At 67.7% G+C, this 57387-nt stretch carries 46 protein-coding genes and 14 pseudogenes (1 of these 60 only partly in view); 30 read left to right on the plus strand and 30 right to left on the minus strand.

Going from position 1 to position 57387, the window contains the following annotated elements:
* A pseudogene (locus QQY24_RS00005) lies at nucleotides 1–191 on the plus strand (DDE-type integrase/transposase/recombinase); the annotation flags it as partial.
* 746 nt (nucleotides 192–937) lie between these two features.
* On the opposite strand, the gene QQY24_RS34615 reads toward QQY24_RS00005, so the two are convergent.
* The 3 genes from QQY24_RS34615 to QQY24_RS00015 form a co-directional block, all read right to left on the minus strand.
* On the minus strand, nucleotides 938–1531 hold the full coding sequence (locus QQY24_RS34615; RefSeq protein WP_367657962.1) for a transposase: 594 nt from the start codon (nucleotides 1529–1531) through the stop codon (nucleotides 938–940).
* Between the two features lie 272 nt (nucleotides 1532–1803).
* On the minus strand, nucleotides 1804–2598 hold the full coding sequence (locus QQY24_RS00010; RefSeq protein WP_301970612.1) for an IS5 family transposase: 795 nt from the start codon (nucleotides 2596–2598) through the stop codon (nucleotides 1804–1806).
* 54 nt (nucleotides 2599–2652) lie between these two features.
* Complete coding sequence (locus QQY24_RS00015; protein ID WP_301970613.1) at nucleotides 2653–3126, minus strand: hypothetical protein; 474 nt, start codon at nucleotides 3124–3126, stop codon at nucleotides 2653–2655.
* Nucleotides 3127–3335: 209 nt separating this feature from the next.
* On the opposite strand from QQY24_RS00015, the pseudogene QQY24_RS00020 reads away from it, so the two are divergent.
* Nucleotides 3336–3452 (plus strand): annotated as a pseudogene (locus QQY24_RS00020) (HoxN/HupN/NixA family nickel/cobalt transporter); the annotation flags it as partial.
* A 92-nt stretch (nucleotides 3453–3544) separates the two neighbouring features.
* On the opposite strand, the gene QQY24_RS00025 reads toward QQY24_RS00020, so the two are convergent.
* Nucleotides 3545–3940 (minus strand): Fur family transcriptional regulator, encoded by a 396-nt coding sequence (locus QQY24_RS00025; RefSeq protein ID WP_301970614.1) that lies wholly within the window; start codon nucleotides 3938–3940, stop codon nucleotides 3545–3547.
* 218 nt (nucleotides 3941–4158) lie between these two features.
* On the opposite strand from QQY24_RS00025, the pseudogene QQY24_RS00030 reads away from it, so the two are divergent.
* Nucleotides 4159–4833 (plus strand): annotated as a pseudogene (locus tag QQY24_RS00030) (hypothetical protein); the annotation flags it as partial.
* Between the two features lie 270 nt (nucleotides 4834–5103).
* Here QQY24_RS00030 and QQY24_RS00035 read toward each other — a convergent pair.
* The 6 genes and pseudogenes from QQY24_RS00035 to QQY24_RS00060 all read right to left on the minus strand — a co-directional run.
* A pseudogene (locus QQY24_RS00035) lies at nucleotides 5104–5666 on the minus strand (ATP-binding cassette domain-containing protein); the annotation flags it as partial.
* 21 nt (nucleotides 5667–5687) lie between these two features.
* Nucleotides 5688–6588: pseudogene (locus tag QQY24_RS00040) on the minus strand (ATP-binding cassette domain-containing protein); the annotation flags it as partial.
* A gap of 56 nt (nucleotides 6589–6644) precedes the next feature.
* Nucleotides 6645–7526 (minus strand): annotated as a pseudogene (locus QQY24_RS00045) (ABC transporter permease).
* Nucleotides 7516–8505, minus strand: a pseudogene (locus QQY24_RS00050) (ABC transporter permease). The pseudogenes QQY24_RS00045 and QQY24_RS00050 overlap by 11 nt, the downstream one beginning before the upstream one ends.
* A gap of 20 nt (nucleotides 8506–8525) precedes the next feature.
* Nucleotides 8526–10117: pseudogene (locus tag QQY24_RS00055) on the minus strand (ABC transporter substrate-binding protein).
* 172 nt (nucleotides 10118–10289) lie between these two features.
* Nucleotides 10290–10679, minus strand: coding sequence for a hypothetical protein (locus tag QQY24_RS00060; protein WP_301970615.1), 390 nt, complete (start codon nucleotides 10677–10679; stop codon nucleotides 10290–10292).
* A gap of 210 nt (nucleotides 10680–10889) precedes the next feature.
* Between QQY24_RS00060 and QQY24_RS00065 the strand changes: the two genes are divergently transcribed.
* Nucleotides 10890–12167: an MFS transporter gene (locus QQY24_RS00065; RefSeq protein ID WP_301970616.1), complete on the plus strand. Its 1278-nt coding sequence runs from the start codon at nucleotides 10890–10892 to the stop codon at nucleotides 12165–12167.
* A gap of 104 nt (nucleotides 12168–12271) precedes the next feature.
* On the opposite strand, the gene QQY24_RS00070 is transcribed toward QQY24_RS00065, so the two are convergent.
* From QQY24_RS00070 to QQY24_RS00085, 4 genes and pseudogenes are all read right to left on the minus strand, one after another.
* Nucleotides 12272–13666 (minus strand): hypothetical protein, encoded by a 1395-nt coding sequence (locus QQY24_RS00070; RefSeq protein ID WP_301970617.1) that lies wholly within the window; start codon nucleotides 13664–13666, stop codon nucleotides 12272–12274.
* Nucleotides 13667–14578: 912 nt separating this feature from the next.
* A pseudogene (locus QQY24_RS00075) lies at nucleotides 14579–14907 on the minus strand (helix-turn-helix domain-containing protein).
* Nucleotides 14904–16016 (minus strand): tyrosine-type recombinase/integrase, encoded by a 1113-nt coding sequence (locus tag QQY24_RS00080; RefSeq protein ID WP_301970618.1) that lies wholly within the window; start codon nucleotides 16014–16016, stop codon nucleotides 14904–14906. The pseudogene QQY24_RS00075 and the gene QQY24_RS00080 overlap by 4 nt, the downstream one beginning before the upstream one ends.
* A 355-nt stretch (nucleotides 16017–16371) precedes the next feature.
* Complete coding sequence (locus QQY24_RS00085; RefSeq protein WP_301970619.1) at nucleotides 16372–16575, minus strand: hypothetical protein; 204 nt, start codon at nucleotides 16573–16575, stop codon at nucleotides 16372–16374.
* Nucleotides 16576–16809: 234 nt separating this feature from the next.
* Here QQY24_RS00085 and QQY24_RS00090 point away from each other — a divergent pair, with 234 nt between their 5' ends.
* From QQY24_RS00090 to QQY24_RS00100, 3 genes and pseudogenes are all read left to right on the plus strand, one after another.
* Nucleotides 16810–17115, plus strand: a complete 306-nt coding sequence (locus QQY24_RS00090; protein WP_301970620.1) for a DUF6191 domain-containing protein — start codon at nucleotides 16810–16812, stop codon at nucleotides 17113–17115.
* Nucleotides 17116–17424: 309 nt separating this feature from the next.
* Nucleotides 17425–18184, plus strand: a pseudogene (locus QQY24_RS00095) (GntR family transcriptional regulator).
* Nucleotides 18185–18233: 49 nt separating this feature from the next.
* A complete protein-coding gene (locus QQY24_RS00100; protein WP_301970621.1) occupies nucleotides 18234–19235 on the plus strand; it encodes an MFS transporter in 1002 nt (333 codons plus the stop codon).
* Between the two features lie 312 nt (nucleotides 19236–19547).
* On the opposite strand, the gene QQY24_RS00105 is transcribed toward QQY24_RS00100, so the two are convergent.
* From QQY24_RS00105 to QQY24_RS00130, 6 genes are all read right to left on the minus strand, one after another.
* Complete coding sequence (locus QQY24_RS00105) at nucleotides 19548–19916, minus strand: hypothetical protein (protein WP_301970622.1); 369 nt, start codon at nucleotides 19914–19916, stop codon at nucleotides 19548–19550.
* 471 nt (nucleotides 19917–20387) lie between these two features.
* Nucleotides 20388–20621 (minus strand): hypothetical protein, encoded by a 234-nt coding sequence (locus tag QQY24_RS00110; protein WP_301970623.1) that lies wholly within the window; start codon nucleotides 20619–20621, stop codon nucleotides 20388–20390.
* Between the two features lie 854 nt (nucleotides 20622–21475).
* Nucleotides 21476–22000 carry a hypothetical protein gene (locus QQY24_RS00115; protein ID WP_301970624.1) on the minus strand — a complete coding sequence of 175 codons (525 nt, stop codon included), beginning with the start codon at nucleotides 21998–22000 and terminating at the stop codon, nucleotides 21476–21478.
* A 1328-nt stretch (nucleotides 22001–23328) separates the two neighbouring features.
* On the minus strand, nucleotides 23329–24258 hold the full coding sequence (locus QQY24_RS00120; protein WP_301970625.1) for a hypothetical protein: 930 nt from the start codon (nucleotides 24256–24258) through the stop codon (nucleotides 23329–23331).
* A 621-nt stretch (nucleotides 24259–24879) separates the two neighbouring features.
* A complete protein-coding gene (locus tag QQY24_RS00125; RefSeq protein ID WP_301970626.1) occupies nucleotides 24880–25173 on the minus strand; it encodes a hypothetical protein in 294 nt (97 codons plus the stop codon).
* On the minus strand, nucleotides 25163–25381 hold the full coding sequence (locus tag QQY24_RS00130; RefSeq protein WP_301970627.1) for a hypothetical protein: 219 nt from the start codon (nucleotides 25379–25381) through the stop codon (nucleotides 25163–25165). The genes QQY24_RS00125 and QQY24_RS00130 overlap by 11 nt, the downstream gene beginning before the upstream one ends.
* Nucleotides 25382–25942: 561 nt before the next feature.
* Here QQY24_RS00130 and QQY24_RS00135 point away from each other — a divergent pair.
* The 3 genes and pseudogenes from QQY24_RS00135 to QQY24_RS00145 all read left to right on the plus strand — a co-directional run.
* On the plus strand, nucleotides 25943–26461 hold the full coding sequence (locus tag QQY24_RS00135; protein ID WP_301970628.1) for a hypothetical protein: 519 nt from the start codon (nucleotides 25943–25945) through the stop codon (nucleotides 26459–26461).
* A 363-nt stretch (nucleotides 26462–26824) separates the two neighbouring features.
* Nucleotides 26825–27995: pseudogene (locus QQY24_RS00140) on the plus strand (IS3 family transposase); the annotation flags it as partial.
* 151 nt (nucleotides 27996–28146) lie between these two features.
* Nucleotides 28147–28614: pseudogene (locus QQY24_RS00145) on the plus strand (helicase associated domain-containing protein); the annotation flags it as partial.
* 205 nt (nucleotides 28615–28819) lie between these two features.
* Here QQY24_RS00145 and QQY24_RS00150 read toward each other — a convergent pair.
* The 3 genes from QQY24_RS00150 to QQY24_RS00160 form a co-directional block, all read right to left on the minus strand.
* Nucleotides 28820–30072, minus strand: a protein-coding gene (locus tag QQY24_RS00150; protein WP_301970629.1) for an IS3 family transposase whose coding sequence is annotated in 2 segments (ribosomal slippage) — nucleotides 28820–29790 and nucleotides 29790–30072 — 1254 coding nt in all. Because the reading frame shifts where the segments join, the coding sequence is not laid out codon by codon here.
* A 12-nt stretch (nucleotides 30073–30084) separates the two neighbouring features.
* Entirely contained in the window at nucleotides 30085–30573 is a 489-nt protein-coding gene (locus QQY24_RS00155; RefSeq protein WP_301970630.1) for a DUF6262 family protein, read from the minus strand.
* Nucleotides 30570–30884 (minus strand): hypothetical protein, encoded by a 315-nt coding sequence (locus QQY24_RS00160; protein WP_301970631.1) that lies wholly within the window; start codon nucleotides 30882–30884, stop codon nucleotides 30570–30572. The genes QQY24_RS00155 and QQY24_RS00160 overlap by 4 nt, the downstream gene beginning before the upstream one ends.
* Nucleotides 30885–31322: 438 nt before the next feature.
* Here QQY24_RS00160 and QQY24_RS00165 point away from each other — a divergent pair, with 438 nt between their 5' ends.
* The 4 genes from QQY24_RS00165 to QQY24_RS00180 are packed head-to-tail and all read left to right on the plus strand — an operon-like array spanning nucleotide 31323 to nucleotide 37162.
* Nucleotides 31323–32795 (plus strand): site-specific integrase, encoded by a 1473-nt coding sequence (locus QQY24_RS00165; protein WP_301970632.1) that lies wholly within the window; start codon nucleotides 31323–31325, stop codon nucleotides 32793–32795.
* A gap of 55 nt (nucleotides 32796–32850) precedes the next feature.
* The gene (locus tag QQY24_RS00170; protein WP_301970633.1) at nucleotides 32851–34659 is read left to right on the plus strand and encodes a hypothetical protein; all 1809 of its coding nucleotides are present in this window, start codon (nucleotides 32851–32853) and stop codon (nucleotides 34657–34659) included.
* Nucleotides 34656–36737: a hypothetical protein gene (locus tag QQY24_RS00175; protein WP_301970634.1), complete on the plus strand. Its 2082-nt coding sequence runs from the start codon at nucleotides 34656–34658 to the stop codon at nucleotides 36735–36737. The genes QQY24_RS00170 and QQY24_RS00175 overlap by 4 nt, the downstream gene beginning before the upstream one ends.
* A 56-nt stretch (nucleotides 36738–36793) precedes the next feature.
* A complete protein-coding gene (locus QQY24_RS00180; protein ID WP_301970622.1) occupies nucleotides 36794–37162 on the plus strand; it encodes a hypothetical protein in 369 nt (122 codons plus the stop codon).
* A 55-nt stretch (nucleotides 37163–37217) separates the two neighbouring features.
* Here the strand turns inward: QQY24_RS00180 and QQY24_RS00185 are convergent, their stop codons facing one another.
* The 3 genes from QQY24_RS00185 to QQY24_RS00195 all read right to left on the minus strand — a co-directional run bounded on the left by QQY24_RS00185 (nucleotide 37218) and on the right by QQY24_RS00195 (nucleotide 39939).
* Nucleotides 37218–38477, minus strand: a complete 1260-nt coding sequence (locus QQY24_RS00185; protein ID WP_301970635.1) for an MFS transporter — start codon at nucleotides 38475–38477, stop codon at nucleotides 37218–37220.
* A 49-nt stretch (nucleotides 38478–38526) separates the two neighbouring features.
* Nucleotides 38527–39285 carry a GntR family transcriptional regulator gene (locus QQY24_RS00190; protein WP_301970636.1) on the minus strand — a complete coding sequence of 253 codons (759 nt, stop codon included), beginning with the start codon at nucleotides 39283–39285 and terminating at the stop codon, nucleotides 38527–38529.
* 309 nt (nucleotides 39286–39594) lie between these two features.
* Nucleotides 39595–39939: a DUF6191 domain-containing protein gene (locus QQY24_RS00195; protein ID WP_367657963.1), complete on the minus strand. Its 345-nt coding sequence runs from the start codon at nucleotides 39937–39939 to the stop codon at nucleotides 39595–39597.
* 195 nt (nucleotides 39940–40134) lie between these two features.
* Between QQY24_RS00195 and QQY24_RS00200 the strand changes: the two genes are divergently transcribed.
* From QQY24_RS00200 to QQY24_RS00220, 5 genes and pseudogenes are all read left to right on the plus strand, one after another.
* A complete protein-coding gene (locus QQY24_RS00200; RefSeq protein ID WP_301970619.1) occupies nucleotides 40135–40338 on the plus strand; it encodes a hypothetical protein in 204 nt (67 codons plus the stop codon).
* Between the two features lie 355 nt (nucleotides 40339–40693).
* Nucleotides 40694–41806, plus strand: a complete 1113-nt coding sequence (locus QQY24_RS00205) for a tyrosine-type recombinase/integrase (protein WP_301970618.1) — start codon at nucleotides 40694–40696, stop codon at nucleotides 41804–41806.
* Nucleotides 41803–42131: pseudogene (locus QQY24_RS00210) on the plus strand (helix-turn-helix domain-containing protein). Before QQY24_RS00205 ends, QQY24_RS00210 begins: the two are co-directional and overlap by 4 nt.
* Before the next feature lie 912 nt (nucleotides 42132–43043).
* Nucleotides 43044–43427, plus strand: coding sequence for a hypothetical protein (locus QQY24_RS00215; protein WP_301970637.1), 384 nt, complete (start codon nucleotides 43044–43046; stop codon nucleotides 43425–43427).
* Between the two features lie 92 nt (nucleotides 43428–43519).
* Entirely contained in the window at nucleotides 43520–44437 is a 918-nt protein-coding gene (locus tag QQY24_RS00220) for a hypothetical protein (protein WP_301970638.1), read from the plus strand.
* Between the two features lie 102 nt (nucleotides 44438–44539).
* Here the strand turns inward: QQY24_RS00220 and QQY24_RS00225 are convergent, their stop codons facing one another.
* A complete protein-coding gene (locus tag QQY24_RS00225; protein ID WP_301970616.1) occupies nucleotides 44540–45817 on the minus strand; it encodes an MFS transporter in 1278 nt (425 codons plus the stop codon).
* Nucleotides 45818–46027: 210 nt separating this feature from the next.
* On the opposite strand from QQY24_RS00225, the gene QQY24_RS00230 reads away from it, so the two are divergent.
* The 6 genes from QQY24_RS00230 to QQY24_RS00255 all read left to right on the plus strand — a co-directional run bounded on the left by QQY24_RS00230 (nucleotide 46028) and on the right by QQY24_RS00255 (nucleotide 51728).
* The gene (locus tag QQY24_RS00230) at nucleotides 46028–46417 is read left to right on the plus strand and encodes a hypothetical protein (RefSeq protein ID WP_301970615.1); all 390 of its coding nucleotides are present in this window, start codon (nucleotides 46028–46030) and stop codon (nucleotides 46415–46417) included.
* Nucleotides 46418–46589: 172 nt separating this feature from the next.
* Nucleotides 46590–48176, plus strand: coding sequence for an ABC transporter substrate-binding protein (locus QQY24_RS00235; RefSeq protein WP_301970639.1), 1587 nt, complete (start codon nucleotides 46590–46592; stop codon nucleotides 48174–48176).
* 20 nt (nucleotides 48177–48196) lie between these two features.
* Nucleotides 48197–49165, plus strand: coding sequence for an ABC transporter permease (locus QQY24_RS00240; RefSeq protein ID WP_301970640.1), 969 nt, complete (start codon nucleotides 48197–48199; stop codon nucleotides 49163–49165).
* Nucleotides 49155–50036 (plus strand): ABC transporter permease, encoded by an 882-nt coding sequence (locus QQY24_RS00245; RefSeq protein WP_301970641.1) that lies wholly within the window; start codon nucleotides 49155–49157, stop codon nucleotides 50034–50036. The genes QQY24_RS00240 and QQY24_RS00245 overlap by 11 nt, the downstream gene beginning before the upstream one ends.
* Nucleotides 50037–50092: 56 nt before the next feature.
* Complete coding sequence (locus QQY24_RS00250; protein ID WP_301976090.1) at nucleotides 50093–51004, plus strand: ABC transporter ATP-binding protein; 912 nt, start codon at nucleotides 50093–50095, stop codon at nucleotides 51002–51004.
* Complete coding sequence (locus tag QQY24_RS00255) at nucleotides 50997–51728, plus strand: ABC transporter ATP-binding protein (protein ID WP_301970642.1); 732 nt, start codon at nucleotides 50997–50999, stop codon at nucleotides 51726–51728. The genes QQY24_RS00250 and QQY24_RS00255 overlap by 8 nt, the downstream gene beginning before the upstream one ends.
* A gap of 51 nt (nucleotides 51729–51779) precedes the next feature.
* Here the strand turns inward: QQY24_RS00255 and QQY24_RS00260 are convergent, their stop codons facing one another.
* Entirely contained in the window at nucleotides 51780–52427 is a 648-nt protein-coding gene (locus QQY24_RS00260) for a superoxide dismutase (RefSeq protein WP_301970643.1), read from the minus strand.
* A 216-nt stretch (nucleotides 52428–52643) separates the two neighbouring features.
* On the opposite strand from QQY24_RS00260, the gene QQY24_RS00265 reads away from it, so the two are divergent.
* Nucleotides 52644–53039, plus strand: coding sequence for a Fur family transcriptional regulator (locus tag QQY24_RS00265; RefSeq protein ID WP_301970614.1), 396 nt, complete (start codon nucleotides 52644–52646; stop codon nucleotides 53037–53039).
* A gap of 92 nt (nucleotides 53040–53131) precedes the next feature.
* On the opposite strand, the pseudogene QQY24_RS00270 reads toward QQY24_RS00265, so the two are convergent.
* A pseudogene (locus QQY24_RS00270) lies at nucleotides 53132–53248 on the minus strand (HoxN/HupN/NixA family nickel/cobalt transporter); the annotation flags it as partial.
* 209 nt (nucleotides 53249–53457) lie between these two features.
* Between QQY24_RS00270 and QQY24_RS00275 the strand changes: the two are divergent.
* The 4 genes from QQY24_RS00275 (at nucleotide 53458) to QQY24_RS00290 (ending at nucleotide 56679) form a co-directional block, all read left to right on the plus strand.
* Entirely contained in the window at nucleotides 53458–53931 is a 474-nt protein-coding gene (locus tag QQY24_RS00275) for a hypothetical protein (protein WP_301970613.1), read from the plus strand.
* 66 nt (nucleotides 53932–53997) lie between these two features.
* A protein-coding gene (locus QQY24_RS00280; protein WP_301976091.1) for an IS5 family transposase occupies nucleotides 53998–54803 on the plus strand; the annotation gives its coding sequence in 2 pieces (ribosomal slippage) (nucleotides 53998–54343 and nucleotides 54343–54803; 807 coding nt in all).
* 62 nt (nucleotides 54804–54865) lie between these two features.
* Nucleotides 54866–56122: an IS701 family transposase gene (locus QQY24_RS00285; protein ID WP_301970644.1), complete on the plus strand. Its 1257-nt coding sequence runs from the start codon at nucleotides 54866–54868 to the stop codon at nucleotides 56120–56122.
* Between the two features lie 320 nt (nucleotides 56123–56442).
* Entirely contained in the window at nucleotides 56443–56679 is a 237-nt protein-coding gene (locus QQY24_RS00290; RefSeq protein ID WP_301970645.1) for a hypothetical protein, read from the plus strand.
* 268 nt (nucleotides 56680–56947) lie between these two features.
* On the opposite strand, the gene QQY24_RS00295 is transcribed toward QQY24_RS00290, so the two are convergent.
* On the minus strand, nucleotides 56948–57387 hold the 3' portion of the coding sequence (locus tag QQY24_RS00295) for an IS6 family transposase (protein ID WP_301970646.1). The gene runs 268 nt beyond the window's last position; 440 of the gene's 708 nt are visible here — the last part of the coding sequence; its start codon lies off the right edge, out of view — the gene reads right to left on this strand; it ends in the stop codon at nucleotides 56948–56950.

Genomic DNA, 57387 nt, shown 5'->3' on the forward strand with positions numbered 1-57387 from the left:
CTGCGGCCCGGCGCTTCTTCCGCAGGCTGCTGAAGAAGACCCATACGGTGCCCAGGGTGGCCGTCACCGACAAGCTGCGCTCCTGCAGCGCGGCCCACCGCGAGGTCATGCCCTCCGTTGAACACCCCTCGCACAAGGGCCTGAACAACCGGGCAGAGAACAGTCATCAGCCGACAAGGCAGCGTGAACGCGCCGATGAAAGGCTTCCGCAGTACCGGTGGGGGCCCAACGGTTCCTGGCTGCCTTCAGCGGCATCTCACCGCACTTCCGGCCCCACCGCCACCTGATGACCGCTCCCGGCTACCGAGCACGAGACAGTACCATCCGCTTTGCGATGCTGGGACCAGGCCGCCAGCGCCGCCGGGACCTGAACGCCGCTTCGAAACCCGGCCCCGCCCCATGCCTCACGCGCTGTCAGAAAACCACTCAATAACGTGACAGTGCCGGACTGGATGCTCGTCAAGCAGCGCGTCAGGAGCGTGCAGGCCTACCGCCTCCGTCGCCATGCCCGCCCCCGGCTCCGCCTGCGCAGCCAGATCCGGCCGCCGTCGCAGGCCATTCCCGCATACTGGTCCGTCGCGGCAGCGCAGCGGCATCACGCAAACAGTGAGTGATCGTGCTGCTGTATCGCGAACTCCAGGTATCACGCCAGTTCAGATTTCGCGATGGACAAGGCCCACTGCGTTCGAGACTTGCGCTCACCAGGATTCGACCGGTGCGGCCTGTCAGTGCGGCGATCTCGACACCCACGGGTGCGTAGGCCAGGTAGTAGGCCACATCTTCGGGGTCGGACAGGCGGCCGGCGGGCCATCACCCACCGGTGATGGGTCGGCGGATCCCGGATCGAAGATGATGTTGGCTAGCCGTTGGGCCGCGGCCCAGTCGTAGATCCCGCGGGCCCCTGGCCCGTCGCCGCAGGACGGCCGACTGCCAGGCATCATGTCGGGTACTTCATCGATGAGATGGTCGATGCGCCAGATGCCGGCCAGGGACTTGATCTGCTGGGACTTGGGCACCGCCACCACGTAGCCGACGCCCGTCTGCTCGAGCAGGCGGCGGAAGATGCCAGCTCCTGCCCGTAGGCCCCATCCGCGGTCACCCACGACGCCGGCAGGCCGGCGGCCAGGCGGCGGCGGACGATGTCCGGGCGAGGCTCCCCCTTGGTCGCAAAGCCTCGCCCGTCGGGGATCTTGGCCGCCCGGCAGCGGTCACGGTCGGACGTCCAGGCTTTGGGCAGGCAGAGCTGCCCCGGTCCACCAAGGCCCGGCCTGAGCTGGTGGCGTAGGCGGCGAACACGCCGATCTGACAGTTGTCGATTTTTCCTGAGGTGCCGGTGCGTACCGCCCACTGAGCCCCCGGCTGAGGTGGTGCCCTTCTTGATGAATCCCGTGTCGTCGATGATCAGCACACCGCCCGGTCCGAGCCGTTCGGCGACGTCGGCACGGACGTCGTCACGCAGGGCGGCCAGCGTCGCCAGACACTGCTGTTCAGCAGCCGCTGAAAGCCGTCCGGAGTGCGGTGACCTGCCCATTCCGCAAGCTGCCAGCCGTTCTTGCGTGTCGCCCGCCCCAGCCAGACCACGGACGTGAGTCCCGCCGGTCCCCGCCACCGCAGATCCGCCCCGAGTGAACCTGCCCGCCACCCGAGCGAACACCAACTCCAACTCGCCGGCCCAGCAAGCGGCTTCAGCTCATCCCCTCCATTGCCCGGACAACACGAGCAACCACCAGCTCAGGACACGAACCGCTGCTGGAGTGTTCAGAGCTTGTCTGTTCACGTGGGCGATCTTCGCGAGTTTCTTTGTCAGCAGGTCAGGACCGCTGCGAGCCCGAGGAAGGCCAGGAAGTGGCTGCCTTTGCGCTCAGTAGCGGGCGGGTGAGGCGGCGGTAGCCGAACGAAGAGCCAGGAGATCGTCCGTTCGATCTTCCAGCGGTGCCGGCCGAGACGCTCGCCGGACTCGATGCCGGGTCGGGCGATGCGCGGGACGATGCCCCGTTCACGCAGCCACCTCAGCCTCTCGGCGGAGTGGTACGCCTTGTCCGCGCGAAGCCTGCCGGGGCTGCGTCTGCGAGGGCCGCGCCGGGAACGGACGGCGGGGATGCCCAGCACCAGCGGCAGGAGTGCCTGGCTGTCATGGACGTTCGCCCCGAGACGCCAAGGGCGAGAGGGAGGCCCTGGGCGTCGGACAGGACGTGAGAGCTGCTGCCCTTCTTGCCCCGGTCGACCGGATTGCGCCCGGTCAGCGATCCCCTTTTTCGCCCGGACGGAGGCGGCGTCCACGATCACCGAGGTCCAGTCCACCTCGCCGCGGGCGCCGAGTTCGTCCAGGACGGCCTGGTGCAGCCGCCGCCACAGCCCGTCCTTGGTCCATGCGGAGAACCGGCGGTGGGCGGTGGCCGGTGAGACGCCGAACGTCTCCGGCAGATGCCGCCAGACGCAGCCGCTGGTCAGCACGTACACCACGGCCGTGAACACCGCTCGCTCATCCACCGGGGCCGTGCCTCCGCCTTGCGGACGGGAAGCGAACGAAGGCAGCAACGGTGCCACGAGCGACCAGAGTTCGTCAGGAACCAACCGCTGCGACAAACCAACACCCATGGCACGGCATCATGCCGCATCAACCTCACACCACGTGAGACACCCTCTTAGTCATCAGGCGGCACCTGCCAGCCCACGCGCTGCCGAGTGCAGGGCGGCGTTCTCCAGGGGAGCTGGCGGGGTTGGCACGTCCTGCGGTGCCGGTTCAGATCCGGCCCGTTCGGGGAGATCGGCGACGGCAGCGGTTAACGCGTCCTTGGACCGGCGCAGCCACAGGACGGGTATGCGAAGCGGGGACCGGGCCGCCGCGCACTGCTCCCCGGCCAGCCACGGCGACCGCGAGCCGGCGGCGGTCCTGTCCACCGCGACCCGCGTGTCCACCCCGTGCCCCACGCAGCCCGCGACAGCCTTCCACGTCAGCACATCGGCCACCGCCTCCGTCATCGTCACTGCGCCAACCCGGGTTAACCGGAGGTCTGCCTCGTGGCTCGACGCCACCGCGTGATTGGGCAATCGCCCGTCCGGATCACGTCCCGCACCGGTCTCGCCGCAGCGCCGCTCGATGCCCAGAACCAGGAGAGAGTCCACGCCCCTCCTTATAGCCATGAATTTTTTGTTGCGAGTAGTGTGCAATAAAGCTCCGTGGGCGTGCACCCAGCGCACAAGGCTGGAGGAGTCACAGGTGCGGGCAGCGATCCGTGCCGCCATCCCAGACCGGATGTGGGGTGCTGTTCTGCCTGACAGCGTCCGTCCCATGGACAGCACCCCCCATCCACTTCCATCGGTCGGGTGTCCAGGACTGGGTGGCCGGCCTAGCTCTGAACACCAGCGGCGTCGTCGGCCTGTTCTTCGCTGCCCAAGCCGTCGCCCTGCTGGTGTGGAAGTCCCGCAGGGGCGAGGAGAAGCGGACTGCGGGCTGGTCCATTGGGTGCCGGCGGAGCAGGCTGCCGAGCAGGGCGGCTTGTGGCGCCGCCCGCGGTAAAGGAACCGCCACGCTCCCTGCCTGTCAGGTGCTGCAGTGAGTGCACCGCCCGTAGATGAGAAGCACCCCATCAGGGTTGGGCCGCAGACCCCTCAGCTCCTGGATCCTGCCCACCGCCTCGGTCAAATGCCGACTCGACAGGCCTGCGACGCTGCCGCACTCTCGGCACACGGTGTGGTGGTGCGGTTCTCCGGTGATGCCGTAGCGCGCCGGGCCCGGACCGTGCACCGCGTGGATGAGGCCCACGGCTGTCAGTGCGTCCAACGCGCGATAGACGGTGGTGGTGTTCACGGCATGCCCGGACCGAGCCAGTTCCTCGCAGGCTTCGGCCGGGGAGAGATGGCGTTCGGAAGCGGACAGCAGGGTCAGTAAACGGACTCGGCCCGCAGTGCAGCGCAACCCGCGCCGCTTCAGCCGCACGTGGGCATCCGACCCTGTCGCTGCGTCATGTGCCGACCGCTGGACAGCCCTCACGGCTTCCGCCCTTTCCCATGACCGTGCCATACGGCGAGGTTTTGGTTCCAACCGCCCCGGCACGGCCCCAGTCCGTAGGTCCAATGCCTGATCAGGAGCCATACTTCTTGCTGATAGTGTGCACCTGCCACATCATTCGCAACCATGTCGGAGGACGTTGGTACATGCCGGCGTACACGCCTCCCGGAACTTCCGTACGGACCACCACTCGGCGCTCGCTCCGGCCATCAGCCCTGCGATCGATCGAGCTGCACCACGACAAGCACGACGCGGCGCACGCGAAGGGCGCCAACGACACGCCGCAGCAGCTGGCGGAGGCACGGGACAGGAGACCTGGGGCTCGATCAACGGGCCTGGAGAAGAACCTGGCCTTCCACTGTCCGTCGCCACATCTGGACTCGATCAATCCCTGGCAGAACATGTACCGGCCCGAAGGAGGGCGGCGGCGAGCCGCCGGCCGCCGACGGGCGCTGGGCGACCTCTGCGGACGCGATCGACCTGAGTCCTTCGGCTCCTTCGCTCGGCTCCAAGGCCGAGCAGCCCACCAAAGCCGCCGCGACCACCGAGGGCTCCGGCTGGGGCGTTCTTGCCGACGGAGCCCGTCAGCGGCCGGCTGATATCGTCGAGCAGGTCGACGACCACCAGCGGCAACGTCGGCCAGGGCCTCCACCCCGATCTTGCTTCGACGCCGGCAGCAGCGGCCTCGACCTGCAGCAGCAAGAACCAGAAAGGTCGACTCCGACCGCACGCCACGCGGGCCGTCGTCCGTCAACTGGGCAGGAGACGTGGCCCGGCGCTACGCCGCCGCCAAGGAGCGCGGCGAGAGCCCGCTGCTTGCCCGCGTGACGCCAGCAGCAGCGCCGCACAGACGTCCTGCGCGTGATCGTCTTCTCACCCTTCACGTAGCAGGCGGGCACGACTGATCGGCTCCCGCAGGCCGGACGCGCTGCGGGAGCTTTCCCACGCCCGACGGGGCCCGGCCGGTGACCTCGTCCGAGTGCAGGACGCGGCCACACGCAGCGGTGCAGGAGGGCGCTGGTCGTGGCCCACGGCCGAGCAGATCGGCACCGGCGGGCCGCGCGAGTAGTCCTTGATGGGCCGCCGCCACCCAGGGCGGCCGCGGTGGGGGAGGGCATCCCAGCATCGCGGGCCATCTCGTCGCAGATCAGCCAGCGCGGGCGCAGGACCAGGGCGCGGGCGAGGCGAGGCAGGCGCGCTGGGGAGCTGGCCGTCGCTGACCTCGTGGGGGGCGGCGGTCCAGGGAGGTCGGGGGCGGAGGCCGATGGCTCGGGGCCAGTTCGGCTGATGCGGTCCGTACTTCGTCGCGGCGGCCGGTTGCGCGCGCAGGGGCTCGGCGATCAGGTCGGTGAGCCGCAGCCGGGGGTCGGGCGGACAGCCGGGGCTGCGGGAAGACGACGCCGATGGCGGTGCGCAGGTCACGGGGTGCGCGGCGCCGCTCAGCGCCGTACGGGCTTGCCGTCCAGGACAAGGGCGCCCGAACTCGGGGCGGTGCAGCAGGGCTGCGACGCGGGCGAGGGTCGAGATTCCGCCGCAGCCGCTGGGGCCTGAGCAGGCCGACGGCCTCACCGGGCGCGACGGTGAGGGAGGCGTCGCGGACGACGGGGGCTCTTCCTGGTCCGTATCGGCGGCGACTGGCGTGCAGTTGAAGCACTGAGGGTCCTCCGGTACGTGCGGGGTGGTGGCAGGCGATGCCGCCGGCCGTCGGCGGGAGGGCGGCGCAGGCGCTCGGTGGCCTGGCTCTAGCGCGGGGCGAAGGCGCACCCGTCGGGAAGGTCGCCGAGTTCGGCGGCATACCGGCGTAATCGGAAGGAAGGCGCGCTCGGGGCACAGGGCCCTGCAGAAGGCGCCGCTGAGGGGGTGGCGGGGGCCGTGAGGGCGCGAAGAAGACGTCCGCGCTCCTCGGCGAGTTCGACGATCCGGCCCGCGTACATCACGGCCACGCGGTCGGCGATGCGCTTCGGCGGGCTGGCCAGGTCATGGGGGTGATCACGAGCAGGGCCCTGGTCGCCGTCGTCGACGTGGCGTCGCAGTTCGTCCACCGTGTGGTTCACCAGGTCGCGGTCGAGGCCGGTCGTGGGTTCGTCGGCGAGCAGCAGGGGCGCGTCGCCGACGAGGGCGAGGGCGGTGGGCGGCGCGCTGGGCCGAGCCGCCGGAGAGCTGGTGCGGGTGGCCGTCGAGGTGGTCGGCGGGGAAGCGGCGCGTTCGGCAGCGCTCTCGGCTGCCGAACGGACGGCTGCACGCCCTCGTGCGTCGGTCAGCGCGCCGACCGTCTCCTCCAGCTGGGAGCGCACCGTGCGCACCGGCGTCAGATGCGCGGCGGGGCTCTGCGGGATGAGCCCGATCAGGCGGCCCCGCACCGTCCGCGTGAGAGTTCGTTCGTCGGCCGCGAGCAGGTCCGAGCTCGCCGAGGCGGCGCCTGGCCCGCACTCTGGGCGTTGGCGGGAGCAGCCCGAGCAGGGCGGAGGCGATAATCGACTTGCCGAGCCGCTCTCGCCGATCAGGGCGAGACACTCGCCGGCCGCCACGTCGAAGTGGGCGTCGGTGACGGCGGCGATCCGGCGGCCACCGGGCATGAGGAAGCGCACGGACAGCCCGCGCACCGAGAGAACGGGAGGTCGGTCGGTGACCGTCACAGCATCAGCTCCGATCGGCGGCGCGGGTTGACTCCGCTCCCGCCAGGCTCCGGCGAGACCGGCGATGGCGAGCGTGGGGACGATGATGAACAGCCCCGGGAAGAGGGTCGGCCACCACTGCCCTGCGAGCAGAGATCCCCTGGCGTCCTGGATGAGGTTGCCGAGGCTGGCCATGTGGGTGGGCAGACCGAGCCCGAGGAAGGACAGGGCGGATTCGTGCCACATGGCGTGCGGGCACCATCAGCACGGCGGCCAGCGCCGCCTGCGGCAGCACCGCGGGCAGCAGATGCCGTACCGCCACCCGCCACCGGGACGCGCCCCCGGAGACGGCGGCGTCGATGTAGGGGCACGAGCGCAGCGACAGCACCTCGGCGCGCACGATCCGGGCGGTGGACAGCCAGTGGGTGAGCGCGACCGAGACCACCACCGGCCAGAGCCCGGGCCGGAACATGGCCACGATGAAGATGCCCAGCAGCAGGTGCGGCACGGAGGCGACCGTGTCGACCACCCGCACGACGCCCCGGTCGACCCAGCCGCCCAGTGCTCCGGCGGTCGCCCCGACGGCCGTGCCGATCACGGTGGCCGTCAGGGCGGCTGCGATGCCCACGAGCAGGGAGACTTCAGGCCGTAGACGCAGCGCAGCAGCAGGTCCCGTCCGAGGTCGTCGGTGCCGAAGGGGTGCGACCAGCTGGGGGCAGCAACTTCGCGCCCAGATCGACGGCTTGCTGGTCGAGTTGCACCAGCGGCGGGACGAGGAGGACGGCGACGACGATGACGCCGGTCAGGGCCACCGAGACGCGCACCCGCACGGTCCTGGTGGAGCGGCGGTTCGTGCCGTGCGACCGCCAGGCGGGCTCGGCCGCAGGTTCACATGTCACTGAACTTCACCCTCGGGTCGAAGAGGCCGTAGAGCAGGTCGGCAAAAAGGTTTCCGACGAGCACCGCGGCGGTGGCCAGGGTCGTCAGGGCGGCGAGCAGCGGGAAATCGACGGCGGTGGCCGCCTGAACGGTGGCCGCCGCGATGCCGGGCGGAGCCGAACACGCTCTCCACCAGCAGGGCGCCGGTGATGAGTTCGGGCACCCGGGAGCCGACCAGCGTGAAAACCGGCAGCAGCCCGGAGCGCAGGGCGTGGCCGAGCAGCACGGCGCGCTCGCTCAACCCCCTGGCCCGCGCGCCGCGTACGGATCCTCAGCGAGCGCGTCACCGACGCCCTGACGGACGTACAAGGTGAACCAGGGCAGCTGGGAGACTGGCGAGCACCCCGGCCGGCAGCACGAGATGACTTGCCACCTCGGAGGGCGCGCCACCCGCGCCGCGGCTCTCGCCGGTGTCGGTGAGACCGCCGGCCGGCGAGCACGCCCCAGCCGGAGGGCGAACAGCCAGACGGCCAGCAGGGCGAGCCAAAAGCACGGGCGCCGCCTCCAGCGAGTACGCCACGGAAGTGATCGACCGGTCGAGGACGGAACCGGGGCGGGCGGGCCGCCAGCACCCCGAGCACCGTGCCCGCAAGAAGCACCGCCACCACGAACGCGGCACCGCGCACAACAGGCTCGACCAGACCAGGCGTTCGCCGATGACCTGGGCGACCGGCTGCCGCATCACGCTCGGGACTGACCGAGGTCACCGCCGAGCGCGGCAGTCAGCCAGTGCCACCAGCGGGAGGTGAACGGCTGGTCCACGCCCAGGTTCTCCCGCAGCCGCTCCAGAGTTTCAGCGTCGGCGCCGAGGGTGGCCGTGCCGGCGTGACGCTTGACCGGATCGAAAGGGGAGGCCGCGGCGATCGCGAAGACGCCGAAGGTCACGACGAGGAGGACGGGGGCGGCGAACAGCAGCCGCCGCCCCGTCAGCCGTGCCATCGCTCCCCAAGGGAGTCGGTTCACTTCTTCGGCTGCCAGGCTTCGAGGTTCCACCACGGACCTGGAGGCGAAGCCGTGTCGTGCGGCTCGACCTGCGCGCTCAACCCTCGTCCAGCGGTCGGCGAGGACGTAGACATGGTCGATGTGGGTGAGGAAGGTGTAGCCGGGGTTCTTCACCAGCTCCTGCTGCAGGGTGTCGTACGCAGCCTTGCGGGTCGCCCTGGTCCCGAGCTGCGCCGGCCGGCGTCGAGTGCCTTGTCCACGATCGCATCGTTGTAGCGGCCCATGTTGTTGAAGCCGTCGCCGGCGAGGGAGGAGTGCAGCAGGGCGTACAAGGGCCGTAGTCGGGGTCACCGTTGCTGCCGAAGCCGGCCAGGACCGCGTCGTTCTTCATCCGCGGCTCGATGACCTCCCAGGTGCCCGTCTCCACCTTCACCTCGATGCCGGCCTTCTTGGCGTCGGAGGCGTAGGCGAGGGCGTGGTCCGGGCGGACCTCGTCACCGGACGGGTAGAGCAGGGTGAAGGAGGCCCGCCGCCCGTCCTTGACGCGGATGCCGCCTGCGCCAACCTTCCAACCCGCACGGTCCAGGATCTTCCGGGCTTTGGCGAGGTCCTGCCCCCGCTCGATGCCCTTGGCGAACCAGGGGTCGTCGACGGGCAGCGGCCCGTAGGCCGGACGCCCGGCCCCGTCGAGGATCTTGTCGACCATGGCCTTGCGGTCCACGGCGGCATCGAGAGCCCGGCGGATGGCGCGGTCGCCGGTGACCTTGTTCTCCTGCGGGAGGGTGACCGTGCGGAAGTCGTACGTCTTCGCGTCGTACGTCTTCTTCGCCTTGTCGTTCTTGAAGGTGGCGGCGAGGTTGGGCGGCAGGATCGCGCCGTCGAGGTCGCCGGAGCGCAGCCGGGTGGCGCGCACGTTGTCGTCCCTGATGACCGCCATGGTCACCTTCTTGACCTTCGGCGCGCCGCCCCAGTAGTCGGGGTTGGCCTTGAAGGTGAGCTTCTCCCCCTTGCTCCAGGAGGCGAGGACGTACGGGCCGGTGCCGACCGGCTTGGTGTTGAACGGGCCGGTGTTGGGGTCCTGCCCCTTGGCCACGTGCTCGGGGACGATGGGCAGCACCGTGCGCCCGGCGAAGGGCGCGTAGGGGTACTTGAGGGTGAAGACCACCTTGTCGGCACCCTTCGCCCGCACGTCCTTGATGGCGTCCAGCTCGCTGCGGGAGGTGTTGTTGGTCTTCGCGTCGAGGACTGTTTCGTACGTGAAGACGACATCGGCCGGGGCCAGCGGCTCGCCGTCGCTGAACTTCACACCGTCGCGCAAGGTGTAGGTGTAGGTCAGACCGTCGGCGGAGACCTCCGGCAGCGCCTTCGCCAGCGCCGGTCTGAGGTTCAGATCGGCGTCCCTGGCCAGCAGGCCGTCGAAGATCTTCGAGTTGCCGTCCTTGCCGTAACCGAGCAGCGGACTGAGCGTGTCCGGCTCAGAGGCCACCCCGATCACGACGGAGTCCGCCGCGTCACCACTGCCCGTGCTGCTGCCGGGAGCCGAGCAGGCGGCAACACCAGTGAGTATCGCCGCCGTCGCAGCGGCTGTCCGTATCCGTCGGACCGTCATGCACCCCACACCCTTATTGATGACTGAAAGCTGTTGCATATTAATTGCAACTAGCGATACCCAGGTCGGATGGTGGGCAGTCGGCCGCTCGCATCGATCCCGTCATGGGGCAATGCCTTCCGCTGACGCACCAGCTGACGGCGGCGCGGCGCAACGCAACCGAGGCCGGCCGTCAATGCGGCGGCACCGTCATGCGGGGAATGTCGGCGGGGGAGAGGTCGGGGCGGGCACGGTACAGGCGCGCGGGGTGGCGCCACCGGCCGGAGGCATCGCGGGCGACGTCGACGCCGACTTCCACCACCAGCTCGGGTTCCACCAGCGTGACGTCCAGCGCCTCCCGGCTGCCCCACCCAGCGGAGAACGACCAGCCCGTCCACGGATAACCGCGCCGGGCCGGGGCGAGCAGCCCGGCGACCGTGCTACCCGCCGCCCGGGCGAGGGTGGTGGTGCGGCCCGTGTACTGCAGGCGGCCGTCGTCGTCGTACCTGCCGAGCAGCAGACTGCGGGGAGCGGACAAAGGGCCGGTGACCGCGCCGACGATCGCCTCGGTGGTCTCCCGCACTTACTGGTGAAGCAGCAGTATTCGAGAGCTGCGCTATTCACTGCTGGGGCAGAGCCACCCATCGCGTGCCGGTGGCCGAACTCGCTGCCGACGGAGGCCTGGTGCACGGCCTTTGAGGAGGCGAGGGGTGTCGGCCAACTCTGATCACTGACGTTCGGCGCGGCGTGCTCCTGCACTAGGGTGCTCGCTGCGCCGAGCCCTGGGGAGATCATGAAAACCGCCGACGAGTCACCGACGTCGATCAGTACCCTGTTGAAGATTGCTAGTTTCCGGCGATTCGTGTCGGCCAATCTCATCTCGGCCACAGGGTCTGCGATGGCCCCTCTTGCCCTGGCCTACGCTCTCATTGAGCAAGGCGGTGGAGCGGGCTCTCTCGGTGTGGTGCTTGCCACGACCACCGTTCCCACGATCGTGTTCCTGCTCGCGGGCGGCTTGTTCGCGGACCGCCTGTCCCGCAGCCGGCTCCTCTTCATAGGGAATCTGCTGGCCGCTGGCGCGCAGGGTGCGCTGGCCGTCACCGTGGCGACCGGCCGTGCGACGACAGTGTCGATCGCAGCATGCGGTTTCGTCTCGGGGACGGCGGCGTCGTTCATCGTGCCCGCTGCGCAGGGCGCTGTTGCGCAGATCGTTCCGGAGCAGCAACTGCAGCAGGCCAACGCGCTGCTTAGGCTCCCGAGCAACGCGGTCAAGGTGCTGGGTCCGGTCGTCGGCGGTGTCATCGTCGCCGCCAGCGGTGCGGCATGGGCACTGGCTTGGGATGCGTTCACGTTCGCCGCCGCGGCTGTCCTGCTTCTTGGCCTGCGTCTGGATGCCCCGCTCGTTGCACCGGGCGGTGTGCTGAGCGACCTGCGGGCGGGCTGGGCGGGTTTTTGGTCGCGTACCTGGTTGTGGACCTACACGGCCGTCGGCACGGTCCTGGTCGCTGCATGGCTGGCGGGTTTCCAGCTTCTCGGCCCGCTCGTGGCCGCAGCACAGTACGCCGGAGCCCGCGACTGGGGCCTGATCCAGGCGGCCTTCACCTGTGGTCTGCTTGTGGGAACCCTCGTCTGCCTGCGCTGGAAACCGTACCGACTGCTCACGGTCGCGGTCGTCGCGGCCGGTGCTCTCGCGCTCCCCTTGGCCGCCATGGCCTGCACGGTGCCGCTGTCTCTCGTCCTGCTGGCCACGATACTTGCAGGGGTCGGGCTCGATGTCGCGATCGTCGCCTGGACCACTGCGTTCCAACAACGTGTGCCTCAGGCGGAACAGGGCCGCATGAGCGCCTTCAACGGCGTTGGGGAACGCCTCGCCATCCCCCTGGGCTACCTCATCACCGCTCTTGCTGCCCACTCATGGAGCAGCCAGGCAGTGCTGTTGACCTGTGCAGGAATGATCGCTGCCGCTACCGTTCTGAACCTCTGCGTGCCGGATGTGTACCGCATCAACCGCCTGACACCAGACGATCAACCGACAGTCGCAAACGATCACCGCACGGTAGAGCAGGCGTAGCGGCCACCAAGACAGCGCCGGGCTCATGCCGTCCGGGATGCGAACTGTCCGACACACCAGCGTGAAGCCGCCCCCGCGGTGTGCGCCTGTGCCCTTATGTGACCTCACGCGCGAGCAGAATGGCGACCGGCCAGATAGTCGTACCAGTTCTCGCCGGCCATGGCTGCGAAGCGTTCCGCGGTTCTCGGCTGGATGCCGATCAAGTCGGAGAGCACGACGGGTGGCAGGTCGGCGAGCGCCTCCATCATGGCCGTGTTCCGGGCTGCGCGGGCGGGCAGGCCGTAGCGCTTGAGTTTGTCGGACAGTCCCGCAGGGTTTCGGGGGCGCCCGGGAGCTCGGCCCGGCAGCAGGTACCTGGTGGCTTCGTTGCCGTGCCGGGATGCGTCTTCGAGGTGGTCGTCGATGAGGCGGGCGAGCTTCGGTGGCAGGACGACGGGGTGGCGGATGATCGTCAGGTAGGTGTGATCTGCGTCGTGGTGGAGGTGGTCGGCGGTGAGTTCGACGATGCGGGTCAGAGGGAGGGCGTAGAGGCGGATGAGGGCTGCGGCGATGCGAACGTCCGACGGAAGCGTGGGGTCGTTCAGGCACCGGCGTAGTTCCTCGTAGTGCTCTTCTTCGATCTGGAACTGGCCGGGGAGTTGGGAGGGCGGGTGTTCGATGGTCAGGCCGACCCGGGTGAGGTGGCGGGCGCCGGCCCAGCGGATGAAAGGGATGGAGCGGGCTCGCAGGGCGGGCCTGGAGATTGCCCAGACGTCCAGGTCTTCCTGTGTGAGGCTCTGGAGGGTGTGTTGCTGGGTGTCCAGCCAGGTGAGGAAGTCGATGGCGGCGCGGATGTTGGCGCAGTCGCCCTTGTGGGCGGTGTAGGTGTAGCGGCCGCGCGCAGAGCGCCGGCGGGCGTCGCGGATGATGTGCCACTCGGCGAACGGACGGATCAAGGTCGCCTGATGTCCTGGCAGCTTGGCCAGGGTGCGGGCCGTCCAGTTGATGAGCAGGGCGAGGTTCTCATCGCGTGGCGGAAGCATGCCTGCGGTGGTGAGCAGGCTACGGACGTAGGTGGTGGCGTGTCCTTGGGGCAGCGCGTCCAGGGCCGCGTGGTCGAGTTCGTCGGGCGCGGTTACCAGCTGCCCCAGGAGGCGCGCGGCGGGGCTTCGGCGCAGCCAGGCCAGGACGGGGTAGGGGTTGGAAGCGTCGCTGAGTACATCGGCGAGCGGCCGCAGGGAGGCATCGAGGGTGCTTCCGTCGCGTGAGAGCAGGCGGGTCACCTTGGCGAGCAGGGTGCAGCGTGGACAGCGGCGTCCCGGCAGGAGGTCAGCCGGCTGCTGGCAGGACGAGCAGTAATCGGGCCGCTCGTCGGGGAAGGAGCACGCCTTACAGATCCGGCCGCCGTCCGGGGTGCGGCCCACGAGAATGCGCTGCCGGCCGCACATCGTGCACGATTCCGGCTGCGTCAGAGCAGCCCGGTAGCACAAGGGGCAGACGGCCCCTACCGGCCAGAACACGCCCACCTTCCGCTCCTGGCCGCACAATGCGCACACGTGCAGCCGCCGCTTGCGGGCCTCGCGTGGGACGCACCCATCGCAGCGGAACGGTCCATTGCCGTGGTCGATGTGGTGGCCGCGACGGATCCGCCCGCATACGGTGCAGAGCTTCTCCGGCCGCACGTAGCAGCGGTAGCAGATGTCGTGAGCCTCGCCTTTGGCCCGCACCCTGATGGGCGCCACCTGCTCGCAGATGCCGCACCGGCGCAGGGCTCGCGTAGCAGGTCCCGCAGACGGGCCCGTCGGCGGTCAGCGCGTTCGCCCTCCGTCGGCGGCCACAGCGGCAGCACGTCTGGAGCTTCTTGGGGGCGCAGGTCTGGCACAGGTATGTGCCGTCGGGCAGGTGCCGGGCGGGAATCATCATCCGGCGGCAGCTGACGCACTCCTTGCGCGAGCCCGGCTCCTTCTCCTTGCACACTTGGCAGATCCGTCCGTCCGGACGACGTGCCACTGCCTTCGCGAGCTTGCCGCACCGCGCGCACGGAACCGCCAGGCGCCGGCTGGAGCAGCCGTGGCACAGCCGCCCTTCGGGACCGGCGTACATCGGCAACGGGTCCGTCCGCCCGCAGTCAGCGCAGGGCACCAGGCCCACGTTCTCGCCGTGGCCGCCGGCGATCAGCAGTGCGATCAGCCGTACCCCGCAGGGCGGGCAGTCCGGCGTCGGCGCACTCAGCGCGTCGGGTCTGGACGCGAGGTAGCGCAGCAGGCGGAAGGCGTTCGCACCGCTCCATGCCCGCGCCTTCTCGACGAACTCCTGCGCCTGCTCCATGCCGAGGGACTCTCCGACGGCCAGGTTCAGCAGGACGATGATCCGGTCACGGGCCCCGGCCAGGTCCTCGCGCAGCCGGATTTGGTCCGGGGTGAGGTACTTCCTCACGACGCCGTCCCCGGGCGCCGGATCTTGGTCCGGCGCTCCGTCAGCGACAGCGGTGCCTCCTCGCCGCCCGCGGTCTTCTTCACCTGCGCGTTGACGACCGTCGGCTTGATGAGGTCGTTTGGGGTACAGCCGAAGATGTCGCACAGCGCGACCAGGGTGTCCATGCTCATCCGCTGCGGGGGCTGCGTCACCAGCCGGTAGACCTGCTCACGTGACAGGCTCACCCCACGCTCCGCGAGCAGCGGCACGAGGTCTGAGGTGTGGAACATCTCCTGCTCGGCCATGATTGCCGCAGCCGCCACTCGTAGCCCATTTTTTTGATCATGTCAGGTCCCAGTCGTCGCCGAGCCGGCGCTTCAGTGAAGCCTCCAGCAGGTGGTTGCGGTACTCGTCGGAGACACCCATGTATATGGCTGTTGTCGAGCCATGGGAGTGGCCGACCTGCTCCTGCACGAACCGCGCGGGGTAGCCGAACTCCGTCAGGTGCGTGATGTAGCTGTGGCGAAGGCAGTGCAGATCGAGGGCTGCATCCAGACCGGCTGCGTCCCGAGCTGTGGTGAAGGCTTCGTTGATCGAGCGCGGCGACATCCGCCCGGCCCGCTCGGTCACCCACAATGCCGGATGCCGGCCCGGCGCCAGCCGGGGACGCACCTCATGCACCCACTCGTCCAGGACGTCGACCACCCAGTCCATCTCCGGCACCAGCAGCACGGTCCGCCGCTTCGGCGGCGCCCCCTTGGACGACTTCCCGTACCGCACCGCCAGCGAGCCGAACTGCCCGAACTGCGGGCTTTTCCGATGCCGTCGCAAGTCCACCAGGTCGACCATGGAGGACTCGGTGCGCCGGGTTCCGTAGGCGTAGATCGTCTTCAGCACCGCGGCGTCACGCAGCGCGGTCAGCGTCCCCTTCCGCCCGTGTCCGCGGATCTGGGCCGGCCGGGCATCGGCCGCGTCGAACAGGGCCTGGACCTCGTCGTAGGTCAGCGGCCGACGCCGAGGGTCGCCCTCGTACTCCAGCGTGTGCAGGACCGAGTTGGCTTCGTGGAAGACGACCTGAGGTGTCTGCCCGAACCGCTCCCGGCAGGTGTCCACCCATCCGTACCGGCGGTCCAGCAGGTACTCCACGAACAAGGTGATCGTCACCTCGTACGTCCGCGCCGTCGACATACGGATCGGATTGGCGCCGCTACGCAGGTGCGCGATGAACGCTTCGCCATCCGCTGGAGTCCATTGCCACGGGTACAGCCCCGTGAACACCTCGAACCGGTTGATCAGACGCAGCCGCGGTTCGATCGTCGAAGCCTTCAGGAACCGGGCGTGTTGCTGCCGGGCCCAGCCCTCCTTCATCGCCGTGAACACCGCTGATTCCGGAGCCAGGTGTACGACGTTCGGAGCGAGGAGGAGACGCGCCGAACCGGGTGCCTCAGCGACCATGGCGGTTGTTGTATCAAACGCATCAATGTTGCGTCCATCGCTACCGTCCTGGTCGCGGCTCCGCTGTGACGCCGACACGGCAAGGAAGTTGGGGGAGTGATCAGCGGAAACGGCGATTCTGGCGAGACGTACGATGTTGCATTAACTGCAATTCATCGCGTTTTGTACTTCCGCCACCCCCGCACCCCAAGCTCGTACACACTGTCCAACCGCTTGAAAAGCAGGCCCTCCATTCCGACCGACGCCCACGTCAGCCACTCGCGCACGGTGTCCGGGTCGGTGGTCGATGGGCACAGCGCCCACGGGGCGGACAGCCGGGGGCGGCGAACACGAACTCGAGCGCGGCCCTGCGCCGCTAGTACGGCCAACTGGTCGTGTCGGTTCCGGACAGCCTCAGCAGATCGAACGCGACAAAGTGAGCCGGCCACTCGCCTGCAGCCCGGGCCGCCCCGGCGCCGCGCCGCTGAAGCCGGTTCTGCAGGCGCTCGAACGCGAGGCGGCCCGCGGCGTCCCATACGACCAGCTCGCCGTCCAGCGCTGTGGCGTCAGGCAGCTGCACGGCCCCGGCCACGATCTCCGGAAACGAGGTGCCATCTCGGTGCCGCGCCTCGAACGCAGCACCGCCCGGCCCGCTTCCACGGAGATCAGGGCCCTGAACCCGTCCTTCTCCAGACTGCGAGGTGTCTCATGAGACACCGGCGGCTGAGCTGCCTCTCTTACCGCCAAGTCATTGGCTCGGCTTGCACTGGCGGTCGTGCCCCGCTGGTCAGCAGACTGTCAGCACGGACCATCGGTGCCCGGAAGGCGAGAACCCTTGCTGCTTGCGACTGGCAGTGTCGTCATTTGCCTATGGCTGTTCCTCTTTACGTGGGTCGGCTGGCGGCGGCGCAGGTATGGCGGTGGCGGAGCATCCACTGCTGAGGCGTGGGGCGAGCTCTTCCATCCGTCACAGCGACACGTGCAACAGGAGCGGGAACGCCAACTTGTTCTCCGGGACGACGCCGAATCCGGTGCACCCCCCAGCTCTGTTGACCTCGACTCCGGCAAGGCAGTTATCCGCCCCGTGCAGGGCGCCACGAGCAGGTACGACGCGCCGTAACGGTTCCCTATCCGCCCGTGCTCGACTGCCAGGAGTTCTCGGGTACCTCCAGCCACGTGCATCCGCTGAGTCCGCAGAAGTTGGTCGTCCTACCGGACTGTCTGCCCAGCACCAGCATGCCGAGTCCACGCCCTGGCGGCCGACGGCCGATCACAGGTCGAGGTGGTCTGCTTGCCGACCACCTCCACAGGAGCGTGAGCTCGGAACGTATTTCTACTCCAGCAGCTTTTTCCTGGTGCAGTAACTTGCCAACGCCCGCCCCCTGGGAACGATCAGCTGCCGTAGCGTAGGACAACCGGAGGATCATCCATGCCCCGAGAGGCGCCGTACCTCGCAGTAGCCGACGTACTGCGCGCACGGATCCTCTCGGGAGAGTGGGAGATCGGGGAGCGCCTGGCCGTCCCGGGCACGACTCGCCGTGGAGTACGGGGTCGGACGCAACGTCATGCAGAGGGCCATGGACCGTCTGATCATCGATGGTCTTCTCGAAGGACGCGCCGGCTCGGGCACCTACGTCCGCACGCCGCGAGAGCGCCTGCGGCTGATCCGTTCGCGGCACCGCGAACGCCGGGAGGGCTCCCGGTGTTGGCCCGACAGGAGGGAGCGGGGCAGGGCCGACGCCTGGGATTCACACAGTCAGGTGCGCGTCCCCGCCCCCGAGCCAATCGCTGAGCGGCTCGCCATCAGCCCTGGGGATCTCTGTGTCAATACGCATTACGAGTTCCTCGCCGATGGGCAACCCGTCCAGCTTTCCGAATCCTGGGAGCCGATGGCTATCACGGATGGAACGCCGATTGTGCTGCCCGAAATGGGTCCCCTAGCAGGAAAAGGGGTGGTCGAACGTATGCGTTCCATTGGCGTGGTCATCTCGACAGTGGTTGAGGTGCCGCGCCCGGCTCGTGCCACCCAGGTGCAGGCGAACCTGCTGGGGATCAGCCTGGGGGACCTCGTGCTACAGATCGAGCGGACCATCTTCGACACGGACGGACGCCCGGTGGAAACGGCCGACATGGTCATTCCGGACGTGCGCCGGGAAGTGGTCTACGAGTTCGGAGTCGACCGTCCGTAGTCGTTGAATCCATGAAACAGACATCGGAAATTCGACAGTAGGGTATGCCATGCCAAAATCTTCCCGGCTCGGCCTCTTGCATAATCAGGACTTCGGGCGATTGTTTGTTGCCACTGCGCTCGGTCAGTTGGGCGACCGCATCATCGTTCTGGCCTTGCCTCTGGTTGCCATCGCGGCATTGCATGCCGACGAGTTCCAAGTGGGCTTACTGGCCGCGATGACTTCGGCAGGATCGCTCCTGGTCGGGTTGCCGGCTGGTGCATGGGTGGATCGAATGCGGAAGCGATCGGTGATGATCAGCACTGATCTCGCTCGCGCGCTGTTCCTCTTGACGGTTCCGGTGGCGTGGTGGGCGGGTCTTCTCACCATCTGGTGGGTATATGCAGTCGCCTTGGTTCACGGAGTGCTGACTGTCTTCTTCGATGTTGCATACGTCAGCTATCTCCCGCACTTGGTGGGACGCGGCAATCTGGTGGAAGGAAACTCAAAACTTTCGGCCATACGCTCGGTGACCAGTATCAGCGGGCCGACGGTGGCAGGGCCGCTGGTCGGCCTGGTCGGAGCTCCTGCAACGCTTTTGGCGAGTTCAGTCGGGATGGCTATGTCGGGACTGATCGCGATCACCATCCGGAAACGCGAACGTAAGCCTGAGTCGAGTGATCACCCTCAATTGGCCCGAGAGATCAAGGAGGGGCTGAAGTTCGTCATCAAGTCCCCTACCTTACGTGCGATCATGCTGGGGGATGCGATATTCAACCTCTTCCTGGTTATGTATCAGGCCATGTTGCTGGTCTTTTTGGAGCGGGAGATTGGCCTCCAATCCGTTGGTATCGGCCTCATTTTCTCGGGAATGGGTTGCGGTGCCTTGTTGGGCGCACTGTTGGCAACCAGGGTCTCCAAGCGGGTCGGGCAAGGTACGGTCATCTGGCTCGCATCGCTGGTTACCTGTCCGTTGACCGCGCTCATGCCGTTGGCGCAAGCGGGTTGGAGCGTGTATGTGGCTGCGATCGGACTCGCGACTCTTTCAATGGGGGAGTCGTCCGCGTGGTGACTCAGTCAAGCATCCAGCAGGCCCTGACACCGGATCGGCTTCTGGGCCGGATGAGCGCAACAGCTCGGTTTGTTTCCTGGGCGGCATACCTCTCGGTGGGCTTTTGGGTGGCAGCCTCGGGCTCCGTTTTCGGAGCGGCAGGCACTTTGTGGATTGGTGCAGCAGGTATGACGCTGAGTGTCCTTCCCAACCTTCTGTCACCGCTTCGAACCATGCGCACGTTGCCCACGGAGAAGGCCCCTGAGTTCGCGCGTTGAGGTGTGGCTAATGGCTGACAAACAAGCGCGTACGACCTGTAGGGCCAAGGGGTCTTCACTCAGTAATGAAGTGAGTGCGGTCGAGGGGGATGATGACGGCTGATTGTTTGGTGGCTTGCTTGCGCAGGGCTGTGTTCTCCGCGAGTAAGACGGCGATGACGGTAGCGGCTGCGTCGACCTGGTCCTGGAGTTGCTGTCGCTCTTGCCGGTTGTTCTTGAGTTGGCGGCGAAGGTCAGCGATCTCCTGCGCTTGCCGTTGGCCGTGGAGACTTGCCGGGCTTCGGCCGGTATGGCCGTCCCAGTCAGCAAGCACGTCGGTGGCGCGGTTCATGGTGGCTCGGCTGACGTCGGCCTCCCGCCAGAGGTTGTTCTTTGTCAGCTTGCCGTCGGTACGGGCCGGTCGGCCGGTGAAAAGTCGCTCCATAGCTTCTCGTAGAGCCTTCTCCGCCCGCGCAGAGACCCTGAGCTGAGGGGCCTCGCTCGATACGCCGTCTGCCTTCCTGAGCGCGAGTTCGACGTCACGGATCTGTTCGTCGATGGCAGCTCGGCGGTTCGGGGGCAGCCGTGGCTGGTCACGGAGCCGGCTCAGCGAATCGTGCTCGGCCTTCCAGATCGGTAGGTGTTCGGGGGCGATGATGCTGTTGCTGCAGCGTGCGGGCTGGCAGCGGTCGATGAGCGGCCCTCGGTGCCCCGGGGCACGATGGCATCTTCCAGGCACTTCGCGCCGACGGGGTTGTTGGTCGATGGTGCAGTGGTTGAGCTTTCCGAACCGGATCGACAGGTGGTGTGTTTGAGCAGGCCGTGTTCGACGCGAATGTCCCCTCGCTGGGCCTTTCCGTTCGCTCGGAGGGCTTCGGCCTTCTCTCGGACGGCAGCGAAGGCCGAACGCATCTGGTCAGCGCCGGGCCCGAAGCTGATAGCCTCGCCGCTGGCTGTCGGCGTCGAAGAGATCCCTCAGCCGTTGGAACCGACGTTCGGCGATGGCGGTGGTGAGGAGACGGGCCCAGGAGGGGTCGTGATCCATGTAGCCCTGGGTCCAGCGGTTGGCCAGGGCGCGGGTGGCTGCGTGCTTGAGCTGCATCCCGACGGCGATTTCCGAGCCGGGATAGTCGCGGGTGAGCATGGCCATGGTCCGGCGGAACATGTGCGGAGTGACCTTGCTGAAGGGATCTCGGTAAGGCCGGTGCTTCTCCCTGGTGACGGTTGACGTGCTTGATGAAGCGTGTGATGGCGGTCTGGCTCGTGAAGCCGCTCGCCGTGGCAGCGCGGGGTGACCGCCGCGAAGGCGAGGGTATCGCTCGTCGACAGGTGTATGGCGGTTTCGATGGCCTGGGCGACTGGTGTGATGATCCACCAGTGGGCGGTGGGCAGGTCGGGATCGAGCTTGCGCTTCGACCGACTTCACTGCCGGGGTGCCGAAGTACTCGGTGAGGGCATCTTCGGCGATCTCACGGATCGTCCGCAGTCACGCATCATCGACAGCGCGGCGACGAAGACGTAGCAGGCGTTCGCCGCAGGGCCAGGCACTCGACCGCGAGTTCGCGGGGCTGGAGGGAGCTCGTCGTGCCAGGGGCCGCAACTGTCGTCCGGCCTGGACACCTCGCGCAGTCCGTCGATCAGGCCGGTGCGGATGCGGCCCTCCGTAATGAGCCGTTCGGCAGCGGCTCGGCGGGCCAGGCCGGCGCGGTTCTGCTTGGTGAAGAAGGCCATCTTGCGGGACTCGAACCCGATCAGAAGGTCAGCAGCCGCCAGTTCACGGTCGCTCTCCCCGTGAGCCGGTGCACCTGGGACCTCGTTGCTGGGATCCGGCGAGCCAGGCGGCGGAGCGGGCGTCGGTCCTCGGCCGTGGAAAGGGGCGGGCTTCGGCCTGGAGACGGCGCCAGTGATCGAGTGCTCGCATGATGTCGGGGCCGAAGTCGTCGACGTAGGTCCAGGCAGCGCGGACGAGCGGGAACCTGATGTCCGGCCGGATCACCGGGGTTTTCAGTTCGGGGACGGTGGGGCTGGTTGACGGGACGGCGTTCGCGCCGCGTGTCGGGCCAGGGATCGCGGCGTCAGCCCGCTGCTGGCCAGTGTTCCCCGGAAGCGGTGCAGGGTCTTGATCACGTGGACGTGTCCGGTGGCGCTGGCCGCTTCGCCCTGCTTGCAGCGGTGTTCGATGTAGGTCTTGAAGTCGTCGTCGCTCCAGTCGCCGACCGATGGGGAAGCTGCCGGGAGCACGCCGTAGGTGTGCAGCGGGCCCGCAGGCGCCCGATGCGCTGGGAGACCGTGTGCGGTGCCACCGGGGGTCGGGTGGCAGATGCAGCCCCGCGGGCTGAGTACAGCCGGGTGGCGCGGGTTGAACCAGATCATGGCCATCTCCCGGGCCAGGAGATTCCACTGAGGATCCAGCTCGCGGAAGATCACGCGGAAGCCGGCGGAAGCCAGGTTCGGGGCCCTGCGGACGATGCCGTTCAGGTCCGAGCAGCCGATGCTGCCGAACAGTGGCGGACAGACAGCGCCTTCCATGAGCGGGTGGACCGGATGTACGGCTCAGCTCGTCCCGGAAGACCGAGACGGGCAGGGCGAGCGGCAGGCGGCGGCTGGTCATGCGTCGAACTCCACGTGTGCCGAGAGGGGAGAAGAGGCAAGGCCGCCGGCGCCTTCGGCGATCTGGCGGCGGGCCGAGGCTGATCTCCGGCGTCGGGCGCGGTGCCTTGATCGCTTCGATGGCGCTGACGCGGCTCCGTCCCCAGAGCGTGTGGGAGAAGCTGAGGCGACAGGCCGCAGCTGGAGGCGCAGCGAGATGGTCGGAGAAGAAGCAGAAGCTGGGCAGGTTCGAGGGCAGCACGAACGCGCTGCGGCATTCAAGGCAGCGAGTGGGGGCGACCGGGGGCAGAGCTGGCCGCGGGCGCGTCCGTAGGGAGAGGCGAAGGGGTCCCTGCAGTTGGAGACGCCCATGTCGAGCCGCCCGGTGCGAAAGCTGAGTCCTCGATCCTCCTCCTCCGAGAGCCCCAGGGCGGGCCGGAGAACCCGGGGCCGGCCCAGTGACTTCTCGGCTTCCTCGCCCAGCACGACGGGACTCGGCCGACCGCTCCGCCGAGGAGCCACCGCGCCTGCCGGCGCTGCGGCGACGAGCGCTGCCAGCGATCACCGTCAAGGTCGTGCCGTGCGCGTAATGGCGGTGGAAGGTCTTCGGACCGAGCGGTCGTCGGCGATGCCGCTGAACCGCGGCCCTTGAAGGCGATGCCGCCTTCTCAACCTTGCTGGAGCTTGCGCAGGCGCCGGACGTCCGGCTGGCCTGTCGACGTCGAGAACCCTCGCTCCCGCAGCGAGCCGGCGAGGCTCGATGTCCGGTCGAGCCTGGCCGGCGTGACCCGCGGGCCAGAACATCGCCGCCCGCAGGAACAGCGGGACAGGCAAGATGCCGAACCGCTCGGCCAGCTGGCCTGTTCAGTTCCAGCAGCCGACGGGCAGATCTCCCCGGCGCTCGAGCCGGGGCCGGGCCGGGTGCAGCAGAGCCTGGGCTCCGCCGGTGCCGGTGTACTGAACGCCTGGCGCATTCGGCGCGGGCCCGGCCCTTGCTGAAGTCGATGGTCACGCTGGAGGTAGCCGAACTCAGATGTCGTGCTCGGTAAGCCTGCTGCCACTTCCTCCGGGGCCCGGCCAGTGGCTGCCATCAGCAAGATCCGGTAAGCCTGCAGATCGGAGTTGTGCAGGAACAGTTGCCTGACCAGGCCCCTGACGGACTGCGGCCTTCGCGGCGATCCGGGGACGTGCCAGCGGGTACCAGTTGCCGCAGGCTCGGCGGCATGTCCCGCCCAGGATGGGGAGGGCCTTGCTGATCTCCGTGCAGTTCAGGGGCATTGTGGGCGATCGCCCGAAGGAAGGTCGGCCTCCTCGGTCTCGAGCCGCACTCCGCGTGGATCGCGGCCGCGGGCCGCGAGGTCCCAGCGGCGGGCGAGGCGCCTCTCAATGTCCAAGCGGGCGGTCCAGGCGGCCTGGACGATCTTCTTCCTGTCGGCCCGGGAGAACTCGTCCAGCTCGCAGCCTGGTCTCCCCGCGGCGCAATCCCAGGGCGCCTTCGAGCCAGCCGTGCAAGTGCCCAGCGACGACACGCTCCGGCCGTGGAGCGACCGTCGTCCGATCAGTGTCCTCAGCCGACCCGCGCGCCAGGCCGGACTTCGCGAGCCGGGCCTGTGCCGGGATGGCAGCAGACGGACCCATTCCGTCACCGCGTGGTGCAGGTCCGGGTCGGTGCCCGCCAGACTCGCCCGGTGAGGCCGCGGGACGGTGGCATCGACATGCGTGCAGAACGCCTCGATCGTCTGCCGGTAGTGCGTCGCCGAGGTCGGCCCGTAACGGGCGTCCTCCACCAACTCCACCCACTCGTCCGCGAGTTCCCCGAGCCAGCTTCGCGCAGGTGAAGCGTGCCGGATCGAACGTCGACCGTCCGATGGCGGCCCTGACCATCGACCGTCGACACCTCCGCGAACACCGACCCGTGACGGGGCCGCAGGGCGAGGAACAGAAGTGGGGGAAATTAACGGGTGTAATGGCCGCGTCGGGGCATGGCCGGCGTCCTCCAAGTCCATCAGGCTGCGGGCGATGGCGATGTAGGAGGCGCCGCCGGCGGCCGTCACGTGCTGGAAGGCGTCATCGACCTCCCGCATCGGGTCCTTCAGGTAGCGGATGTAGCGGTAGGTGGTCGACGGGTGTGCGTGGCCAAGGCGGCGCTGCACCACCAGCAGCGGATTGCCGGTCACGTGGTCGAGCAGCGTGGACATCGGCAGCCCCTCTTGACTCCCTCCGCGTCGTTCAGGGCCTCGCGCGTCAGGAAGATCAAAAGCCGCAAGGCGAAGGTGTGCCGAAGGTCGTGATAGACCCAGCACCGCCTGGGCAGCACCGGCGCATTCCGGTCGCCGGCCCACGCCTTCAACCGATCCCGAGCCCTCCACCGGATCTTGTCCCAAGCCAAAAAGGTGAGCACTCCTGCCGCCCTGACCGATGAACAGCGCCAACGGGTCCAGACCGCCACCGGGTCTCCCACGCCGCCAGACGTCGCAGATCCGACTTCATGTTCTTGATGGTCCGCGTGATCGTCAGGCCGTCCAGCACTCCCCGGCACTCGGCGCCGTCGGCCTCCAGCCGCTGGATCACGAACAGCTCTCGGTGCCGCCGGCGAAGCGAGTGCTGAGCCTTCTCCACGATCTCCGGACGTTCGAGCAAACAGGCAGGCATCGAGCAGTTCCATCGGGTCCGGCCCGACATAGACCTGAACGCGGCCGTCCGAACTTGGCGCAAGCCTTCGGTTCCGACGTCCACTGAACGCCGGCCCGCTTGGCCATCGAGAAAACCGAGCTCGGGCAGGAGCAAAGTGGACCACTCCCGGACCCGCATCCCCGTCATCAGCGCCAGTTCGCAGGCGGCCCGATGTCCCGGTGGGGCCGCCAGCCCCGGAACGAGACATCCAGCCCGGCATCCGGAGCCAGTCCTCCAAATCCGACGTCCCGCAGGTAGAGGTACGGGTCAAGTTCTCTCATGTGCCGAACGCGCAGGTCAGGGCGGATTCTGCTGGCGAGGTCGTCACGCTGCGGCGTCGCCCGCCAGGGCTGCCGGGCGACGACACCGATCCGGATCAGATACCTGTAAAGAGACTCGATGGCAGCCCAGTCCCGGTCCCATGCGGCGTCACCGACCACCTCCTCCGCCCCGCCCCTGCCGCCACAGACGCAAACTCCCGAGGTCTGTCGCCGTGGCCGACCGCAGATCCGCCTCCCGGGCCAGCAGGAAGTGCAGCAGCATCAGCACCGAGTACGCGTACGACCGCATCGTCTTCGCGTCCTTGCGTTCCAGTGCCAGTGATCGGAACCACGACGACACCGGGCTCGACCGGGCGCATCGCCTCATCCCAGCAGTATCGGCGTACCCGAAGGCACCAGACGCCGGGCGAACAGAGCTGACAGCTCTGCCTGACTCAATCCAGCGACCTGGCCGACCTTCCAGACCTTCCGCTGGTCGGTGAAGAACAGCTGGACGCCACCCACAGGCATGCGTCACCACTCTGGCAACGGTGCAGTCTCTCGGTGCCGGTCGGAGGTGTGCTGGGAGATGCCGCGATGTCACTCGGATGAGACAACTTCAAATGTCTGGAGAACCGTCCCACTTGGGGTTCGCTGGCCCACCCCGGCCGCAGAGCAGGATCAGGCACGGGGGTGGCCAGCATCGGCTCCGGCAGCGTCCATGTCACGTGCCATGCCTTCCCCCACAGGTCATTGGCCGCCCGGGTGACTTGCCATGGCCGGACTGCGATGTGTCGGCTTCATGTCGGTGAGCTGGTGGCAGTGACGGTAGGTCAGGTGGGTCGTGTTCTTGTAGGTCTCTGGCTTGTGGCGTCGGCGGCTGGCCGCTGACACGAGGTGGTGCTTTTTGCGCCGTGGCGGCTGACGTGGGGCGGGACACCGACAGGCGGTGCTCACTGTCATGACGGCGGTACATCGCATCTCCGGCGCAGACCTCCTCTACTGGCGACGCAAGGCCGAACAGTGGCGCTCCATCGCCGAGAACGCCCCAGACGACGCAACCGCCGACTACCTCCACACCGTCTTCGAGCCCACCGCCAAGGCCATCAAAGGACTCGAGCAGGCGTTGGCCGCCCTCGGCATCCTCGACGAAGCCCTCACCCTGGACCTGCGGGGCCCCCAGGACTACTTCCACCGCACCTGGAGCACCGCCTTCCGCGCCCGAGACCTCGCCGCGCGCTGCAGGCATCCGGCCCGGATGCCACAGGGAAGCCATGAGTACGCCCCGGCACCGACGCGGCCGTCCGGGCCCGCCGCCACGCCACGCAGGAGATGCTCGCAACGCCTCCAGGCTGCCCTGGCGGCCGCGGCACGCGACCATATGCCTGTCACCGTCGCAGCCCTTGCCCGTACCAGCCACGCGTCTCACGTACCTTCCTCTATCAAAACCAGCAGGCCAGAGCCCTGATGGGACGGGCGACCCGCACAAGCGGATCCCATCCCGGAGTTCTCCAACAGCGCCTGCCGCGCACAGCCCGCCTGGAAGGAACGTGCGCTCGACGCCGAAGACGCACTCACCCAAGCCCAGCGCGAAATCCGCACCCAGCGCACCCGCATCGCAGAACTCCTCGGCAAGATCCGCGACCTCGAACACGATCTCCCCGAAGGCTCGACTTCAGCGCATCGTCACGGAGAACACCACACTGAAGCAGCACGTACGACAACTCACCCTGAACCGCCCCGGTTCGAATAGAGTCGATTTCATGAAAGGATCGAGTCATCGGCACGACCTTCCCGTTACCCGCTTGAGCTCCGCCGTCGTGCGGTGCGCATGGTCGCCGAGGTGCGCGACGACTACCCGAACGAGACGGCCGCCCTGCAGGCGGTCACCGACAAGCTCGGCATCGGCTCCCGCGAGACACTGCGGAACTGGCTGAAGCGGCGGGAGATCGACGCGGGGCAGCGTCCGGGGACGACGACGGAGGAATCGGTCCAGCTCAAGGCGCTGAAGAAGGAGATCGCCGAGCTGAAGCGGGCGAACGAGATCCTGAAGGCGGCGGCGAGTTTCTTCGCGGCCGAGCTCGACCGGCCACACCTGCGCTCGTAGCGTTCATCGACGAGCACCGGGACCGCTTCGGCGGGGTCGAGCCGATCTGCAGGACGCTCACCGAGCACGACTGCAAGATCGCCCCTTCCACCTACTACGCCTACAAGAAACGACTTGGCCGCCCCGTCCGCTCGTACCGTGCGGGACACGGAACTCAAGGAGCTGATCCGGCAGGTCTACACCGACAACTACCGTGTCTACGGGGCACGGAAGATCTGGCGGGAACTGAACCGGCAGGGTCATGAGGTGGCCCGCTGCACCGTGGAGCGGCTGATGCGCGAGCTGGGCATCGCCGGCGCCGTCCGCGGCAAAGAAGGTCATCACTACGGTCCCGGACCAGCAAGCCGGGCGGGCACCGGACCGGGTGGACCGCGACTTCGTCGCCACGGCACCGAACCGCTGCTGGGTCGCGGATTTCACGCACGTGGCGACCTGGGCCGGGGTGGTCTACGTCGCCTTCGTCGTGGACACCTTCTCCCGCCGTATCGTCGGCTGGTCCGCCGCGACGTCGAAGGAGACCCAGCTCGTCCTGGACGCTCTGGAGATGGCGCTGTGGCAGCGCGACCGCGATGAACGCCCCCACATTCGGGGCGAGTTGATACACCACAGCGATGCGGGCAGCCAATACACCAGTTTCAAGCTGGCCGAACACCTCGACGCGGCCGGCATCGCGGCCTCGATCGGCTCCGTCGGCGACGCCTACGACAACGCCCTGATGGAGAGCACGATCGGCCTGTTCAAAACCGAGTTGATCAAGCCACAGCGACCCTGGAAGACACTCTCCCAGGTCGAGCTGGCCACCGCCGAGTGGGTCGACTGGTACCGCCACCGACGCCTGCACGGTGAGATAGGCCACGTCCCACCCGTTGAGTACGAGACCAACTACTACACGGAACTCACGAAACCACAGGTCACACCAGGTGCTGCGTACTTTGATACATGGCAGTGGTTTAACCTTAGCAATACGTTATGTTTGCCTGTACTTCGTTCAGTTACGTATTGCTAAGGTTAAACCACTGCCATGTATCAAAGTACGCAGCACCTGACGCCACTACCGCATCCTCGCGGACCTGATCGACGCCGACGGCAGCCTGCCCGACATCGCACCCGGCGTACTCATGGACGGCGACGACATCGGACGATGGCTCGCACGGCAACGCGAGGCGAGCACCTGGGCGCAGCTCCTCCCCGAGCAACAGGAACGGCTGGCCCAGCTGGGCTTGAAGCCCATCCAGCCGCCATCTCCGGCCCCGGCGGCCACCCGCGCGACGAAGGGCACGGCCAAGGCACAGCAGGCATTCCAGCGCGGACTTGCGGCCCTCGCACAGTGGGTGGAACGAGAGGGCCAGCGGCCGGTACCGCGCGGGCACAGCGAAGAGATCGCGGTCGACGGCGAGGCGGAGCCGGTGGCTGTGAAACTGGGCGTATGGGTATCCAACACCAAGCAGAGGCGCGACAAGCTAACCCAGGACCAGCTCGACGCACTGCGGATGCTGGGCATCGACTGGATCTGACGGTCGTCGGCAAGGTCCCTCTCGTTTGGCAACGATCCGAGGCTGGGTCAGGGACGCGGGGGCGGGGTGGTGAGGTACGGAGCGAGTTGGGCTTCGAGGTCGGCGATGCGTTTGTCCATGAAGCGGTTGTTCTGGCGGGCGCTGGTCAGTCGTTCTTGGATCTGCTGGTTGTCCTGGGTGAACCGCCCCGGGTTCGGTAGAGATCTCAGATTGTGGGTGTGACCTGTGGTTTCGTGAGTTCCGTGTAGTAGTTGGTCTCGTACTCAACGGGTGGGACGTGGCCTATCTCACCGTGCAGGCGTCGGTGGCAGTACCAGTCGACCCACTCGGCGGTGGCCAGCTCGACCTGGGAGAGTGTCTTCCAGGGTCGCTGTGGCTTGATCAACTCGGTTTTGAACAGGCCGATCGTGCTCTCCATCAGGGCATTGTCGTAGGCGTCGCCGACGGAGCCGATCGAGGCCGCGATGCCGGCCGCGTCGAGGTGTTCGGCCAGCTTGAAACTGGTGTATTGGCTGCCCGCATCGCTGTGGTGTATCAACTCGCCCCGAATGTGGGGGCGTTCATCGCGGTCGCGCTGCCACAGCGCCATCTCCAGAGCGTCCAGGACGAGCTGGGTCTCCTTCGACGTCGCGGCGGACCAGCCGACGATACGGCGGGAGAAGGTGTCCACGACGAAGGCGACGTAGACCACCCCGGCCCAGGTCGCCACGTGCGTGAAATCCGCGACCCAGCAGCGGTTCGGTGCCGTGGCGACGAAGTCGCGGTCCACCCGGTCCGGTGCCCGCCCGGCTTGCTGGTCCGGGACCGTAGTGATGACCTTCTTGCCGCGGACGGCGCCGGCGATGCCCAGCTCGCGCATCAGCCGCTCCACGGTGCAGCGGGCCACCTCATGACCCTGCCGGTTCAGTTCCCGCCAGATCTTCCGTGCCCCGTAGACACGGTAGTTGTCGGTGTAGACCTGCCGGATCAGCTCCTTGAGTTCCGTGTCCCGCACGGTACGAGCGGACGGGGCGGCCAGTCGTTTCTTGTAGGCGTAGTAGGTGGAAGGGGCGATCTTGCAGTCGTGCTCGGTGAGCGTCCTGCAGATCGGCTCGACCCCGCCGAAGCGGTCCCGGTGCTCGTCGATGAACGCTACGAGCGCAGGTGTGGCCGGTCGAGCTCGGCCGCGAAGAAACTCGCCGCCGCCTTCAGGATCTCGTTCGCCCGCTTCAGCTCGGCGATCTCCTTCTTCAGCGCCTTGAGCTGGACCGATTCCTCCGTCGTCGTCCCCGGACGCTGCCCCGCGTCGATCTCCTGCTGCTTCAGCCAGTTCCGCAGTGTCTCGCGGGAGCCGATGCCGAGCTTGTCGGTGACCGCCTGCAGGGCGGCCGTCTCGTTCGGGTAGTCGTCGCGCACCTCGGCGACCATGCGCACCGCACGACGGCGGAGCTCAAGCGGGTAACGGGAAGGTCGTGCCATGACTCGATCCTTTCATGAAATCGAGTCTCTATTCGAACCGGGGCGGTTCAGGGTGAGTTGTCGTACGTGCTGCTTCAGTGTGGTGTTCTCCGTGACGATGCGCTGAAGTGAGCCTTCGGGGAGATCGTGTTCGAGGTCGCGGATCTTGCCGAGGAGTTCTGCGATGCGGGTGCGCTGGGTGCGGATTTCGCGCTGGGCTTGGGTGAGTGCGTCTTCGGCGTTGAGCGCACGTTCCTTCCAGGCGGGCTGTGCGCGGCTGGCGCTGTTGGAGACTCCGGGATGGGATCCGCTTGTGCGGGTCGCCTGTTCGATCAGGGCTCTGGCCTGCTGGTTTTGATAGAGGAAGGTACGTGAGACGCGGGCGGTACGGGCAAGGGCTGCGACGGTGACAGGCATATGGTCGCGTGCCGCGGCCGCCAGGGCAGCCTGGAGGCGTTCGAGCATCTCCTGCGTGGCGTGGCGGCGGGCCCGGACGGCCGCGTCGGTGCGGGACGTACTCATGGCTTCCCTGTGGCATCCGGGCCGGATGCCTGCAGCGCGGCGAGGTCTCGGGCGCGGAAGGCGGTGCTCCAGGTGCGGTGGAAGTAGTCCTGGGGGCGCCGCAGGTCCAGGGTGAGGGCTTCGTCGAGGATGCCGAGGGCGGCCAACGCCTGCTCGAGTCCTTTGATGGCCTTGGCGGTGGGCTCGAAGACGGTGTGGAGGTAGTCGGCGGTTGCGTCGTCTGGGGCGTTCTCGGCGATGGAGCGCCACTGTTCGGCCTTGCGTCGCCAGTAGAGGAGGTCTGCGCCGGAGATGCGATGTACCGCCGTCATGACAGTGAGCCACCTGTGGATGTACCGCCCCACGTCAGCCGCCACGGCACAAAGCACCACCTCGTGTCAGCGGCCAGCCACCGCCACAAGCCAGAGACCTACAAGAACACGACCCACCTGACCTACCGTCACTGCCACCAGCTCACCGACATGAAGCCGACACATCGCAGTCCGGCCATGGCAAGTCACCCGGGCGGCCAATGACCTGTGGGGGAAGGCATGGCACGTGACATGGACGCTGCCGGAGCCGATGCTGGCCACCCCCGTGCCTGATCCTGCTCTGCGGCCGGGGTGGGCCAGCGAACCCAAGTGGGACGGTTCTCCAGACATTTGAAGTTGTCTCATCCGAGTGACATCGCGGCATCTCCCAGCACACCTCCGACCGGCACCGAGAGACTGCACCGTTGCCAGAGTGGTGACGCATGCCTGTGGGGTCACGTGCAGTTGTTCTTCACCGACCAGCGGAAGGTCTGGAAGGTCGGCCAGGTCGCTGGATTGAGTCAGGCAGAGCTGTCAGCTCTGTTCGCCCGGCGTCTGGTGCCTTCGGGTACGCCGATTCTGCTGGATGAGGCGATGCGCCCGGTCGAGCCGGTGTCGTCGTGGTTCCGATCACTGGCACTGGAACGCAAGGACGCGAAGACGATGCGGTCGTACGCGTACTCGGTGCTGATGCTGCTGCACTTCCTGCTGGCCCGGGAGGCGGATCTGCAGTCGGCCACGGAGACAGACCTTCGGGAGTTTCGTCTGTGGCGGCAGGACGAGGCGGAGGAGGTGGTCGGTGACGCCGCATGGGACCGGGACTGGGCTGCCATCGAGTCTCTTTACAGGTATCTGATCCGGATCGGTGTCGTCGCCCGGCAGCCCTGGCGGGCGACACCGCAGCGTGACAACCTCGCCAGCAGAATCCGCCCTGACCTGCGCGTTCGGCACATGGAGCTTGACCAGTACCTCTACCTGCGGGACGTCGGATTTGGAGGACTGGCTCCGGATGCCGGGCTGGATGTCTCGTTCCGGGGCTGGCGGCCCCACCGGAATCGGGCCGCCTGCGAACTGGCGCTGATGACGGGGATGCGGATCCAGGAGTGGTCCACTTTGCTCCTGCCCGAGCTCGGTTTGCTGGATGGCCAGCGGCCGGCGTTCGTGGACGTCGAACTGAAGGCTTGCGCCAAGTTCGGACGGCCGCGTTCGGTCTATGTCGGGCCGGACCCGATGGAACTGCTCGATGCCTACCTGTTGCTCGAACGTCCGGAGATCGTGGAGAAGGCTCAGCACTCGCTTCGCCGGCGGCACCGAGAGCTGTTCGTGATCCAGCGGCTGGAGGCCGACGGCACGAGGGTCCGGGGAGTGCTGGACGGCCTGACGATCACGCGGACCATCAAGAACATGAAGTCGGATCTGCGACGTCTGGCGGCGTGGGAGACCGGTGGCGGTCTGGACCCGTTGGCGCTGTTCATCGGTCAGGGCGGCAGGATGCTCACCTTTTCGGCTTGGGACAAGATCCGGTGGAGGGCTTGGGATCGGTTGAAGGCGTGGGCCGGCGACCGGAATGCGCCGGTGCTGCCCAGGCGGTGCTGGGTCTATCACGACCTTCGGCACACCTTCGCCTTGCGGCTTTTGATCTTCCTGACGCGCGAGGCCCTGAACGACGCGGAGGATCAGGGGCTGCCGATGTCCACGCTGCTGGACCACATGACCGGCAATCCGCTGCTGGTGGTGCAGCGCCGCCTTGGCCACGCACACCCGTCGACCACCTACCGCTACATCCGCTACCTGAAGGACCCGATGCGGGAGGTCGATGACGCCTTCCGCGAGTGGACGGCCGCCGGCGGCGCCTCCTACATCGCCATCGCCCGCAGCCTGATGGACTTGGAGGACGCCGGCCATGCCCCGACGCGGCCATTACACCCGTAATTTCCCCACTTCTGTTCCTCGCCCTGCGGCCCCGTCACGGGTCGGTGTTCGCGAGGTGTCGACGGTCGATGGTCAGGGCCGCCATCGGACGGTGACATTCGATCCGGCACGCTTCACCTGCGCGAAGCTGGCTGGGGAACTCGCGGACGAGTGGGTGGAGTTGGTGGAGGACGCCCGTTACGGGCCGACCTCGGCGACGCACTACCGGCAGACGATCGAGGCGTTCTGCACGCATGTCGATGCCACCGTCCCGCGGCCTCACCGGGCGAGTCTGGCGGGCACCGACCCGGACCTGCACCACGCGGTGACGGAATGGGTCCGTCTGCTGCCATCCCGGCACAGGCCCGGCTCGCGAAGTCCGGCCTGGCACGCGGGTCGGCTGAGGACACTGATCGGACGACGGTCGCTCCACACCGAGCGTGTCGTCGCTGGGCACTTGCACGGCTGGCTCGAAGGCGCCCTGGGATTGCGCCGCGGGGAGACCACTGAGCTGGACGAGTTCTCCCGGGCCGACAGGAAGAAGATCGTCCAGGCCGCCTGGACCGCCCGCTTGGACATTGAGAGGCGCCTCGCCCGCGGCTGGGACCTCGCGGCCCGCGGCCGCGATCCACGCGAGTGCGGCTGGACCGAGGAGGCCAACCTCCTTTGGGCGATCGCCCACAATGCCCTGAACTGCACGGAGATCAGCAAGGCCCTGCCATCCTGGCGGGACATGCCGCCGAGCCTGCGGCAACTGGTACCGGCTGGCACATCCCCGGTCGCCGCGAAGGCCGCAGTCGTCAGGGGCCTGGTGAGGCAACTGTTCCTGCACAACTCCGATCTGCAGGCTTACCGGATCTTGCTGATGGCAGCCACTGGCCGGGCCCCGGAGGAAGTGGCAGCGCTTACCGAGCACGACATCGAGTTCGGCTCCTCCAGCGTGACCATCGACTTCAGCAAGGGCCGGGCCCGCGCCCGAATGCGCCAGGCGTTCAGTACACCGGCACCGGCGAGCCCGGCTCTGCTGCACCCGGCCCGGCCCCGGCTCGACGCCGGGGAGATCTGCCGTCGGCTGCTGGAACTGAACAGGCCGCTGGCCGAGCGGTTCGGCATCTTGCCTGTCCCGCTGTTCCTGCGGGCGGCAATGTTCTGGCCGCAGGTCACACCGGCCAGGCTCGACCGGACGTCGACCTTCGCCGGCTGGCTGCGGGAGCGAGGGTTGTCAGTCGACGGCCAGCCGGACATCCGGCGCCTGCGCAAGTCCAGCAAGGTTGAGAAGGCCATCGCCTTCAAGGGCCGCGTCAGCGACATCGCCGACGACCACTCGGTCCAGACCTTCCACCGCCATTACGCGCACGGCACGACCTTGACGGTGATCGCTGGCAGCGTGGTCACCGCAGCGCAGACGCGGTGGCTCGACAAAGCGGTGGCCGGTCCCGTCGTGCTGGGCGAGGAAGCCGAGAAGTCACTGGGCCAGCCGGGTTCTGCGGCCGCCCTGGGGCTGTCGGAGGAGGAGGTCGAACAGCTTCGCACCGGGCAGCTCGACATGGGCGTCTCCAACTGCAGGGACCCCTTCGCCTCTCCCTACGGACGCGCCGGCCAGCTCTGCCCGGTCGCCCCCACTCGCTGCCTTGAATGCCGCAACGCGTTCGTGCTGCCCTCGAACCTGCCCCAGCTTCTGCTCTTCTCCGACCATCTCGAGCGCCTCCAGCTGCGGCTGTCGCCTCAGCTCTTCCACACGCTCTGGGGACAGAGCCGCGTCAACGCCATCGAAGCGATCAAGGCCCGCACCGACGCAGAGATCGCTCAGGCCCGCCGCCAGATCGCCGAAGGCACGGCGGCCTTGCCTCTTCCCCTCTCGGCACACGTGGAGTTCGACGCATGACCAGCCGCCTGCCGCTCGCCCTGCCCGTCTCGGTCTTCCGGGACGACGAGCCCGTCATCCAGTCCCACCCGCTCATGGAAGGCGCCTGTCCGCCACTGTTCGGCAGCATCGGCTGCTGGGACCTGAACGGCATCGTCCGCAGGGCCCCGAACCTGGCTTCCGCCGGCTTCCGCGTGATCTTCCGCGAGCTGGATCCTCAGTGGAATCTCCTGGCCCGGGAGATGGCCATGATCTGGTTCAACCCGCGCCACCCGGCTGTACTCGCCCGCGGGCTGCATCTGCCACCCGACCCGGTGGCACCGCACACGGTCTCCCAGCGCATCGGGCACCTGCGAGCCCTGCACACCTACGGCGTCTCCCGGCAGCTTCCCCCATGGGTCGGCGACTGGAGCGACGACGACTTCAAGACCTACATCGAACACCGCTGCAAGCAGGGCGAAGCGGCCAGCGCCACCGGACACGTCCACGTGATCAAGACCCTGCACCGCTTCCGGGGAACACTGGCCAGCAGCGGGCTGACGCGCGATCCCTGGCCCGACACCAGCACGAACGCCGTCGTCAACCACCCCACCGTCCCCGAACTGAAAACCCCGGTGATCCGGCCGGAGACATGGTTCCCGCTCGTCCGCGCTGCATGGACCTACATCAACGACTTCGGCCCCGACATCATGCGAGCACTCGATCACTGGCGCCGTCTCCAGGCCGAAGCCCGCCCCCTTTCCACGGCCGAGGCCGACACCCGCTTCACCGCCTGGCTCGCCGATCCCAGCAACAAGGTCCCAGTGCACCAGCTCACGGGGAGAACAACCGTGAACTGGCAGCTGTTGACCTTTCTGATCGGGTTCGAGTCCCGCAAGATGGCCTTCTTCACCAAGCAGAACCGCGCCGGCCTGGCCCGCCGAGCCGCTGCCGAACGGCTCATTACGGAGGGCCGCATCCGCACCAGCCTGATCGACGGACTGCGCGAGGTGTCCAGGCCGGACGACAGTTGCGGCCCCTGGCACGACAGTCTCCAGCCCCGCGAACTCGCGGTCGAGTGCCTGGCCCTGCGCAACGCCTGCTACGTCTTCGTCGCCGCGCTGTCGATGATGCGTGACTGCGAGATCCGTGAGATCACCAAAGATGCCCTCACCGAGTACTTCGGCACCCCGGCAGTGAAGTCGGTCAAACGCAAGCTCGATCCCGACCTGCCCACCGCCCACTGGTGGATCATCACACCAGTCGCCCAGGCCATCGAAACCGCCATACACCTGTCGACGAGCGATACCCTCGCCTTCGCGGCGGTCACCCCGCGCTTCCACGGCAGCGGCTTCACGAGCCAGACCGCCATCACACGCTTCATCAAGCACGTCAACCGTCACCGGAGAAGCACCGGCCTTACCGAGATCCCTTCCAGCAAGGTCACTCCGCACATGTTCCGCCGGACCATGGCCATGCTCACCCGCGACTATCCCGGCTCGGAAATCGCCGTCGGGATGCAGCTCAAGCACGCAGCCACCCGCGCCCTGGCCAACCGCTGGACCCAGGGCTACATGGATCACGACCCCTCCTGGGCCCGTCTCCTCACCACCGCCATCGCCGAACGTCGGTTCCAACGGCTGAGGGATCTCTTCGACGCCGACAGCCGCGGCGAGGCTATCGGCTTCGGGCCCGGCGCTGACCAGATGCGTTCGGCCTTCGCTGCCGTCCGAGAGAAGGCCGAAGCCCTCCGAGCGAACGGAAAGGCCCAGCGAGGGGACATTCGCGTCGAACACGGCCTGCTCAAACGCACCCACCTGTCGATCCGGTTCGGAAAGCTCAACCACTGCACCATGGACGAGAACAACCCCGTCGGCGCGAAGTGCCTGGAAGATGCCATCGTGCCCCCGGGGCACCGAGGGCCACTCATCGACCGCTGCCAGCCCGCACGCTGCAGCAACAGCATCATCGCCCCCGAACACCTACCGATCTGGAAGGCCGAGCACGATTCGCTGAGCCGGCTCCGTGACCAGCCACGGCTGCCCCCGAACCGCCGAGCTGCCATCGACGAACAGATCCGTGACGTCGAACTCGCGCTCAGGAAGGCAGACGGCGTATGAGCGAGGCCCCTCAGCTCAGGGTCTCTGCGCGGGCGGAGAAGGCTCTACGAGAAGCTATGGAGCGACTTTTCACCGGCCGACCGGCCCGTACCGACGGCAAGCTGACAAAGAACAACCTCTGGCGGGAGGCCGACGTCAGCCGAGCCACCATGAACCGCGCCACCGACGTGCTTGCTGACTGGGACGGCCATACCGGCCGAAGCCCGGCAAGTCTCCACGGCCAACGGCAAGCGCAGGAGATCGCTGACCTTCGCCGCCAACTCAAGAACAACCGGCAAGAGCGACAGCAACTCCAGGACCAGGTTGACGCAGCCGCTACCGTCATCGCCGTCTTACTCGCGGAGAACACAGCCCTGCGCAAGCAAGCCACCAAACAATCAGCCGTCATCATCCCCCTCGACCGCACTCACTTCATTACTGAGTGAAGACCCCTTGGCCCTACAGGTCGTACGCGCTTGTTTGTCAGCCATTAGCCACACCTCAACGCGCGAACTCAGGGGCCTTCTCCGTGGGCAACGTGCGCATGGTTCGAAGCGGTGACAGAAGGTTGGGAAGGACACTCAGCGTCATACCTGCTGCACCAATCCACAAAGTGCCTGCCGCTCCGAAAACGGAGCCCAAGGCTCCACCCAAAAGCCCACCGAGAGGTATGCCACCCCAGGAAACAAACCGAGCTGTTGCGCTCATCCGGCCCAGAAGCCGATCCGGTGTCAGGGCCTGCTGGATGCTTGACTGAGTCACCACGCGGACGACTCCCCCCATTGAAAGAGTCGCGAGTCCGATCGCAGCCACATACACGCTCCAACCCGCTTGCGCCAACGGCATGAGCGCGGTCAACGGACAGGTAACCAGCGATGCGAGCCAGATGACCGTACCTTGCCCGACCCGCTTGGAGACCCTGGTTGCCAACAGTGCGCCCAACAAGGCACCGCAACCCATTCCCGAGAAAATGAGGCCGATACCAACGGATTGGAGGCCAATCTCCCGCTCCAAAAAGACCAGCAACATGGCCTGATACATAACCAGGAAGAGGTTGAATATCGCATCCCCCAGCATGATCGCACGTAAGGTAGGGGACTTGATGACGAACTTCAGCCCCTCCTTGATCTCTCGGGCCAATTGAGGGTGATCACTCGACTCAGGCTTACGTTCGCGTTTCCGGATGGTGATCGCGATCAGTCCCGACATAGCCATCCCGACTGAACTCGCCAAAAGCGTTGCAGGAGCTCCGACCAGGCCGACCAGCGGCCCTGCCACCGTCGGCCCGCTGATACTGGTCACCGAGCGTATGGCCGAAAGTTTTGAGTTTCCTTCCACCAGATTGCCGCGTCCCACCAAGTGCGGGAGATAGCTGACGTATGCAACATCGAAGAAGACAGTCAGCACTCCGTGAACCAAGGCGACTGCATATACCCACCAGATGGTGAGAAGACCCGCCCACCACGCCACCGGAACCGTCAAGAGGAACAGCGCGCGAGCGAGATCAGTGCTGATCATCACCGATCGCTTCCGCATTCGATCCACCCATGCACCAGCCGGCAACCCGACCAGGAGCGATCCTGCCGAAGTCATCGCGGCCAGTAAGCCCACTTGGAACTCGTCGGCATGCAATGCCGCGATGGCAACCAGAGGCAAGGCCAGAACGATGATGCGGTCGCCCAACTGACCGAGCGCAGTGGCAACAAACAATCGCCCGAAGTCCTGATTATGCAAGAGGCCGAGCCGGGAAGATTTTGGCATGGCATACCCTACTGTCGAATTTCCGATGTCTGTTTCATGGATTCAACGACTACGGACGGTCGACTCCGAACTCGTAGACCACTTCCCGGCGCACGTCCGGAATGACCATGTCGGCCGTTTCCACCGGGCGTCCGTCCGTGTCGAAGATGGTCCGCTCGATCTGTAGCACGAGGTCCCCCAGGCTGATCCCCAGCAGGTTCGCCTGCACCTGGGTGGCACGAGCCGGGCGCGGCACCTCAACCACTGTCGAGATGACCACGCCAATGGAACGCATACGTTCGACCACCCCTTTTCCTGCTAGGGGACCCATTTCGGGCAGCACAATCGGCGTTCCATCCGTGATAGCCATCGGCTCCCAGGATTCGGAAAGCTGGACGGGTTGCCCATCGGCGAGGAACTCGTAATGCGTATTGACACAGAGATCCCCAGGGCTGATGGCGAGCCGCTCAGCGATTGGCTCGGGGGCGGGGACGCGCACCTGACTGTGTGAATCCCAGGCGTCGGCCCTGCCCCGCTCCCTCCTGTCGGGCCAACACCGGGAGCCCTCCCGGCGTTCGCGGTGCCGCGAACGGATCAGCCGCAGGCGCTCTCGCGGCGTGCGGACGTAGGTGCCCGAGCCGGCGCGTCCTTCGAGAAGACCATCGATGATCAGACGGTCCATGGCCCTCTGCATGACGTTGCGTCCGACCCCGTACTCCACGGCGAGTCGTGCCCGGGACGGCAGGCGCTCCCCGATCTCCCACTCTCCCGAGAGGATCCGTGCGCGCAGTACGTCGGCTACTGCGAGGTACGGCGCCTCTCGGGGCATGGATGATCCTCCGGTTGTCCTACGCTACGGCAGCTGATCGTTCCCAGGGGGCGGGCGTTGGCAAGTTACTGCACCAGGAAAAAGCTGCTGGAGTAGAAATACGTTCCGAGCTCACGCTCCTGTGGAGGTGGTCGGCAAGCAGACCACCTCGACCTGTGATCGGCCGTCGGCCGCCAGGGCGTGGACTCGGCATGCTGGTGCTGGGCAGACAGTCCGGTAGGACGACCAACTTCTGCGGACTCAGCGGATGCACGTGGCTGGAGGTACCCGAGAACTCCTGGCAGTCGAGCACGGGCGGATAGGGAACCGTTACGGCGCGTCGTACCTGCTCGTGGCGCCCTGCACGGGGCGGATAACTGCCTTGCCGGAGTCGAGGTCAACAGAGCTGGGGGGTGCACCGGATTCGGCGTCGTCCCGGAGAACAAGTTGGCGTTCCCGCTCCTGTTGCACGTGTCGCTGTGACGGATGGAAGAGCTCGCCCCACGCCTCAGCAGTGGATGCTCCGCCACCGCCATACCTGCGCCGCCGCCAGCCGACCCACGTAAAGAGGAACAGCCATAGGCAAATGACGACACTGCCAGTCGCAAGCAGCAAGGGTTCTCGCCTTCCGGGCACCGATGGTCCGTGCTGACAGTCTGCTGACCAGCGGGGCACGACCGCCAGTGCAAGCCGAGCCAATGACTTGGCGGTAAGAGAGGCAGCTCAGCCGCCGGTGTCTCATGAGACACCTCGCAGTCTGGAGAAGGACGGGTTCAGGGCCCTGATCTCCGTGGAAGCGGGCCGGGCGGTGCTGCGTTCGAGGCGCGGCACCGAGATGGCACCTCGTTTCCGGAGATCGTGGCCGGGGCCGTGCAGCTGCCTGACGCCACAGCGCTGGACGGCGAGCTGGTCGTATGGGACGCCGCGGGCCGCCTCGCGTTCGAGCGCCTGCAGAACCGGCTTCAGCGGCGCGGCGCCGGGGCGGCCCGGGCTGCAGGCGAGTGGCCGGCTCACTTTGTCGCGTTCGATCTGCTGAGGCTGTCCGGAACCGACACGACCAGTTGGCCGTACTAGCGGCGCAGGGCCGCGCTCGAGTTCGTGTTCGCCGCCCCCGGCTGTCCGCCCCGTGGGCGCTGTGCCCATCGACCACCGACCCGGACACCGTGCGCGAGTGGCTGACGTGGGCGTCGGTCGGAATGGAGGGCCTGCTTTTCAAGCGGTTGGACAGTGTGTACGAGCTTGGGGTGCGGGGGTGGCGGAAGTACAAAACGCGATGAATTGCAGTTAATGCAACATCGTACGTCTCGCCAGAATCGCCGTTTCCGCTGATCACTCCCCCAACTTCCTTGCCGTGTCGGCGTCACAGCGGAGCCGCGACCAGGACGGTAGCGATGGACGCAACATTGATGCGTTTGATACAACAACCGCCATGGTCGCTGAGGCACCCGGTTCGGCGCGTCTCCTCCTCGCTCCGAACGTCGTACACCTGGCTCCGGAATCAGCGGTGTTCACGGCGATGAAGGAGGGCTGGGCCCGGCAGCAACACGCCCGGTTCCTGAAGGCTTCGACGATCGAACCGCGGCTGCGTCTGATCAACCGGTTCGAGGTGTTCACGGGGCTGTACCCGTGGCAATGGACTCCAGCGGATGGCGAAGCGTTCATCGCGCACCTGCGTAGCGGCGCCAATCCGATCCGTATGTCGACGGCGCGGACGTACGAGGTGACGATCACCTTGTTCGTGGAGTACCTGCTGGACCGCCGGTACGGATGGGTGGACACCTGCCGGGAGCGGTTCGGGCAGACACCTCAGGTCGTCTTCCACGAAGCCAACTCGGTCCTGCACACGCTGGAGTACGAGGGCGACCCTCGGCGTCGGCCGCTGACCTACGACGAGGTCCAGGCCCTGTTCGACGCGGCCGATGCCCGGCCGGCCCAGATCCGCGGACACGGGCGGAAGGGGACGCTGACCGCGCTGCGTGACGCCGCGGTGCTGAAGACGATCTACGCCTACGGAACCCGGCGCACCGAGTCCTCCATGGTCGACCTGGTGGACTTGCGACGGCATCGGAAAAGCCCGCAGTTCGGGCAGTTCGGCTCGCTGGCGGTGCGGTACGGGAAGTCGTCCAAGGGGGCGCCGCCGAAGCGGCGGACCGTGCTGCTGGTGCCGGAGATGGACTGGGTGGTCGACGTCCTGGACGAGTGGGTGCATGAGGTGCGTCCCCGGCTGGCGCCGGGCCGGCATCCGGCATTGTGGGTGACCGAGCGGGCCGGGCGGATGTCGCCGCGCTCGATCAACGAAGCCTTCACCACAGCTCGGGACGCAGCCGGTCTGGATGCAGCCCTCGATCTGCACTGCCTTCGCCACAGCTACATCACGCACCTGACGGAGTTCGGCTACCCCGCGCGGTTCGTGCAGGAGCAGGTCGGCCACTCCCATGGCTCGACAACAGCCATATACATGGGTGTCTCCGACGAGTACCGCAACCACCTGCTGGAGGCTTCACTGAAGCGCCGGCTCGGCGACGACTGGGACCTGACATGATCAAAAAAATGGGCTACGAGTGGCGGCTGCGGCAATCATGGCCGAGCAGGAGATGTTCCACACCTCAGACCTCGTGCCGCTGCTCGCGGAGCGTGGGGTGAGCCTGTCACGTGAGCAGGTCTACCGGCTGGTGACGCAGCCCCCGCAGCGGATGAGCATGGACACCCTGGTCGCGCTGTGCGACATCTTCGGCTGTACCCCAAACGACCTCATCAAGCCGACGGTCGTCAACGCGCAGGTGAAGAAGACCGCGGGCGGCGAGGAGGCACCGCTGTCGCTGACGGAGCGCCGGACCAAGATCCGGCGCCCGGGGACGGCGTCGTGAGGAAGTACCTCACCCCGGACCAAATCCGGCTGCGCGAGGACCTGGCCGGGGCCCGTGACCGGATCATCGTCCTGCTGAACCTGGCCGTCGGAGAGTCCCTCGGCATGGAGCAGGCGCAGGAGTTCGTCGAGAAGGCGCGGGCATGGAGCGGTGCGAACGCCTTCCGCCTGCTGCGCTACCTCGCGTCCAGACCCGACGCGCTGAGTGCGCCGACGCCGGACTGCCCGCCCTGCGGGGTACGGCTGATCGCACTGCTGATCGCCGGCGGCCACGGCGAGAACGTGGGCCTGGTGCCCTGCGCTGACTGCGGGCGGACGGACCCGTTGCCGATGTACGCCGGTCCCGAAGGGCGGCTGTGCCACGGCTGCTCCAGCCGGCGCCTGGCGGTTCCGTGCGCGCGGTGCGGCAAGCTCGCGAAGGCAGTGGCACGTCGTCCGGACGGACGGATCTGCCAAGTGTGCAAGGAGAAGGAGCCGGGCTCGCGCAAGGAGTGCGTCAGCTGCCGCCGGATGATGATTCCCGCCCGGCACCTGCCCGACGGCACATACCTGTGCCAGACCTGCGCCCCCAAGAAGCTCCAGACGTGCTGCCGCTGTGGCCGCCGACGGAGGGCGAACGCGCTGACCGCCGACGGGCCCGTCTGCGGGACCTGCTACGCGAGCCCTGCGCCGGTGCGGCATCTGCGAGCAGGTGGCGCCCATCAGGGTGCGGGCCAAAGGCGAGGCTCACGACATCTGCTACCGCTGCTACGTGCGGCCGGAGAAGCTCTGCACCGTATGCGGGCGGATCCGTCGCGGCCACCACATCGACCACGGCAATGGACCGTTCCGCTGCGATGGGTGCGTCCCACGCGAGGCCCGCAAGCGGCGGCTGCACGTGTGCGCATTGTGCGGCCAGGAGCGGAAGGTGGGCGTGTTCTGGCCGGTAGGGGCCGTCTGCCCCTTGTGCTACCGGGCTGCTCTGACGCAGCCGGAATCGTGCACGATGTGCGGCCGGCAGCGCATTCTCGTGGGCCGCACCCCGGACGGCGGCCGGATCTGTAAGGCGTGCTCCTTCCCCGACGAGCGGCCCGATTACTGCTCGTCCTGCCAGCAGCCGGCTGACCTCCTGCCGGGACGCCGCTGTCCACGCTGCACCCTGCTCGCCAAGGTGACCCGCCTGCTCTCACGCGACGGAAGCACCCTCGATGCCTCCCTGCGGCCGCTCGCCGATGTACTCAGCGACGCTTCCAACCCCTACCCCGTCCTGGCCTGGCTGCGCCGAAGCCCCGCCGCGCGCCTCCTGGGCAGCTGGTAACCGCGCCCGACGAACTCGACCACGCGGCCCTGGACGCGCTGCCCCAAGGACACGCCACCACCTACGTCCGTAGCCTGCTCACCACCGCAGGCATGCTTCCGCCACGCGATGAGAACCTCGCCCTGCTCATCAACTGGACGGCCCGCACCCTGGCCAAGCTGCCAGGACATCAGGCGACCTTGATCCGTCCGTTCGCCGAGTGGCACATCATCCGCGACGCCCGCCGGCGCTCTGCGCGCGGCCGCTACACCTACACCGCCCACAAGGGCGACTGCGCCAACATCCGCGCCGCCATCGACTTCCTCACCTGGCTGGACACCCAGCAACACACCCTCCAGAGCCTCACACAGGAAGACCTGGACGTCTGGGCAATCTCCAGGCCCGCCCTGCGAGCCCGCTCCATCCCTTTCATCCGCTGGGCCGGCGCCCGCCACCTCACCCGGGTCGGCCTGACCATCGAACACCCGCCCTCCCAACTCCCCGGCCAGTTCCAGATCGAAGAAGAGCACTACGAGGAACTACGCCGGTGCCTGAACGACCCCACGCTTCCGTCGGACGTTCGCATCGCCGCAGCCCTCATCCGCCTCTACGCCCTCCCTCTGACCCGCATCGTCGAACTCACCGCCGACCACCTCCACCACGACGCAGATCACACCTACCTGACGATCATCCGCCACCCCGTCGTCCTGCCACCGAAGCTCGCCCGCCTCATCGACGACCACCTCGAAGACGCATCCCGGCACGGCAACGAAGCCACCAGGTACCTGCTGCCGGGCCGAGCTCCCGGGCGCCCCCGAAACCCTGCGGGACTGTCCGACAAACTCAAGCGCTACGGCCTGCCCGCCCGCGCAGCCCGGAACACGGCCATGATGGAGGCGCTCGCCGACCTGCCACCCGTCGTGCTCTCCGACTTGATCGGCATCCAGCCGAGAACCGCGGAACGCTTCGCAGCCATGGCCGGCGAGAACTGGTACGACTATCTGGCCGGTCGCCATTCTGCTCGCGCGTGAGGTCACATAAGGGCACAGGCGCACACCGCGGGCGGCTTCACGCTGGTGTGTCGGACAGTTCGCATCCCGGACGGCATGAGCCCGGCGCTGTCTTGGTGGCCGCTACGCCTGCTCTACCGTGCGGTGATCGTTTGCGACTGTCGGTTGATCGTCTGGTGTCAGGCGGTTGATGCGGTACACATCCGGCACGCAGAGGTTCAGAACGGTAGCGGCAGCGATCATTCCTGCACAGGTCAACAGCACTGCCTGGCTGCTCCATGAGTGGGCAGCAAGAGCGGTGATGAGGTAGCCCAGGGGGATGGCGAGGCGTTCCCCAACGCCGTTGAAGGCGCTCATGCGGCCCTGTTCCGCCTGAGGCACACGTTGTTGGAACGCAGTGGTCCAGGCGACGATCGCGACATCGAGCCCGACCCCTGCAAGTATCGTGGCCAGCAGGACGAGAGACAGCGGCACCGTGCAGGCCATGGCGGCCAAGGGGAGCGCGAGAGCACCGGCCGCGACGACCGCGACCGTGAGCAGTCGGTACGGTTTCCAGCGCAGGCAGACGAGGGTTCCCACAAGCAGACCACAGGTGAAGGCCGCCTGGATCAGGCCCCAGTCGCGGGCTCCGGCGTACTGTGCTGCGGCCACGAGCGGGCCGAGAAGCTGGAAACCCGCCAGCCATGCAGCGACCAGGACCGTGCCGACGGCCGTGTAGGTCCACAACCAGGTACGCGACCAAAAACCCGCCCAGCCCGCCCGCAGGTCGCTCAGCACACCGCCCGGTGCAACGAGCGGGGCATCCAGACGCAGGCCAAGAAGCAGGACAGCCGCGGCGGCGAACGTGAACGCATCCCAAGCCAGTGCCCATGCCGCACCGCTGGCGGCGACGATGACACCGCCGACGACCGGACCCAGCACCTTGACCGCGTTGCTCGGGAGCCTAAGCAGCGCGTTGGCCTGCTGCAGTTGCTGCTCCGGAACGATCTGCGCAACAGCGCCCTGCGCAGCGGGCACGATGAACGACGCCGCCGTCCCCGAGACGAAACCGCATGCTGCGATCGACACTGTCGTCGCACGGCCGGTCGCCACGGTGACGGCCAGCGCACCCTGCGCGCCAGCGGCCAGCAGATTCCCTATGAAGAGGAGCCGGCTGCGGGACAGGCGGTCCGCGAACAAGCCGCCCGCGAGCAGGAACACGATCGTGGGAACGGTGGTCGTGGCAAGCACCACACCGAGAGAGCCCGCTCCACCGCCTTGCTCAATGAGAGCGTAGGCCAGGGCAAGAGGGGCCATCGCAGACCCTGTGGCCGAGATGAGATTGGCCGACACGAATCGCCGGAAACTAGCAATCTTCAACAGGGTACTGATCGACGTCGGTGACTCGTCGGCGGTTTTCATGATCTCCCCAGGGCTCGGCGCAGCGAGCACCCTAGTGCAGGAGCACGCCGCGCCGAACGTCAGTGATCAGAGTTGGCCGACACCCCTCGCCTCCTCAAAGGCCGTGCACCAGGCCTCCGTCGGCAGCGAGTTCGGCCACCGGCACGCGATGGGTGGCTCTGCCCCAGCAGTGAATAGCGCAGCTCTCGAATACTGCTGCTTCACCAGTAAGTGCGGGAGACCACCGAGGCGATCGTCGGCGCGGTCACCGGCCCTTTGTCCGCTCCCCGCAGTCTGCTGCTCGGCAGGTACGACGACGACGGCCGCCTGCAGTACACGGGCCGCACCACCACCCTCGCCCGGGCGGCGGGTAGCACGGTCGCCGGGCTGCTCGCCCCGGCCCGGCGCGGTTATCCGTGGACGGGCTGGTCGTTCTCCGCTGGGTGGGGCAGCCGGGAGGCGCTGGACGTCACGCTGGTGGAACCCGAGCTGGTGGTGGAAGTCGGCGTCGACGTCGCCCGCGATGCCTCCGGCCGGTGGCGCCACCCCGCGCGCCTGTACCGTGCCCGCCCCGACCTCTCCCCCGCCGACATTCCCCGCATGACGGTGCCGCCGCATTGACGGCCGGCCTCGGTTGCGTTGCGCCGCGCCGCCGTCAGCTGGTGCGTCAGCGGAAGGCATTGCCCCATGACGGGATCGATGCGAGCGGCCGACTGCCCACCATCCGACCTGGGTATCGCTAGTTGCAATTAATATGCAACAGCTTTCAGTCATCAATAAGGGTGTGGGGTGCATGACGGTCCGACGGATACGGACAGCCGCTGCGACGGCGGCGATACTCACTGGTGTTGCCGCCTGCTCGGCTCCCGGCAGCAGCACGGGCAGTGGTGACGCGGCGGACTCCGTCGTGATCGGGGTGGCCTCTGAGCCGGACACGCTCAGTCCGCTGCTCGGTTACGGCAAGGACGGCAACTCGAAGATCTTCGACGGCCTGCTGGCCAGGGACGCCGATCTGAACCTCAGACCGGCGCTGGCGAAGGCGCTGCCGGAGGTCTCCGCCGACGGTCTGACCTACACCTACACCTTGCGCGACGGTGTGAAGTTCAGCGACGGCGAGCCGCTGGCCCCGGCCGATGTCGTCTTCACGTACGAAACAGTCCTCGACGCGAAGACCAACAACACCTCCCGCAGCGAGCTGGACGCCATCAAGGACGTGCGGGCGAAGGGTGCCGACAAGGTGGTCTTCACCCTCAAGTACCCCTACGCGCCCTTCGCCGGGCGCACGGTGCTGCCCATCGTCCCCGAGCACGTGGCCAAGGGGCAGGACCCCAACACCGGCCCGTTCAACACCAAGCCGGTCGGCACCGGCCCGTACGTCCTCGCCTCCTGGAGCAAGGGGGAGAAGCTCACCTTCAAGGCCAACCCCGACTACTGGGGCGGCGCGCCGAAGGTCAAGAAGGTGACCATGGCGGTCATCAGGGACGACAACGTGCGCGCCACCCGGCTGCGCTCCGGCGACCTCGACGGCGCGATCCTGCCGCCCAACCTCGCCGCCACCTTCAAGAACGACAAGGCGAAGAAGACGTACGACGCGAAGACGTACGACTTCCGCACGGTCACCCTCCCGCAGGAGAACAAGGTCACCGGCGACCGCGCCATCCGCCGGGCTCTCGATGCCGCCGTGGACCGCAAGGCCATGGTCGACAAGATCCTCGACGGGGCCGGGCGTCCGGCCTACGGGCCGCTGCCCGTCGACGACCCCTGGTTCGCCAAGGGCATCGAGCGGGGGCAGGACCTCGCCAAAGCCCGGAAGATCCTGGACCGTGCGGGTTGGAAGGTTGGCGCAGGCGGCATCCGCGTCAAGGACGGGCGGCGGGCCTCCTTCACCCTGCTCTACCCGTCCGGTGACAAGGTCCGCCAGGACCACGCCCTCGCCTACGCCTCCGACGCCAAGAAGGCCGGCATCGAGGTGAAGGTGGAGACGGGCACCTGGGAGGTCATCGAGCCGCGGATGAAGAACGACGCGGTCCTGGCCGGCTTCGGCAGCAACGGTGACCCCGACTACGGCCTGTACACCCTGCTGCACTCCTCCCTCGCCGGCGACGGCTTCAACAACATGGGCCGCTACAACGATGCGATCGTGGACAAGGCACTCGACACCGGCCGGCGCAGCTCGGACCAGGCGACCCGCAAGGCTGCGTACGACACCCTGCAGCAGGAGCTGGTGAAGAACCCCGGCTACACCTTCCTCACCCACATCGACCATGTCTACGTCCTCGCCGACCGCTGGACGGGGTTGAGCACGCAGGTCGAGCCGCACGAGCACGGCTTCGCCTCCGGTCCGTGGTGGAACCTCGAAGCCTGGCAGCCGAAGAAGTGAACCGACTCCCTTGGGGAGCGATGGCACGGCTGACGGGGCGGCGGCTGCTGTTCGCCGCCCCCGTCCTCCTCGTCGTGACCTTCGGCGTCTTCGCGATCGCCGCGGCCTCCCCTTTCGATCCGGTCAAGGCGTACGCCGGCACGGCCGCCCTCGGCGCCGACGCTGAAACTCTGGAGCGGCTGCGGGAGAACCTGGGCGTGGACCAGCCGTTCACCTCCCGCTGGTGGCACTGGCTGACTGCCGCGCTCGGCGGTGACCTCGGTCAGTCCAGCGTGATGCGGCAGCCGGTCGCCCAGGTCATCGGCGAACGCCTGGTCTGGTCGAGCCTGTTGTGCGCGGTCGCGTTCGTGGTGGCGGTGCTTGCGGGCACGGTGCTCGGGGTGCTGGCGGCCCGCCGCCCCGGTTCCGTCCTCGACCGGTTGATCACTTCCGTGGCGTACTCGCTGGAGGCGGCGCCCGTCTTTTGGCTCGCCCTGCTGGCCGTCTGGCTGTTCGCCCTCCAGCTGGGCGTACTCCCGGCCGGCGGTCTCACCGACACCGCGAGCGAGCAGGTCACGCCCTCCGAGGTGGCAAGTCATCTCGTGCTGCCGGCCGGGGTGCTCGCAGTCTCCCAGCTGCCCTGGTTCACCTTGTACGTCCGTCAGGGCGTCGGTGACGCGCTCGCTGAGGATCCCGTACGCGGCGCGCGGGCCAGGGGGTTGAGCGAGCGCACCGTGCTGCTCGGCCACGCCCTGCGCTCCGGGCTGCTGCCGGTTTTCACGCTGGTCGGCTCCCGGGTGCCCGAACTCATCACCGGCGCCCTGCTGGTGGAGAGCGTCTTCAGCTGGCCCGGCATCGCGGCGGCCACCGTTCAGGCGGCCACCGCCGTCGATTTCCCGCTGCTCGCCGCCCTGACGACCCTGGCCACCGCCGCGGTGCTCGTCGGAAACCTTTTTGCCGACCTGCTCTACGGCCTCTTCGACCCGAGGGTGAAGTTCAGTGACATGTGAACCTGCGGCCGAGCCCGCCTGGCGGTCGCACGGCACGAACCGCCGCTCCACCAGGACCGTGCGGGTGCGCGTCTCGGTGGCCCTGACCGGCGTCATCGTCGTCGCCGTCCTCCTCGTCCCGCCGCTGGTGCAACTCGACCAGCAAGCCGTCGATCTGGGCGCGAAGTTGCTGCCCCCCAGCTGGTCGCACCCCTTCGGCACCGACGACCTCGGACGGGACCTGCTGCTGCGCTGCGTCTACGGCCTGAGAGTCTCCCTGCTCGTGGGCGTCGCAGCCGCCCTGACGGCCACCGTGATCGGCACGGCCGTCGGGGCGACCGCCGGAGCACTGGGCGGCTGGGTCGACCGGGGCGTCATGCGGGTGGTCGACACGGTCGCCTCCGTGCCGCACCTGCTGCTGGGCATCTTCATCGTGGCCATGTTCCGGCCCGGGCTCTGGCCGGTGGTGGTCTCGGTCGCGCTCACCCACTGGCTGTCCACCGCCCGGATCGTGCGCGCCGAGGTGCTGTCGCTGCGCTCGTGCCCCTACATCGACGCCGCCGTCTCCGGGGGCGCGTCCCGGTGGCGGGTGGCGGTACGGCATCTGCTGCCCGCGGTGCTGCCGCAGGCGGCGCTGGCCGCCGTGCTGATGGTGCCGCACGCCATGTGGCACGAATCCGCCCTGTCCTTCCTCGGGCTCGGTCTGCCCACCCACATGGCCAGCCTCGGCAACCTCATCCAGGACGCCAGGGGATCTCTGCTCGCAGGGCAGTGGTGGCCGACCCTCTTCCCGGGGCTGTTCATCATCGTCCCCACGCTCGCCATCGCCGGTCTCGCCGGAGCCTGGCGGGAGCGGATCAACCCGCGCCGCCGATCGGAGCTGATGCTGTGACGGTCACCGACCGACCTCCCGTTCTCTCGGTGCGCGGGCTGTCCGTGCGCTTCCTCATGCCCGGTGGCCGCCGGATCGCCGCCGTCACCGACGCCCACTTCGACGTGGCGGCCGGCGAGTGTCTCGCCCTGATCGGCGAGAGCGGCTGCGGCAAGTCGGTTCTCGCCTCCGCCCTGCTCGGGCTGCTCCCCGCCAACGCCCAGAGTGCGGGCCAGGCGCGCCTAGGCGAGCTGGACCTGCTCGCGGCCGACGAACGAACTCTCACGCGGACGGTGCGGGGCCGCCTGATCGGGCTCATCCCGCAGAGCCCCGCCGCGCATCTGACGCCGGTGCGCACGGTGCGCTCCCAGCTGGAGGAGACGGTCGGCGCGCTGACCGACGCACGAGGGCGTGCAGCCGTCCGTTCGGCAGCCGAGAGCGCTGCCGAACGCGCCGCCTTCCCCGCCGACCACCTCGACGGCCACCCGCACCAGCTCTCCGGCGGCTTGGCCCAGCGCGCCGCCACCGCCCTCGCCCTCGTCGGCGACGCGCCCCTGCTGCTCGCCGACGAACCCACGACCGGCCTCGACCGCGACCTGGTGGACCACACGGTGGACGAACTGCGACGCCACGTCGACGACGGCGACCGGGCCCTGCTGGTGATCACCCATGACCTGGCCGCCGCCGAACGCATCGCCGACCGCGTGGCCGTGATGTACGCGGGCCGGATCGTCGAACTCGCCGACGCGGACGTCTTCTTCGGCCCTCACGGCCCCCGCCACCCCTACAGCAGGGGCCTTCTCCAGGCCCTGCCCGAGCGCGCCTTCCTTCCGATTCCCGGTATGCCGCCCGAACTCGGCGACCTTCCTGACGGGTGCGCCTTCGCCCCGCGCTGCGAGCAGGCCACCGACGCCTGCGCCGCCCTCCCGCCGACGGCCGGCGGCATCGCCTGCCACCACCCGCACGTACCGGAGGACCTCAGTGCTTGAACTGCACGCCATCACCGCCGGATACGACAGGAAAGCCCCCGTCGTCCGCGACGCCTCCCTGACCGTCGCACCCGGTGAGGCCGTCGGCCTGCTCGGCCCCAGCGGCTGCGGCAAATCAACCCTCGCCCGCGTCGCAGCCCTGCTGCACCGCCCCGAGTCGGGCACCCTTGTCCTGGACGGCAAGCCCGTACGGCGCTGGCGGCACCGCGCACCCCGTGACCTGCGCACCGCCATCGGCGTCGTCTTCCAGCAGCCCCGGCTGTCCGCCGACCCCCGGCTGCGGCTCACCGACCTGATCGCCGAGCCCCTGCGCGCAACCGGCCGCCGCGACGAAGTACCGGACCGCATCACCGAACTGGCCCCGGCCGTCGGCCTCACCCCCGACCTCCTGGACCGCCGCCCCCACGAGGTCAGCGACGGCCAGCTCCAGCGCGCCTGCCTCGCCCGCGCCCTGGTCCTGCGCCCGCGCTGGCTGATCTGCGACGAGATGACCGCGATGCTAGATGCCTCCACCACGGCCGCCCTGGTGGCGGCCGTCGAGGACTACCGCGCAGCCACCGGTGCCGGTCTGCTCGCCGTGGGCCACGACCACGCCCTCCTGCACCGCTGGTGTGGCCGCGTCCTGCACTGGAACGAGGTCACCGGCCGGGCCCCGTCGGGCATAGGAAAGCTCCCGCAGGCATCCGGCCTGCGGGAGCCGTCCGTCGTACCGCCTGCTACGTGAAGGGTGAGAAGACGATCACGAGCAGGACGTCTGTGCGGCGCTGCTACGGCGTCACGGGGCAAGCAGCAGGCTGTCGCCGCGCTCCTTGGCGGCGGCGTAGCGCCGGGCCACGTCCTGCCAGTTGACGACGGCCCACATGGCGTCGATGAAGTCGACCTTCTGGTTCTTGTACTGCAGGTAGAAGGCGTGCTCCCAGGCGTCGAAGACGAGGATCGGGGTGGAGCCCTGGCCGACGTTGCCCTGGTGGTCGTAGACCTGCTCGACGATCAGCCGGCCGCTGACGGGCTCGTAGGCAAGAACGCCCCAGCCGGAGCCCTGGGTGGTGGCGGCGGCTTTGGTGAGCTGGGCCTTGAAGCCGGCGAAGGAGCCGAAGGACTCGGTGATCGCATCCGCGAGGTCGCCCACGCCGTCGGCGGCCAGCGGCTCGCCGCCGCCCTCCTTCGGGCCGGTCATGTTCTGCCAGTAGATCGAGTGCAGGATGTGGCCGGACAGGTGGAAGGCCAGGTTCTTCTCCAGGCCGTTGATCGAGCCCCAGGTCTCCTTGTCCCGTGCCTCCGCCAGCTGCTCCAGCGTGTCGTTGGCGCCCTTCACATACGCCGCGTGGTGCTTGTCGTGGTGCAGCTCGATGATCTCAGGGCTGATGACCGGAGCGAGCGCCGAGTAGTCGTACGGAAGTTCCGGGAGCGTGTACACCGGCATGTCCAACGTCCTCCGACATAATTGCGAATGATGTGCAGATGCACACTATCAGCAAGAAGTATGACTGCTGATCAGGCATTGGACCTAGGACTCGGGGCCGTGCCGGGGCAGTTGGAACCAAAACCTCGCCGTATGGCACGGTCATGGGAAAGGGCGGAAGCCGTGAGGGCTGTCCAGCGGTCGGCACATGACGCAGCGACAGGGTCGGATGCCCACGTGCGGCTGAAGCGGCGCGGGTTGCGCTGCACTGCGGGCCGAGTCCGTTTACTGACCCTGCTGTCCGCTTCCGAACGCCATCTCTCCCCGGCCGAAGCCTGCGAGGAACTGGCTCGGTCCGGGCATGCCGTGAACACCACCACCGTCTATCGCGCGTTGGACGCACTGACAGCCGTGGGCCTCATCCACGCGGTGCACGGTCCGGGCCCGGCGCGCTACGGCATCACCGGAGAACCGCACCACCACACCGTGTGCCGAGAGTGCGGCAGCGTCGCAGGCCTGTCGAGTCGGCATTTGACCGAGGCGGTGGGCAGGATCCAGGAGCTGAGGGGTCTGCGGCCCAACCCTGATGGGGTGCTTCTCATCTACGGGCGGTGCACTCACTGCAGCACCTGACAGGCAGGGAGCGTGGCGGTTCCTTTACCGCGGGCGGCGCCACAAGCCGCCCTGCTCGGCAGCCTGCTCCGCCGGCACCCAATGGACCAGCCCGCAGTCCGCTTCTCCTCGCCCCTGCGGGACTTCCACACCAGCAGGGCGACGGCTTGGGCAGCGAAGAACAGGCCGACGACGCCGCTGGTGTTCAGAGCTAGGCCGGCCACCCAGTCCTGGACACCCGACCGATGGAAGTGGATGGGGGGTGCTGTCCATGGGACGGACGCTGTCAGGCAGAACAGCACCCCACATCCGGTCTGGGATGGCGGCACGGATCGCTGCCCGCACCTGTGACTCCTCCAGCCTTGTGCGCTGGGTGCACGCCCACGGAGCTTTATTGCACACTACTCGCAACAAAAAATTCATGGCTATAAGGAGGGGCGTGGACTCTCTCCTGGTTCTGGGCATCGAGCGGCGCTGCGGCGAGACCGGTGCGGGACGTGATCCGGACGGGCGATTGCCCAATCACGCGGTGGCGTCGAGCCACGAGGCAGACCTCCGGTTAACCCGGGTTGGCGCAGTGACGATGACGGAGGCGGTGGCCGATGTGCTGACGTGGAAGGCTGTCGCGGGCTGCGTGGGGCACGGGGTGGACACGCGGGTCGCGGTGGACAGGACCGCCGCCGGCTCGCGGTCGCCGTGGCTGGCCGGGGAGCAGTGCGCGGCGGCCCGGTCCCCGCTTCGCATACCCGTCCTGTGGCTGCGCCGGTCCAAGGACGCGTTAACCGCTGCCGTCGCCGATCTCCCCGAACGGGCCGGATCTGAACCGGCACCGCAGGACGTGCCAACCCCGCCAGCTCCCCTGGAGAACGCCGCCCTGCACTCGGCAGCGCGTGGGCTGGCAGGTGCCGCCTGATGACTAAGAGGGTGTCTCACGTGGTGTGAGGTTGATGCGGCATGATGCCGTGCCATGGGTGTTGGTTTGTCGCAGCGGTTGGTTCCTGACGAACTCTGGTCGCTCGTGGCACCGTTGCTGCCTTCGTTCGCTTCCCGTCCGCAAGGCGGAGGCACGGCCCCGGTGGATGAGCGAGCGGTGTTCACGGCCGTGGTGTACGTGCTGACCAGCGGCTGCGTCTGGCGGCATCTGCCGGAGACGTTCGGCGTCTCACCGGCCACCGCCCACCGCCGGTTCTCCGCATGGACCAAGGACGGGCTGTGGCGGCGGCTGCACCAGGCCGTCCTGGACGAACTCGGCGCCCGCGGCGAGGTGGACTGGACCTCGGTGATCGTGGACGCCGCCTCCGTCCGGGCGAAAAAGGGGGATCGCTGACCGGGCGCAATCCGGTCGACCGGGGCAAGAAGGGCAGCAAGCTCCACGTCCTGTCCGACGCCCAGGGCCTCCCTCTCGCCCTTGGCGTCTCGGGGGCGAACGTCCATGACAGCCAGGCACTCCTGCCGCTGGTGCTGGGCATCCCCGCCGTCCGTTCCCGGCGCGGCCCTCGCAGACGCAGCCCCGGCAGGCTTCGCGCGGACAAGGCGTACCACTCCGCCGAGAGGCTGAGGTGGCTGCGTGAACGGGGCATCGTCCCGCGCATCGCCCGACCCGGCATCGAGTCCGGCGAGCGTCTCGGCCGGCACCGCTGGAAGATCGAACGGACGATCTCCTGGCTCTTCGGCTACCGCCGCCTGACCGTCCGCTACGAGCGCAAAGGCAGCCACTTCCTGGCCTTCCTCGGGCTCGCAGCGGTCCTGACCTGCTACAAGAAACTCGCAAAGATCGCCACGTGAGACAAGCTCTAATACTCCAGCAGCGGTTCGTGTCCTGAGCTGGTGGTTGTCGTTGTCCTGGTATGGAGGGGATGAGTGAAGCCGCTTGCTGGGCCGGCGAGTTGGAGTTGGTGTTCGCTCGGGTGGCGGGCAGGTTCACTCGGGCGGATCTGCGGTGGCGGATGCGGGACTACGTCCGTGGTCTGCTGGGGCGGGCGACACGCAAGAACGGCTGGCAGCTTGCGGAATGGGCAGGTCACCGCACTCCGGACGGCTTTCAGCGGCTGCTGAACAGCAGTGTCTGGGACGCGGACGCCCTGCGTGACGACGTCCGTGCCTACGTCGCCGAACGGCTCGGACCGGGCGGTGTGCTGATCATCGACGACACGGGATTCATCAAGAAGGGCACCACCTCAGCCGGGGTCAGTCGGCAGTACACCGGCACCTCAGGAAAAATCGACAACTGTCAGATCGGCGTGTTCGCCGCCTACGCCACCAGCTCAGGCCGGGCCTTGGTGGACCGGGAGCTCTACCTGCCCAAAGCCTGGACGTCCGACCGTGACCGCTGCCGGGCGGCCAAGATCCCCGACGGGCGAGGCTTTGCGACCAAGGGGGAACTGGCCCGGGACATCGTCCGCCGCTGCCTGGCCGCCGGCCTGCCGGCGTCGTGGGTGACCGCGGATGAGGCCTACGGGCAGGACTGGCACTTCCGCCGCCTGCTCGAGCAGACGGGCGTCGGCTACGTGGTGGCGGTGCCCAAGTCCCAGCAGATCAAGTCCCTGGCCGGCATCTGGCGCATCGACCATCTCATCGATGAAGCACCCGATGATGCCTGGCAGCGGCTGTCCTGCGGCGATGGGGCGAAGGGCCCGCGGATCTACGACTGGGCCGGGGCCAAGTTGCCCGCCAACATCATCTTCGATCCGGATCCGCCGACCCATCACCGGTGGGTGATGGCCCGCCGCAGCCTGTCCGACCCCGAAGATGTGGCCTACTACCTGGCCTACGCACCCGTGGGTGTCGAGATCGCCGAGCTGGTCCGCATCGCCGGCTCCCGCTGGGCGATCGAGGAGTGCTTCCAGGCCGCGAAGAACGAGTGCGGCCTGGACGAGTACGAAGTCCGCCGCTATGTCGGCTGGTATCGGCACATCACCCTGGCCATGCTCGCCCACGCCGTCTTGGCCGCACTCGCAGCACAAGCCCAGGCCGGCGGGGAGGCAAAGGGGGCTGCAGAAACGGATCAGCCACCGTCCCGCTCACCGTGGCAGAGATCCGGCGGCTCCTGGACACTCTCCTGCCCCACCCACGAGCCGACCGCGATCCCATCACCCACGCACTGAACTGGTCCGCCTGGAGAAGACACCGCCAGGCCATCGCCCGCCGCTGCCACTACCGAAAACGCACCTCAGGCCACGAACCGCTGCTGGAGTACTAAGCTTGCAGAGATAATTGGAGACCCGAAAGCGGCAGTGCAGCGGTACACAAATAGAACTGGGGATAATATCATCGAGTATCATCTTCCCTGGGGTGGAGTGCAGTTCAGGCAACCTGGAGGGGCTGGAGAATGGCTCCTGCATTCCTTTAGGAGCTAAGGACTCCCGATATACGCGGCGCCCCATGACTGGGGCGCCGCGTATAGTTTACTGAAAAGGAATTAAGGATGGCATCCTATAATCGCGACGGCATGCTAATTGACGTTTCCGTGCTTAGTGATGGAAAGGTGGGAAGTGACGGCTGGGTGGTGGAATTTTGGGACCTTACGCCAGGGGGTATAGGTGAATTTATGCACATCCATGTGGATGCGCATGGCAACTGCACTACAGAACGTATGGTTGAATCGGTAAGTGAAAGTCTGACGCAGTGGGCCTTGTCCATCGCGAAATCTGAACTGGCGTGATACCTGAGTTCGCGTACAGCAGTATGATCACTCACTGTTTGCGTGATGCCGCTGCGCTGCCGCGACGGACCAGATGCGGGAATGGCCTGCGACGGCTGCGGGATCTGGCTGCGCAGGCGGAGCCGGGGGCGGGCATGGCGACGGAGGCGGTAGGCCTGGCTGCCTCCTACGCGCCGCTGACGAGCATCCAGTCCGGCACTGTCACGTTATTGAGTGGTTTTCTGACAGCGCGTGAGGCATGGGGCGGGGCCGGGTTTCGAAGCGGTGTTCAGGTCCCGGCGGCGCTGGTGGCCTGGTCCCAGATTGCAAAGCGGATGGTCGTCTCGGCTCGGTAGCCGGGAGCGGTCATCAGGTGGCGGTGGGGCCGGAAGTGCGGTGAGATGCCGCTGAAGGCAGCCAGGAACCGTTGGGCCCCACCGGTACTGCGGAAGCCTTTCATCGCGCGTTCACGCTGCCTTGTCGGCTGATGACTGTTCTCTGCCCGGTTGTTCAGGCCCTTGTGCGAGGGGTGTTCAACGGAGGGCATGACCTCGCGGTGGGCCGCGCTGCAGGAGCGCAGCTTGTCGGTGACGGCCACCCTGGGCACCGTATGGGTCTTCTTCAGCAGCCTGCGGAAGAAGCGCCGGGCCGCAGCGGTGTCCCGTCGGCTCTGTACGAGGGTGTCCAAGACGGTGCCGTCGGCGTCCACGGCCCGCCACAGGTACTTCC

The sequence above is a fragment of the Streptomyces sp. TG1A-8 genome (genome assembly GCF_030499535.1).
Classification (GTDB): Bacteria; Actinomycetota; Actinomycetes; order Streptomycetales; family Streptomycetaceae; genus Streptomyces.

Excerpts from the sequence above, each read along its gene's own strand:
- QQY24_RS34615 (WP_367657962.1), bottom strand. The coding sequence starts at position 1,531 with ATGGGCAGGTCACCGCACTCCGGACGGCTTTCAGCGGCTGCTGAACAG.
- QQY24_RS00010 (WP_301970612.1), bottom strand. The coding sequence starts at position 2,598 with ATGGGTGTTGGTTTGTCGCAGCGGTTGGTTCCTGACGAACTCTGGTCG.
- QQY24_RS00065 (WP_301970616.1), top strand. The coding sequence starts at position 10,890 with ATGAAAACCGCCGACGAGTCACCGACGTCGATCAGTACCCTGTTGAAG.
- QQY24_RS00080 (WP_301970618.1), bottom strand. The coding sequence starts at position 16,016 with ATGGTCGCTGAGGCACCCGGTTCGGCGCGTCTCCTCCTCGCTCCGAAC.
- QQY24_RS00100 (WP_301970621.1), top strand. The coding sequence starts at position 18,234 with ATGCCAAAATCTTCCCGGCTCGGCCTCTTGCATAATCAGGACTTCGGG.
- QQY24_RS00105 (WP_301970622.1), bottom strand. The coding sequence starts at position 19,916 with ATGGAGCGACTTTTCACCGGCCGACCGGCCCGTACCGACGGCAAGCTG.
- QQY24_RS00110 (WP_301970623.1), bottom strand. The coding sequence starts at position 20,621 with ATGGCCATGCTCACCCGCGACTATCCCGGCTCGGAAATCGCCGTCGGG.
- QQY24_RS00115 (WP_301970624.1), bottom strand. The coding sequence starts at position 22,000 with ATGGAAGGCGCTGTCTGTCCGCCACTGTTCGGCAGCATCGGCTGCTCG.
- QQY24_RS00120 (WP_301970625.1), bottom strand. The coding sequence starts at position 24,258 with ATGTCCACGCTGCTCGACCACGTGACCGGCAATCCGCTGCTGGTGGTG.
- QQY24_RS00130 (WP_301970627.1), bottom strand. The coding sequence starts at position 25,381 with ATGAGGCGATGCGCCCGGTCGAGCCCGGTGTCGTCGTGGTTCCGATCA.
- QQY24_RS00155 (WP_301970630.1), bottom strand. The coding sequence starts at position 30,573 with ATGAGTACGTCCCGCACCGACGCGGCCGTCCGGGCCCGCCGCCACGCC.
- QQY24_RS00160 (WP_301970631.1), bottom strand. The coding sequence starts at position 30,884 with ATGACGGCGGTACATCGCATCTCCGGCGCAGACCTCCTCTACTGGCGA.
- QQY24_RS00175 (WP_301970634.1), top strand. The coding sequence starts at position 34,656 with ATGACCAGCCGCCTGCCGCTCGCCCTGCCCGTCTCGGTCTTCCGGGAC.
- QQY24_RS00180 (WP_301970622.1), top strand. The coding sequence starts at position 36,794 with ATGGAGCGACTTTTCACCGGCCGACCGGCCCGTACCGACGGCAAGCTG.
- QQY24_RS00185 (WP_301970635.1), bottom strand. The coding sequence starts at position 38,477 with ATGCCAAAATCTTCCCGGCTCGGCCTCTTGCATAATCAGGACTTCGGG.
- QQY24_RS00190 (WP_301970636.1), bottom strand. The coding sequence starts at position 39,285 with ATGCCCCGAGAGGCGCCGTACCTCGCAGTAGCCGACGTACTGCGCGCA.
- QQY24_RS00205 (WP_301970618.1), top strand. The coding sequence starts at position 40,694 with ATGGTCGCTGAGGCACCCGGTTCGGCGCGTCTCCTCCTCGCTCCGAAC.
- QQY24_RS00220 (WP_301970638.1), top strand. The coding sequence starts at position 43,520 with ATGCTTCCGCCACGCGATGAGAACCTCGCCCTGCTCATCAACTGGACG.
- QQY24_RS00225 (WP_301970616.1), bottom strand. The coding sequence starts at position 45,817 with ATGAAAACCGCCGACGAGTCACCGACGTCGATCAGTACCCTGTTGAAG.
- QQY24_RS00235 (WP_301970639.1), top strand. The coding sequence starts at position 46,590 with ATGACGGTCCGACGGATACGGACAGCCGCTGCGACGGCGGCGATACTC.
- QQY24_RS00240 (WP_301970640.1), top strand. The coding sequence starts at position 48,197 with ATGGCACGGCTGACGGGGCGGCGGCTGCTGTTCGCCGCCCCCGTCCTC.
- QQY24_RS00250 (WP_301976090.1), top strand. The coding sequence starts at position 50,093 with ATGCCCGGTGGCCGCCGGATCGCCGCCGTCACCGACGCCCACTTCGAC.
- QQY24_RS00260 (WP_301970643.1), bottom strand. The coding sequence starts at position 52,427 with ATGCCGGTGTACACGCTCCCGGAACTTCCGTACGACTACTCGGCGCTC.
- QQY24_RS00285 (WP_301970644.1), top strand. The coding sequence starts at position 54,866 with ATGGAGGGGATGAGTGAAGCCGCTTGCTGGGCCGGCGAGTTGGAGTTG.
- QQY24_RS00290 (WP_301970645.1), top strand. The coding sequence starts at position 56,443 with ATGGCATCCTATAATCGCGACGGCATGCTAATTGACGTTTCCGTGCTT.